Raw genomic sequence first — 54442 nt, 5'->3', positions numbered from 1 at the left:
AACCGGCATGTCGGCATTTGTCCGCCTACCGCGGCCGCTCTCGGGTAAGCGACCGCTCGGGTAAGCAGACCGCTCTCGGGTAAGCGACCGCTCGGGTAAGCGGACCAGTCTCGGGAAAGCGGACCGCCCTCAGGTAGGCAGACCGTACGAGCGCCCGGGGCGGGCCCCGGGCCCTGAGAAGGTCAGCTGGAGGTCGTCGTGGAGGCGGCGGCCGGCGCCGGGGCGGTCGACGGCGTCGAGGAACTCGACTCCGACGACGACTTGCTCTCGCCGAACTTCGCGCCGGAAGAGCCGGAAGTACCAGAAGAGGACGCGGCCGTGGCCGACGAGCCCGACGACGAGCGGTTGTCGGTCCGGTAGAAGCCGGAGCCCTTGAACACGATGCCGACGGCCGAGAACACCTTGCGCAGGTTTCCCTCGCAGCTCGGGCACACCGTCAACGCATCGTCGGTGAACTTCTGAACGACCTCGAGCTGCTCACCGCAGTCGTTGCAGGCGTACTGATAGGTCGGCACGCGCTCCTCCTTACAAGCTTTGGCACTCGAGCGATGCGACTGCTAATGGTAACCGATGGGGTCAAACAGCTATTCCAACCCCCGCTCGCCGTACCAGCCTGCCAGCTTTCCACCTCGGCTCACGGCCCGGAGCCGGCGCTCCGCCTCGTCGCGGCAGGCGGCGGTGGTGACGACCAGGAGCTGGTCGTTCACGCGCAGCCTGGTCGTGGCGCTGGGGACGAAGGATTTGCCGTCGCGTACGACGAGCGTCACCGCGGCCCCGGAGGGCAGGCGGAGCTCGAAGACCTCCACCCCGTGCAGGCGCGAGCCCGGAGGCACCTTGACCTGCAGCAGGTCGGCGTTGAGCTCCTCCAGCGGAGCGGACTCGACCGCGAGATCATGGGCCTCACCGGGAGCGGCCACCCCGAGCAGCCGCGCGGCGTACGGCAGCGTCGGTCCCTGGAGCAGGGTGAACACGATGACGATCACGAAGACCTCGTTGAAGAGGCCTTTGGAGCCGACGACGCCGGCCGCCCACGGGATGGTCGCCAGGACGATCGGCACCGCGCCGCGCAGCCCGGCCCACGACAGGAACGCCTGCTCGCGCCAGCTCACCCAGCCCAGCCGCAGCGCCCATGACAGGGCCGAGCTGGCCAGCACCGACAGCGGGCGGGCCAGGAGCGCGAGTATGGTGCCGGTGATCAGGCCGGGGACGATCGCCGGCGCCATCTCGTTGACGTCGGCCAGCATGCCGAGCAGGACGAACATGCCGATCTGCGCCAGCCAGGCAGCGCCCTCCGCGAAACCCCTGGTGGCCGCCCGGTGGGGCAGGCGCGAGTTGCCCAGGATGAGCGCCGTCAGGTAGACGGCCAGGAAGCCGGAGCCGTGCAGCAGCACCGCGCCGCCGTACGAGACGAAGGTGAGCGCCAGCACGGCGATGGGATAGAGGCCGGAGGCGGGCAGGGCGACGCGGCGCAGGGCGTAGGCGCCGGCGGGGCCGACGGCGAGGCCCACAGCGGCGCCGATGAGCAGCTCGATCCCGGTCTCCAGCAGGAACGTTCCCATGGTGGCCGAGGAGTGTGAGGCTCCGCTGAGCAGCACCACGGCGATGACCGTGGGCGCGTCGTTGAGGCCGGACTCCGCCTCCAGCACCCCCGCGAGGCGCGGGGGCAGCGGCAGCCTGCGCAGTACGGAGAAGACGGCGGCGGCGTCGGTGGAGGCCAGGACGGCGCCGAGGATCAGCGCCGTCTTGCCGTCCATGCCGAGAACGCCCTGAACGACCAGCGCCACCACGACGATGCTGACGGCCACGCCCACGGTCGCCAGGATCAGGGCAAAGGGGACGGAACGCCGTACGTGGGACCAGTTCGTCGTCAGGCCGCCCTCGGCCAGGATCACCGCCAGCGCCGTCATCCCGATCTGCTGGGCCAGCTGGGGGCTCTCGAAGGGGATGCCGAGCCCTGAGGGCCCCAGGATCAGGCCGAAGCCGAGGAACACCAGGAGGCTGGGCAGACCGGTGCGATGGGCGATGCGGACGGAGGCGATGGCGGCGATGACGATCACGGCGCCGACAAGGAGCCAGACGTCGAGCATCATCTGGCTCCTCTCGTACCGGCGGTCACATAAGACTAGTGAGTCCAGAAGGCGTCATCGCGTAGCGAACCCGCCGGTCATGGGGTTCGGACGGGACGTCGTCGATCAGCTCGCCGTCGTGCAGCAGGGCCACCGTGGGGACGTTGGGGCCGACCCTGGCCAGCGCCCGGTCGTAGGAGCCGCCGCCGCGTCCGAGACGCACGCCCGTGCGCCGGTCGACCGCCAGCGCGGGCACGATCACGAGGGCGGCGGTACGCACGGCGTCGACGCCCCTGCGGGTGTCGACCGGCTCCATGATCCCGTGGCGGCCGGGCGCGAGCGTGTCAGGCCCGTCGTAGACCGCCCAGTTCAGGTCGTTGTCCTTCTGGAGCACGGGCAGGATGACGGTGGCTCCATGTTTCCAGAGAGCGAACACGAGCCCGTGCGTCTCCGGCTCCGGCCCCGCTGACCAGTAGCAGGCCACCAGACCGGCCATCTGCACCCACGGCTGTTCGAGCAGCGTTTCGCGGATCTTGATGGCGTTTGCCCTTAGCTGTTCGGGGGTGAGGGAGCCGCGCGCCGCGTTCAGCTCGCGGCGCAGGTTCATCTTGTCCACAGGTCCCTCCACTAGGGTCTACTCATGGCTGACTTCGACCCTGTGACGAAAGCCGTCGTGCCCGCCGCGGGTCTGGGCACCCGGTTCCTTCCGGCGACGAAGGCGACACCCAAGGAGATGTTGCCCATCGTCGACAAGCCCGCGATCCAGTATGTCGTCGAAGAGGCGGCCTCCGCCGGTCTCCTCGACGTCCTCATGGTCACCGGCAAGAACAAGCGCTCGATCGAAGACCACTTCGACCGGGCGTTCGAGCTGGAGGAGGCTCTCGAGGCCAAGGGCGACGAGCAGCGATTGTCGCAGGTCCGCGAGCCGGCCTCGCTGGCGACTCTCCACTACGTACGCCAGGGCGAGCCCAAGGGGCTCGGGCACGCGGTGCTCTGCGCCAAGCACCACGTGGGCGAGCACCCCTTCGCCTGCCTGCTCGGCGACGACCTGATCGACCACCGCGACCACCTGCTGCGGCGCATGATCGAGGTGCGTGACACGTTCGGCGGCAGCGTGATCGCGCTGATGGAGGTGCCCAAGGAGCAGGTCTCGCTCTACGGTGTGGCCACCATCGAGGCCACCGCGGAAGAGGACGTCGTACGCGTGACCGACCTGGTCGAGAAGCCGCCGGCCGACGAGGCGCCGTCCAACTGGGCCATCATCGGGCGCTATGTGATCGATCCCGCGGTGTTCGAGGTGCTGGAGCAGACGCCGCCGGGGCGGGGCGGGGAGATCCAGCTCACCGACGCGCTGCGCACGCTCGCCTCGCGTGGCCGCGAGGAGGGCGGGCCCGTGCACGGCGTGCTGTTCCGGGGACGGCGCTACGACACCGGCGACAAGCTCGACTATCTGCGCACCGTGGTGAAGTTCGCGGCGGACCGGGACGATCTGGCGCCGGATTTCGTGCCGTGGTTGCGGGAGTTCCTCGATGAAATCAGTTGACGCGCATCTGGCCGAGATCCTGGCCACTGTACGTCCGCTGGCCCCCCTTGAGCTGGAGCTGGAGCAGACGCTCGGCACGACGCTGGCCGAGGACGTGACCTCGCCGGTGCCGCTGCCGCCGTTCGACAACTCGGCCATGGACGGATACGCGGTCAGGGCCGAGGATCTGTCGGAGGTCCCCGTTACGCTGCCGGTGATCGACGACGTGGCGGCCGGCTCCGTCGAGCTGCGCGCCGTCGGGCCCGGCCACACCGTGCGCATCATGACCGGCGCGCCCATGCCGGCCGGGGCCGACACCGTGGTGCCGGTCGAGTGGACGGACGGGGGCACGGTCTCCGTACGCATCGACCGCCGCGCCGAGGTGGGCAACGCGGTCCGGCGGGCAGGGGAGGACGTGCAGGCCGGAGAGGTCGTGCTCAAGGCGGGCACCTTGATCGGGCCCGCGCAGCTCGGGATCATCGCCGGGGTGGGGCGGCGGCGCGTGCTCGCGCGCCCGCGTCCCCGCGTCGTGGTCGTCTCCACCGGCGCCGAGCTGGTCGAGCCGGGCGGCACGCTCGCTCCCGGCCAGATCTGGGAGTCCAACAGCTACACCTTGGCGGCGGCGGTGCGCGAGGCGGGGGCCGACGGCTTCCGCGCCGGATCCGTCGGCGACGATCCCGCGGTGCTGCTCGACCGGCTCGACACGCATCTCGTGCGAGCCGACGCGATCGTCACCACAGGCGGGGTGTCGATGGGGGCCTACGAGCCGGTCAAGGAGGCGCTGTCGCCGCTGGGCACCGTCCGGTTCGAGAAGGTCGCGATTCAGCCGGGGATGCCGCAGGGCTTCGGCGTGCTGGGGGAGGACGCGGTGCCGATCTTCGCGCTGCCCGGCAACCCGGTCTCGTCGTTCGTGTCGTTCATGCTGTTCGTACGTCCCGCGCTCGACCGGATGCGCGGGCTGCCCGGCGGCCCGCCGGAGACGGTCACCGCGATCGTCACCGGGCCGCTGCGATCACCGTCCGGCCGGCGCTCCTACCTGAGGGGCGTGCTGGCCTCGGACGGCACGGTGACGCCGGTGCACGGGCAGGGCTCCCACCAGCTCGCCGCCCTGGCCCTGGCCAACGCGCTGATCGTGGTGCCTGAGGATGTGACCGAGGTGGAGAGCGGGTCCGCCGTGGAGGTGGTCCGGCTGTGAGCCGAGTGGAGGGTGCCCGTGGGTGAGCTGACCCATATCGACGAGACCGGTGCCGCGCGCATGGTGGACGTGTCGGCCAAGGACGTCTCGGCCCGCACCGCCACGGCCACCGGCCGGGTGCTGCTGTCGGCCGAGACGGTCGCGCTGCTGCGCTCGGGCGAGGTGCCCAAGGGCGACGCGCTGGGGGTGGCCAGGATCGCGGGGATCATGGGGGCGAAACGTACGCCCGATCTGATCCCGCTCTGTCATCCGATCGCCCTGCACGGGGTGAAGGTCACGCTCGACGTCGAAGACTGGGGCGTGGCGATCACGTGCCGGGTGAAGACGGCCGACCGCACCGGGGTGGAGATGGAGGCGCTGACGGCCGTCTCGGTGGCGGCGCTGGCGCTGATCGACATGGTCAAGGCGGTCGATCCGGGCGCGGTGATCACCGACGTGCGGGTGGAGGAGAAGCTGGGCGGCAAGACCGGCCGGTGGACGCGGGAGCAGGGCTGATGCGCGCGCTGGTGATCACGGTGTCGAACCGGGCCTCCGCCGGGATTTATGCGGATAAATCCGGGCCGTTGCTGGCCGAGCTGCTGCGGCAGGAGGCCGGCTGCGAGGTCGAGGGGCCCGTGGTGGTGCCCGACGGTGAGGCGGTCGAGCGGGCTCTCAGGGAGGGGGTGGCGGGTGGGTACGAGGTCATCGTCACCACCGGGGGCACCGGGCTGACGCCGCTGGATCTGACGCCGGAGATGACCGGCAGGGTGATTTCTCGGGAAATTCCTGGCATCGCGGAGGCAATTCGGCTGGCGAATCGCGACAAGGTGCCTACGTCCGTATTGTCGCGAGGGCTGGCCGGGCAGGCGGGTGACACCTTGATCGTGAATTTGCCCGGATCGTCCGGTGGTGTACGGGATGGCGTCGCCGTACTCGCCCCCATCCTGCGGCACGCGGTCGATCAGATCCGGGGCGGTGATCACCCGCGCTGAGCCGGGCCGTTGATCGCGCCGGCGATCGGCGTCCTGAGGGTGAATCGCAGCTCCGCTCGCTGATCCGTGGCGCCATCGTGCCCGATCGGGGGATGATGAGGGGTGTGGATCGACTTCGTGGCTGGCCGGCGACCCTGAACGAAGGCCCCGTGGGCCTGCGGCCGCTGCGGCTGGGCGACGTACGTGTGTGGCGCGAGACCAGGCTGCGCAACGCCGACTGGCTGCGGCCCTGGGAGCCGAGCAACCCCGAGACCCCCCTGTTCCGGACCGGGCTCGGCCCGTACATCTCCATGGTCGGCACCCTGCGCCGCGAGGCGAGGCAGGGGCTGGCGCTGCCATGGGTGATGACCTACAACGGCCGCTTCGCCGGCCAGCTGACCGTGGGCGCCATCGTGTGGGGGTCTGCCCGTTCCGCCCAGGTCGGTTACTGGATCGACGGCGCCGTGGCGGGCAACGGGGTCACCCCGACCGCGCTCGCGATGGCCGTTGACCATTGCTTCTTCACCACCGGATTGCATCGGTTGGAAGCGAACATCCGTCCCGAGAATCAAGCCAGCCGTAGAGTGGTTGAGAAGCTCGGTTTCAGGGAAGAAGGCATTCGGCGTCGCCAACTCCACATCGACGGAGCCTGGCGCGACCACATCTGTTACGCGTTGACCGTCGAGGACGTACCTGGCGGGCTGCTCGTGCAGTGGCGTCGCGCGCGTGAGTCAGCGGCTCACGGGGGGTCCTCCGTCGAAGAGGTTTGACGATCTCGCGACACACCGCACCGAATGCTCGTCAATTAGTGACACGCGGTCTTACGGTGCGTGACGTGAGCACATTCAAGGCGCGACGAGCACATCCGCGTCTTTGTGCTGCCCGGAGGTGGCCGTGAGTCCTGTCCTCCTCTACATGGCCATCGTCGTTATGTGGCTCTGTGTCCTGATTCCCATGTGGCTGCGTCGGGACAAGACGAACCTCGCCGAACTGGCCGAGCTCGAAGAGTATTACACCGGCGAGCACCAACTGCCCGATCTCGACAATCTCGCCCCCGATTCCGAGGACTACGACGGGCCGACGCTCGCCGAGATCGAGAAGGTCGACGTCCGCCAGTTCCGCTTCCGGCGCCGCGCCATCATCGTCGCCCGCCGGCGCCGCCTGCTCTTCTTCACCGCCCTGCTCGTGCTGGCCTCCGTGGTGACGGCTTCGGTCGAGATGATGCCGTGGTGGGGCGTCGCGCCCTCCATCGTCGTCATGCTGACGTACATGGCGTTTCTCCGCATCGCCGTACAGGTCGACAGGGAACGCCGCGAACGCGCCCGCCAGGCTCGCGCTGAGCGCCTGCGACGGCAGCGCGAGCAGCAGCGGGTCGCCGCCGAGGCGGAGGCCGAGGTGATCGATCTCACGGCGCTGAACGGGGACGTTCTGTTCGATCAGTACGCCGAACCGCCGCGGCGGGCGGTGGGGGACTGAAACGGTGGCGCGAGGACCCTCTGGAGTTTGCTAATCTGGTCGAGTCCTTGGGGATGTAGCGCAGTCCGGTAGCGCACTTCGTTCGCATCGAAGGGGTCAGGGGTTCGAATCCCCTCATCTCCACCAGGGGCCGTTCTTGGGACGGCTGGACTGAGGTTGACGGGATCCCGTCCGATCATCTGAATCGGACGGGATTTCGTGTTTTGCGAGTTCTTCGAATCGTTGCACGGGGCAGATTCTGGTCGGCAACATCGCCCAGGCCATCCGCCACATCTCCCGCGATGCCGTCCGCACCCTCGCCGTCCCCGACCTCACATGACCGAGAGACAGGACAAAACGCCACTACGTCGGAGCCCTGACTGCTGACGTCCGTGAAAAGTCCTCTCGGTCATCCGGCGTCACAGAGCCACGCCGCGTATGTGCCACGGCCGCCCACAGGTTCTCAGAACGCCCACTCAATCCTCCAGCCGCACTTGGCGATCATGATCTGATCACGAGTGCGGCTGGAGTGATCACTTCGCGGGGCAGAACAGCGATTTGAGGGCATTCGTGATGCGCGACGGCACGGTGCCGCGCTCGGCATTGTCCATGGCCAGGGTGAGGGACACGGCGAACTGCAGGCGGCCGTCGGATGAGGTGAGGGTCGCGGCGGTGAAGCCGGGGGCGCTGCCTCCGCCTCCGGCGGCGAACTCGGGGTTGCCGGAGCAGGGGCCGCCCGCGGGCGGCGACGGCTGGCCGGGCGGCGGATCGGTGATCACTTTAGTCAGGGACGCCGGCAGCAGCTTGTCCTGGCGGAAGGCGCGCTGGAAGACGCTCATCTCGCGCGCGGTGGAGATCACGCCGCCGGCGCCGAGCATGGTGGTGGCGTTGATCTTGTCGGCATCGCGCATCGTGCCCGTCTCGTCCGGGGCGTAGCCGTGCCCGTGCGGGCCCTTGATGCCCTCGGTCGCCTTCGTGGGCAGGTAGGTATGGCGCATGCCGAGCGGGGCGAAGAGCCTCCGGTTGAGTTCGGCCGCCAGTGACCTTCCGGACAGTTTCTCGATGATCATGCCGAGCAGGATGTAGTTGGTGTTGGAGTAGTTGAACGTCCCGACTTCCACGGGCCGGGCGTTCTTGCGTGAGGCCGCCAGCAGGTCGGTCGGGCGGTAGTTGCGCGTGGGGTCGGAGGTGTCCGGGCCGATGTAGTCGGGGATGCCCGAGGTGAGCTGGATCAGATTGCGGACCGTGATCTCGTCGGTCCGCTCCACCAGGTCCTTTTCCGCCACCTTGGGCAGGACCTCGCTGAGTTTGTCGTCCAGGCTCAGCTTGCCTTCCTGGACCAGTTGCAGCACCGCGGTGGCGGTCATGGTCTTGGTCTGCGAGCCGATCCGGTAGCGGGCGGTCGACGGGATCGCGCCGCCCTTGCCGTCGAGCAGGCGGGACCCCGCCGATCCCTTTCCGACCCGCTTGCCGTCCACGTACACCTCGCCGATGGCTCCCACCACGTGGCCCGTCTTCACCAAGTCTTCCATCGCCTTCTGCACATCCCCGAGCTTGACGGGGGCGGCAGCTGTCGAGGCGGTGGTGGGCGGGGCCACGCTCAAGACCAGCGCCGCGCACGCCAGCGAGGCTGCGGCGGTGAACGTCGCTCGACGCAGAATCATGAAGTCTCCCACTTCAAGGTCCGAATACTCGGCTGTCGAGCCACAAGTTCTAGCGAGTGCAGCGTTTCCTCGGCGTTACAGTGCAGGCCAGGTGGCTCTGCACGGAGCCCAGAGCACAGGCGCGAACCTTGGCCCTCCGCTCCCGCACTCTGGGAAACAATCAGCGCGATGCCGGGAAGCGATCTTCTCGACCGTTCTTCCGGGCCCAGGTCGGGGCTATTCGTGAACACCCCACAAGGGGCCGTTCATGAGACGGCCGGACTGAAGTTGACGGGATCCCGTCTGATCGTTGAGATCGGGCGGGATCTTGTCGTTTCAGGGGTTTCCGAATCGATTTCGTCCTGATTCGGGGACTGTGGAGTCAGCGTCTGGGAAGGCCCGGGTGCTGTCAGGCCGCTGGTGGAGGAGCGGGATCCGGCCGTTGGGCATGGCGAAGCCGACGGTGAGCGGGGCGCTGCGACAAGGTGGCGGGTTCTGCGGCTTATGGGGCGGGTGGCGGCCTGCTCTGGCCTGCGGGTGGTATGCCGTCGAAGGGCTGGGCTGGAGCCTGCGGAGTGATGGCGAGTGTGACGGGCCTGTCCTGGGGCTCGTGGATGTGGCGCCACTGGTCGAGGAAGTGGTCGTTGGCGACGGTGACGAGCAGCGCGACCAGGATGGTCTGGGCGACGCGGCCGTGGGCGAGCCGGTTCTTGGGATCGCCGAGGTCGAGGTCGTGTCCCTTGAGCCTGCGGGACGGGAAAGAGGAATCCACGCCGTAAAGGACGGGGTGCTGATCTGCGCGTTCATCTCGTTCAGCCGATATTGACCCAGCCTTGGTACTTGTTGCTTACGCCGCAGGACGCCATCCAGGTGCCGCCGCCCGCGGTCGCCCCTTGCAGGCACATGCCGCTGGCGAAGTTCTGCAGCAAGGCGCCCGACAGGCGGTACCACATCTGGTTGTAGGCGCCGGTGCACGCGGTCAACAGGGCGCTCGCGCCTTGATGGGTCAGGCAGCGCCCGCTCGTGGTGTTGTAGATGCGTGAGCCAAAGTCATCCTGGACAGCTTGCCAGTAGCGGCGGCCGGTCGCGCAGCTACCGGTGTAGGCGCCGGACAGGCCGGCGGTATCGATCAGGCAGCGACCAGTGCCGTTGTTGGCGAGACGGTCCCCCGCGACGGCCGCGATGTCCTCGGTCGCGGTGCCCGTGTGCGCTTCGGCCGCGAGGGGCGCCGTGCCGAGCGCCAATCCGGCCGCGGCAACGATCGCGACGCGCCGCGCAATCTTTGTGCTCATGGCTGTTCGCCCTTTCCCATTGTCGTGACTCCGCTGCCGTTGGGACAGCGACCGCCAGTCAAACATGCAGTGGCTTCAGATCGACTTCAGATTTGCTTTGTGCAACCGGTCAACCGTGCCGCGCGAGATCAGCGAGATCAGCACCGTTCTCTTCGAGTGGGACTACCTCGGGGCAAGCCCTGCCGTGCTCCGGCGGCTCAGTGAGGGCGCGCGTCTACAGCGCCTGGTGGAACGTCAACGCCAACAATTTGCTGAGCTTCGCGGCCGGAGGCGAGAACGTCCTGGCGATCGACGCGCTCTTCCCCGGGCGGCAGGAACACCATGCCGGTCTGGCTCGATGGCCCGAACTCCAAGCGATGACGGACTTCTTCGCCGCGCCCGCGTCCGAGGACCTCGACGAGGAAGAGGACGAGGACGACCTCGATGACCGCGCCGGCTACGACTGGAGGGCCGCCTGCCTGGCGGTCATCGACCGCAGCACCGGGGCACGGCTGACCGGCGAGTGGCTGGAGCAGCCGCATCCCTACGTGACGGTCCGTATGCCCGACGCGACCCGCTGACCCCTGAACGGCCAGCGCCAGAGCTGCTTATGCGGGAAGCGATCATCTCTTCTCGGGAAGCGATCTTCTCACCCCCTCTTGCGCCCCAGGCCAGTCCTATTCGTGAACACCCCACCAGGAAGATGTAGGTGAGAAGGGTCTTCGGAGTAATCCAGAGGCCCTTTTCTCATGTGTGGAAGTCGATGGGAGCCAATCGGGGAGCCATCTCACTCGGACTCTCTACCTGTGTCGGCTGTCGCCGAAGATGGTGTTCATGGTCCGGGCACCCTTGGTGATCACCGGCTTGAGCTGGTGCCGGTAGACCGCCCGCGTGCCCGCGTGCCCGACGAGATCGGCGATGGTCTCGATAGGCACGCCCTGGTCACTCATGATGGAGACGAACGAGTGACGCAGTTCGCGAGGACTCCAAGTGGTTCCGAGTCCTGCTCGTCTGGTGGTCTTGCGGAACGCCCGCCGCACGTTCGAGGCGTCCAGTGGGGTGCCGACGCTGGTGCAGAACACCAGGTTGTGATCTTGCCACGCCTCACCGGCCTTGAGCTTGAGTACAGCCTGGCGGGTGTGGTGCTGCCGGAGCGCTTCAGCCGCCAGCTTGGGCAGTTCCAGCGTGCGGCGTGACTTGCGGGTCTTGGTGTCCCCTCCTTCGCGGTCGGCACGCCATGTCATGGCCGCGCCGGACGGCGGCAGACTGCCTCCCATCCGCGATCTGCGACCAGGTATGCGCAGAGCCGTGCCCATCTGATCCGGGTTGCCGGGTTGGTGAAATGGACCTCGCGGCTGACGCAGCCGCCCTGTGGCGCTTCCAGTTCCCAGTAGACGTCAGGGCGTTCCGGGTTCTGGTTGCCGGTCCTGGCCCTGACGCTCACCTCGTCCGACATCGCCTACAACGTTCAGCTTCAGGGCTCCCGCTTCACCGTCGTGGCCCAGGACGCCAACCCCGTTTCCAGGGTCTGGAGCGACGAGACGCTGTTCATGCCGCCGGGAAGCCGGTTCGACGTGCTCGTGCAGGGGCCGACGAAGGGCAGCACCCGCCTGATCACCACTGCCTACAGCACAGGCCCGCAGGGCGACTCCTATCCGGAGACGACGCTGGCCACCGTGGTGTCCTCCGGACAGCCCATGACGCCCACCGCTCTGCCCATGACCTTCGCCTCGTTCGACTACCTGAGCAAGGACCCCATCGCCCAGCGGCGCACCATCACGTTCTCGGAGAACGATCAGACCAATGAGTTCTACATCAACGGCAAGCAGTTCGGCGCGAACCGGATCGACGTGCGGGCCAAGCTGAACACCACCGAGGAGTGGACGGTGCGCAACGTCTCCGAGGAGCAGCACACCTTCCACATCCACGTCAACGACTTCCAGCTGATGAGCGTGAAGGGCAGGCCGTACCCCTTCCGCAGCTGGCAGGACACGGTGCAGCTGCCCGCCCGCGGCGAGGTGGTCATCAGGATGAGGTTCCTCGACTACCTCGGCAAGTACCCGTTCCACTGCCACATCCTCAACCACGAGGACCGCGGCATGATGGCCAACGTGGAGGTCGTCCGCTAGGTGCGGTTAGGGCGCTATGCGGGCAGGCGCAGCCGGAACTCGGTCCGGCCCGGACGGCTTCGCACGTCCACCGATCCGCCGTGCGCGGCCATCACCGCGCGGACGATCGCCAGGCCAAGCCCGGCTCCGCCGCTGGTGCGCGACCGGCCTGGGTCCACGCGTGCGAACCGTTCGAAGATCTCCTCCTGGCGGTGGTCCGGAATGCCGGGACCGTCGTCTTTGACGATGAGCTCGGTCTCGGCCGGCAGCCGGCGGACCGCCACGGTCACGGTCGTGCCGTCCGGGGTGTGGATGCGGGCGTTGCCCAGCAGGTTGGCGACCACCTGGTGCAGCCGGAGCGGGTCGCCGGTGACGGTGACGGGGTCTTCGGGCAGTTCGAGCCGCCAGTGATGGCCGGGGGCGGTGGCCCGGGCGTCGTCGATCGCCTCGATGGCCAGTCGGGTCAGGTCGACCTCCTCTTTGGCCAGTGGGCGTCCCTCGTCCAGGCGGACCAGCAGGAGGAGTTCGTCCACCAGCTCGCTCATCCTGCCGGACTCGGCGTCGATCCGGCTCAGCGCGTGCCGTACCTCGTCCGGCATCGGTGCATCGCCGCGCAGTGCGAGCTCGGCGTGCCCGCGGATCGCGGCGAGCGGCGTGCGCAGCTCGTGGCTCGCGTCGGCGGCGAAGACGCGCAGCCGCTGTTCGACGGCGTGTCTGCGGCTGAGGGCGGACGCCACATGGCCCAGCATGCGGTTGAACGCGGCGCCGACCTGGCCGGTCTCGGTTCGCGGGTCGGTGTCGGGCACGCGTTCAGCGAGGATGACCTCGCCGCTGGCCAGCGGTAGCTCGCTCACCTTCCGGGCGGTCGTGGCGATGCGTTGCAGCGGCTGCAGCGCCAGCCGTACCCACAGAACGCCCGCGAGACCGGCGGCGGCGAGGGCTCCTGAGAACATCACCAGTTCGAACAGCTGCAGGCGTTCCAGGGTCTCTTCCACCCCGTGCAACGACAGTCCCGTGATCAGGACGTCGCCGTCCAGGCCCAGGGCGGCTTCGACTCGGTAGTCGCCCAGGCTGGACAGGGTCACGGTTCGCGGCGGACCGTCGACCGGGAGCGCGGCCAGCGTCTTCTCGTCACGGTGGCTGAGCTTGAATGGGGTGGCTCCCTCCTGCGACACCACTGCCGCGTGGGTGGCGCGCCCGTCGACCAGTCGCGCGCCGAACGCGCCCCTCGGCTGTCCGCGGGTGTCCTCGTCGTGCTCCAGGCTGGCGGCGAACCGCACGCCGTATACGGTGAGTTGCTGGTCGAGACGGCCGATCAGGAAGTTCTGCATGGCCACGGACGTGGCGACGGCGACGGCCGTGCAAGGCAGCGCCAGCAGCACGAGCAGCCCGGCGATCAGCTTGGCTTTGAGGGTGCGCGGAAGGAGTTTCACGGTTTGAGCACGTATCCGACGCCACGCACAGTGTGGATCAGCGGCTTGCGGCCCGCGTCGATCTTCTTGCGCAGGTAGCTGATGTAGAGCTCGACCACGTGCGCCTGGCCGCCGAAGTCGTAGGACCACACGTGGTCGAGGATCTGCGCCTTGGTTAGCACTCTGCGCGGGTTGCACATGAGCAGGTGCAGGAGCTCGAACTCGGTCGGGGTCAGGTCGATCGGCGTGCCGGCCCTGCTCACCTCCCTGCTCTCCTCGTCCAGGAACAGGTCGGCCACAATGAGCCGGTCGCCATCGGCGGCGCGGGCCATACCCGCGCGGCGCAGCAGCCCGCGCAGCCGGGCCAGCACCTCCTCCAGGCTGAACGGCTTGGTGACGTAGTCGTCGCCGCCTGCCGTGATGCCCGCGACCCTGTCCTCCACCGCATCGCGCGCAGTCAGGAAGAGCACGCACAGCTCCGGCAAGCGCTCCCTGAGCCTGCGCATCAGCGCGAGCCCATCCAGGTCGGGCAGCATGATGTCCAGGATCGCCGCGTCCGGCGCAAACCGCTCGGCTGCCCGGATTGCCGACTGGCCGCTCCCCACGGCCTCGACCTGCCAGCCCTCCTGTCGCAACGTGCCCTCCAGCACCTCCAGCAGGTCTGGTTCGTCGTCTACGACGAGCACGCGGATCGGCGTGCCGTCCGGACGCGACAAGTTGCTCATTCTCACCTCCCTGCCAGGAAACGCGAACTTGCTCTGAGAATCCTCTGAAGGGCTCTCTCAGAGGGAAAACATAGGGTGACCTGGCACGGTGACCTCATGACCCCTCTTCACGCTACAACGTGGCGCAGCGCCGGCCGGGCTCTGCCTGGCCGGCGGATGTCCCCCGAGTGGCTGCTCGCGGTCGTGGCGGCGGGCGCGGTAGCGGTCCTTCTCCTGTGGTGGCGCAGCACGCCGTCCGTGGCAGGGCTCGACGACTGGCTAACCGAGGCCGGGCGCGTCACAGGACTGCTGGCCGGCTACGGGCTGGCGGTGCTGCTCGGGCTCATGGCCAGGATCCCGGCGCTGGAGCGCGGGGTGGGCAGCGACCGGGTGGCCCGCTGGCACGCGATGGGCGGCCGGTACGTCATCGGGCTCATCACCGCGCACGTGCTGATGATCATCTGGGGGTACGCCCTCGCTGAGCGGATCGGCGTGGTGGACGAGACGGCCGCCATGGTGCTGTCCTTCCCCGACATGATGAAGGCGACCGCGGCCCTGCTGCTGCTCCTCGGAGTCGGTCTGGTCTCGGCCCGCGCCGCGCGTCGCCGGCTGCGTTACGAAACGTGGTTCTACCTGCATTTCTACACGTATCTGGCGGCCTGGCTGGCGTTCGGGCACCAACTCGCGACGGGCGCCCAGTTCACCGGCGACCGCATGGCCCAGGTCGCTTGGTACATCCTGTATCTCGGGGTGGCGGCGCTGCTGGTCTGGTACCGCTTCCTGGGCCCGGTCCGGCTGTGGGCGCGGCATCGCCTGCGCGTGTCCCGTGTCACGACCGATGCCCCGGGCGTCGTGTCGATCCACGTGACCGGCCGGGGCCTGCGACGGCTCGGTGCCGAGCCCGGGCAGTTCTTCCGCTGGCGGTTCCTGGCCCGCGGGCTGTGGTGGTCGGCCAACCCGTACTCGCTGTCCGCCGCGCCCGAAGCCGACGAGCTGCGCATCACGGTAAAGGCGCTGGGAGACCACAGCGCGGCGCTTCCCCGGCTGTGGCCGGGCACGCCGGTGCTCGCCGAAGGCCCGTACGGCGGCTTCACCGCCCGCCTCGGCCGGGGCGGCAAGTCGCTGCTGATCGCGGGCGGCGTCGGCATCACCCCACTGCGCACCCTGTTCGAGACGCTGCCCGGAAGAGTGACGCTGCTCTATCGCGCCCGCACGCCCGAAGAGCTGCTCTTCCAGGACGAACTGGAGGAGATCGCCCGAGCACGCGGTGACGCCACGCTCTACCTCTCGACCGGGCCCAGGGCCCCCGGCCTGTTCGACGGGCTCAACCATCTGCTGCCCGATCTGCGCGAGCACGACGTCTACGTGTGCGGACCACCCACCATGACCCGCGCGGCGATCAAGGCGCTGCGCTCCGCAGGCGTGGCCAACCACCAGATCCATCACGAGTCGTTCGAGTTCTGAGGAGATCCGCCATGCGCAGAATGTTGTTCGCGGTGGTCGTCACCGCCATCGGCTTGGCGCTCCTGCTGTCGTTCAAACCGCACAACGTCGCAGGCCTCGCCCAACCGCCCGCAGCCGTCCAGACCCACGAGCCGGGACGGCCGGACCTCGGGAACAGCGGCCGGACCTCCGCGCCGTCTTCACCGTCCGCGACCCCTGCCGGCAGCCGGACTGTCGACGGGGACGCCGTCGACACCCGCTGGGGCCCCGTGCAGGTGCGCATGACCGTCACCGGCAGCAAGATCACCGACGTCAAGGTATTGCGCTCCCCGGACGGCAATCGGCGCGACCTCGAGATCAGCGACACGGCGCTGCCCATCCTGCGTCAGGAGGCGCTCTCAGCCCAGAGCGCCAAGATTGACGCCGTCTCCGGCGCCACCTACACCAGCGACGGCTACGCCCGCTCCCTCCAGAGCGCCATCGATCGGAGTGCGCTGTGACCCGGCACGTTGAGCAGGCGATGGGCACCGTCTTCTCCTTCGACGTACGCCACGATGCCGATGAGGCGGTGGCACGCGCCATCGCCTGGCTGCACCACGTGGACGAGGTCTTCTCCACCTACCGGCCGGACAGCGCGATCAGCCGCCTCGCGCGCGGCGAGGTCGGCCTGACGGGCTGCCCGCCGGAAGTGGCCCACGTCCTCGCCCTGTGCGCACAAGCCGAACACCACACAGGAGGATATTTCACCACGTGTCCCGGCGGCCGGTTGGACCCGTCCGGCCTCGTGAAGGGCTGGGCCGTCGAGGAGGCCTCGTTGCTACTGACTGAGGCCGGCGCGCCGCGCCACTGTGTCAACGGCGGTGGCGACATCCAGCTCGGCCCCGATCCCAGCCCATGGCGGATCGCCATCGCCGACCCCCTGCGGCCCGACACCCTCCGTACGGTGGTCACCGGCCACGGCCTGGCCATCGCCACCTCGGGCAACGCCGAACGCGGCCCTCACATCCTCGACCCGCACACCGGGCGGCTCGCCGGGGAACTGCTGTCCATCACCCTCATCGGCCCCCGCCTGACCACCGTCGACGCCTTCGCCACCGCGGCGTACGCGATGGGCGACGACGCCCGCGACTGGATCGAGGAGTGCGAGGACCTCGAAGCGTTCGCGGTGACCACTGGCGGCCACACGTGGCAGACCACCGGCTTCGCCGCGTACACCGACCTGGCCCTTTAGTACGGCACTAGGCCGTCCGCGACCGCGAAGAGAGCTCCCGCGCGCGCGGGGCAACCGCGTCCTGGCAGGCCACGAGGACGGTTTCGTGCGCCTCGATCGGGCGGGAGAGCGTGGCCGGCACCTCCTCGCAGCCGCCAGGCGGGGCCGGGACCATGGTGATCTCGGCCACGTGGCACGGGTCACCCACTCGCAGTGACCAGGGAATGCCCCCGAAACTCGCCATGAGCCCGCGGGATGTGTCAGGTGATGTCCTGCTTCATCAGTTCGGCGACGGCGGCGACGTCCTCGCGGCCGTGGCCCGCCTCGACCGCCCGCTCCAGCGTGTCACGCAGCACGCCGGGCAGCCGAGGTTGCCGGTCGCGCTCGTCGGCGAGAAGGCCGAGGTCCTTGAGGGCGAGATCGAGCGGGAATCCGGCCTGGTAGCTGTGCGCGCGCATTTCCTCGGCCTTCTGCATCGCATACGGCATGCGAAGCGGCCCGTCGTCGAGCACCTGCAGCACCAGCGAGGGATCCACACGCAGCTGTTCGCAGGCGAGCAGGGTGTCGGCCATGGCCACCACCGAAGCCGTCATCCAGCTGTTGACGATCAGCTTCACCCGGGAGGCCTCTGCCCCCGTGCCCACGTAGACGGTGTGAGGTCGAGCGCGCCGAGGCTGTCATCGAGGTGCTTGGGGCTGCGCGCGCCGACGATGGCGACCTGGACGGCCGGGTTGGCCAGCGCCCATGCCACCGCGAGCTGCCCGATCGTCGCGCCCCGCCGCTCGGCGAAGCGCCGCAGTTCGTCGACCACGCCGAGGTTGCGGCGATCGTGACGGCGACTGCCCGCAGCCGGTGCTGGCAGAACGTGATCTTCGGGGCGAGATCGTCGGCGGCGACTTCGGGACCCGGCCTCTGGATCGTCTGAGCCGACGACGGCACCGAGCGCGAGTTCGAGGCGGGGCGGCTGCAGGAAGTGAAGGACTGGCCGGTCTTCTCCCTCGCCGAAAGGGCGGGGTCGAAAGGGCGGGCCAGGCCAACTGGTCGGAAGCGCATCCGCCGTATTCGCCGGCGGCACGGGAAGGCGACGGACGTCGCATCTGGTCAGATGCCATTTGCTGGCTCCTCCCTCACGGGACCGATAGCGATGGTCTTATACGACGTGGCCACCGAGGGCGCCCCAGGCGTTCTGCCGCGGTGGCCCTCGTGGCGTTCCAGCGTTGGTGGTTGAGCAGTTCGGCCTGTCCGCATCAGGCCCGGAGATTTGACGAGTGCGCGGTCAAAGGGACGGGAAGCGGCTTTCATCTGCCAGTCGAGGGCTCAAGAGGCGGCGCGGGCCGGTGCCCTCGTCTCCGAGACGATCGTCGGGGTTGCGCAGCACGCATCGATCGATGGAAAGGCATCCGCAGCCGACACAGTCGGACAGCTTGTCGCGCAGGCGGGTGAGCTGCTCGATGCGGATGTCGAGTTCGGCGCGCCATGAGGCGGATAGGCGGGTCCAGTCTTCCCTGTTCGGTGTGCGCTCCTCCGGAAGGCCTGCCAGCGCCTCGCCCACCATGCGCAGCGGAATGCCGACTCGCTGCGCCACCCGGATGAAGGCCACCCTGCGCAGGGTGTCGCGGGAGTAGCGTCGTTGGTTTCCCGCGGTTCTGCGGCTGCGGATCAGGCCCTTCTCTTCATAGAAGTGCAAGGCGGTCACCGCCACGCCGGAACGGGCGGCGAGTTGCCCGACGGTGAGCTCCTTGGCGTCAGGAGGGGGTTTCGTCACGCCTCTCAGGCTAGAGCTTGACCTCGTCTATAGTCGAGGTTTCATGCTGGATGAGTGACAAGATCCCCTGCGGACACCGCCCCGCCCACCGGCCGTGCTGGGCGACGGGAATGGATCGGGCTCGCCGTCCTGTCCATTCCGGCTCTCCTGGCCTCCCTCGAATTGACCGTGACTCACCTGGCGCTGCCGGCCATCGGCAGAGCGCTGGCAGCCGACAGCGCTCAGCTGCTGTGGATCGTGGATGTTTATGCCTTTCTGCTGGCCGGATCGCTGATCACCATGGGTACGCTGGGCGATCGGATCGGCCGCCGACGTCTCCTGCTGATCGGCGCGGCCACGTACGGCGTCGCGTCTGTGCTCGCGGCCTACGCTCCCAGCGCGGGCGTGCTCATCGCGGTCCGCGCGCTACTCGGAATCTCTGGCGCTACGTTGATGCCGTCCGTGCTCTCCCTGACCGTCGCCATGTTCCGGGATCCGCGGCAACGCACCGTCGCCGTCGGGATCGTCATCGCCAGCGTGTCCGGAGGCACCGCGATCGGCCCTCTCGTGGGCGGGTGGCTGCTGGAGCGCTTCTGGTGGGGGTCGGTGTTCCTGCTCGGCGTGCCGGTGATGGCGCTGCTCCTGGCGCTGGGACCGATCCTGCTGCCCGAGCGACGCGACACGGGGGCAGGGCAGCTGGACCTGATCAGCGCCGCACTGTCGCTGGCTGCGGTGTTGCCGGCGGTCTACGGTCTCAAGCAGATCGCCGCCGACGGCTCCGGCTGGTTGCCCGTGCTCTCCGTCACAGTCGGGCTGCTGTTCGCCGTCGTCTTCCTGCGCAGGCAGCGCGCGTTGCGCCACCCGTTGATCGACCTGCGGTTGTTCGCGAACCGGGCGTTCAGCACCGCCGTGGCTACGCTGGCGCTCGGCATCTTCGTCTTGTGGGGTTTCAATTACGCCTTCGCACAGTATCTGCAGTTGGCGCGCGGGCTCTCGCCGCTGGAGGCCGGTCTGTGGACGGCGCCTTCAGCTGTCGGGGTAATCGTCGGATCGATGCTGGCCTCCAGAATCGTGCGCTGGATAGCCGCGGGAACGGTCATCGCGGCCGGACTGGCCCTGGCTGCGGTCGGCTTCGTCGTGGTCGCTCAGGTGGGCATGACTGCCGGGACAGGTGCCCTGACTCTCCTGGTCACCGGAGCCATCATTGTGTCCGCTGGGCTCGGTCCGATGATGGCGCTGGCCACCGACCTGGTCGTCGGTTCCGCACCCCCCGAGCAGGCCGGCGCCGCTTCGGCGATCTCCTCGACCGCGCCTCAACTCGGCGGTGCACTCGGCATTGCGGTCCTCGGCAGCGCCATCACCGCGGTGTACCGGGGCGAAATGAACCGCGCTGTTGTAGCGGGCCTCCCCGCAGAAGCCGTGTCCGCCGCGAGGGAGAGCCTGGGTGGCGCTGTGACGGCGAGTCGCGTTCTTCCCGACCTGCCCGGGGCCATGCTGCTCAACGCAGCCCGTGAAGCGTTCACCACAGGATTTCAGCTGAGCGCCGTGGTCAGCGCCGCGACCATGGCTGGTCTGGCCGTCGCGGTCGCGGTCATGCTCAGGCGCGGCCGAGTCGGCGCCAAGCCAACCGCCCGACCTTGATCGGACATTCACCAGCACCCGCGCGAATCCCTTATAGATCCAGGACGTCTCAGGCTTGCGGTGATCATCGGCAGTGTCCGAGAGGGCCGGTTCGCGCCCGTTGTCCTTCCCAGGTCGATCGGCCTGTTCCCATTCCCAGCGGCTCCGCTTGAGGGCCGCTGTCAACTATTGAGCGCGACGGTGGTCCGGGCCCTTCCGAGGCGGGGTCCAAGGCTACGGGGACCGTTCGTCCGCCACGAGCAGCGCGCCACTCGCGCCCAGCCCGGCGAGGACGCCGATCAGGACGCGACAATCTCGTGCACACGAGATCAACTGCCAAGCCAGACCGCGATCAAGGACGCGCGGCCCACCTCCAACCTCTTCAGGGCGGCCTTCAAACGCCTGCCGGCCTCGCCGTCGGCGCTGTGATCGCGGTGAGGTCAAGGCATGCGAAGATCGCCGCTTCGGCCCGTGCCGACGGGAGTAGCGGATCCGACGCGAGGAGAAGCATCACGTGATGAGGTGGTGGACGGCGGTCGTGACGCTCACCGTGACAGGGTTGGCGCTCCCCGGCGCGCCCGCCGTCGGCGCGACCAAGGTCGGCGCCGGCGACCCGGTCGCGGCGATCCAGCGTCAACGGGTCAAAGGGCACGGCGTGCGGATCACCGAATACCGCACGCTCAACTCGGACGCGATCTCTGGCTGGGGGCGCTTCGAGCCGGTGAAGGGTGCCGTCGGATTCGGTGACGGCAAAGTGGTGGCGAGTGACTTCTGGGACCACCAACTGGGGGAGGCGGGCGTTCGCCTTGTTTGCATCGGCGAACGCCTTTGGGAGTGCGACCCGAAAACGAAGCGGCCGAAGGGCAAGAGGTGGGTCGCCATCAAGGAACCCTGCGTATCGCGCCTGGAGACGGGAAACCTGCGGTTGGACGAGCCCGCCGTGCTCGCAGCCGTACTGGTGACCACGACGACCACCAAGGCCTCGGACGCCTACGACGGATCGCCCACGACACTCCATGAGGGATCGATCTCGTTCCGTCAGCTGTGGAATGTCCGGCCGGAGCTGCGTGGCAGCTCTGTGCGGGATGCACACGCCGACTGGGAAATCGATTGGCGGCTGTGGATCGGCAAGGACGGCCTCATACGCCGGGCCTGGTCCAAGTGGCGTGAGCCGCTACCAGATGAGGTGAAGCACCTCGGCGCGGGTCAGGAATGGATGGGTCTCGTGAAAGATGTCCGCTACTCGGACTGGGGAATGAAGCTCACCATCAAGCCTCCGCCTGCCGCTCAGACCATCGCCTCGGGCCGGCTGAAGTACTGAGTGGCGAGTACGCGGCACGGGCACCGCATCCACGGATCCTGTCTGATGGATGGTGGGCTTCGGGCCTGGGAGCCTGGCCTGACGCCGCCCCCGTATGACGCCCTTATGACTCCTTTATGACGGCTGTTGAGGAGGCTGATCTCCACAGCGCGATCAAACGCAGGAGGGTGATGCAAATGACGGGGGAAATCCGCAAGCCGCTGGCCGTATTCATGCTGGCCGCGCTCACCAGCGCCGGCCTGGCCGGGGCCGCCCAGCCCGCCAACGCCGACGTCTCGAATTCGAGGGGGCCGCGTCCATCCATGCAGCTCCCGTTCCCGTGCGAGCAGAAGTGGCGCTTGAACACTTGGGGCCATGCCCCGGCGCTGGACATGGTGCGGGAACCGCAGAGAATGACGAAGGGGTCGAAACTCCTGGCACCTGCCGCTGGGACGGTGGTCATGTCGCAGACATATACATACGCCGGCAACGTCATCAAGATCAATCACGGTGGTGGCTGGTACACCGTCTACCTTCACCTGGATTCTCGCAGCGTCAAGGTCGGCGCCCGGGTCACACAGGGCAGTGTTCTGGGATTCGTGGGGAACACGGGGATGACGAAGGAGGGCAAGAAATACACCCCCCATCTTCACTTCGAGACCTGGTACGACAAGAACAGTGACGGGCGGACCGGCTGGGGAGGGCCGGGAAAGGAACGAGTTCCCTCCGTGTTCAACGGCGTACCCTATCCAGGCCCGCAATATCACAACGTCGTCAGCCGCAACTGTGGCTACGGGGAGATAGGCCCGCGCTGAGCTGGCCTGGGTTAGGTCGAGGTCGGTGAGCTTGCGTTCGAGCGCGCTCGAAGGCATAGCGTCCCCGCCATGACGACACAGACCTGGATCATCACCGGCGCGTCCCGCGGGTTCGGACGTGCACTGGCGCAGGCGGCGCTCGCGGCGGGCGATCACGTGGTGGCTGCGGTGCGCCGGCCCGAGAGCGTGGCCGATCTGGAGGCCGCGTACCCGGACGACTGCATGATCGCGACGTTCGACGCCCGGGACGTCGCCGCGGCCCCGGATCTCGTACGTGACACCCTCGACCGCTTCGGTCAGCTCGACGTGCTGGTCAACAACGCGGGCCGGGCCGTGGTCGGAGCGGTCGAGGAGGTCGGCGACGCGCAGTTGCGCGACCTGATGGAGCTGCACCTGTTCGGCCCCGCCGAGCTCGTCCGGGCGGCGCTGCCCGCGATGCGTGCGCGGGGCACCGGGACGATCGTGCAGATGAGCAGCCAGGGCGGGCGGACGTCGTTCCCCGGCGTGTCGGCGTACTCCGCGTCGAAGTTCGCCCTCGAAGGCTGGTCCGAGGCCCTGGCCGGGGAGGTCGCGCCGTTCGGGATCCGGGTGCTGCTCGTCGAGCCCAGCCGGTTCAGGACGGGCTTCAACGGGGGCGACGTGCTCGAGTTCGCCGAGCCGTCCGCGACCTACCGCGACCTGCTCGCCGGCGTCCGGGCGGACATGGCCGGGACCGACGGCCGCCAGGAAGGCGATCCGGCGCGGGCGGCTGAGATCATCGTTTCGCTCGCGCACGGCGACGAGGTGCCGCTGCGGCTGCCGCTCGGGCGTGAGGCGGTCGAGCGCATCTCGCGTGCCTACCGGCGCGGCCTGGACGAGGTCGAGCGGTGGGCCGAGACCGCCCGCGGCGCCGACTTCGAGGGGGTCTCCGCATCGGTACGGCCCGTCTAGGCTCGGGGTCATGGCCACCGACGAGCTGATGACCAGGGCGCTCGACGCGCTCGGGGACGACGGTCCGCTGTCGGCCGAGGCGATCCACAGCCTCGCCGACCTGGCCGATCTGCCCGAGACGATGACGATCGCCGACGTCGCCGCCCTCCTCGGCATCTCACCCCACACGCTGCGCTACTACGAGCGGGCCGGGCTGGTCGAGGTGGCCCGCGACGGTCAGGGGCATCGCGTGTACGACGCCGGGGCGGTTCGGCGCCTGGTGTTCCTCACCCGGATGCGGCTGTCCGGCATGCCGATGCGTGACCTGCAGCACTACATCTCGCTCGTCGACGCCGGCGGGCACACCGTGCCGGAGCGGCTCGACGTGCTGGTCGAACATCGCGACACCATCCGCCGCCGGATCCGTGAGCTGACGCTCTCCCTCACGGCGGTCGAATACAAGATCGCCACGTACGGTGGCTCGACCGGGCCGGACGTCCAGGACCTCGGCACCGCCGCCGGTATCGGCCATACGGCGCTGTCGGACGAGCCGGTGCGACGGGCCCTTCCGGCGGACTGAGGGACATCCGGCCCTTTCTCCTGCTGGAAACGATCTTCACGGCCTCTGCTGGTTCACGTTCGGCCTGCTGCGTACGGCGCAGTCGTCGGAGCCGTGGTGCTGCTCGTGGTCTGGGGTCTGGCCTACGGGGGTGTGCCCGTGTGCTCGCAGGCATCGTTCATCACCGCCGCCCCTCACGCACCGGAAGCCGCTACCGTCGTCTTCACCTCCTCCTTCCAGGCGACCTTCGCTCTCGGTGCTTTTCTCGGCGGACGTGTCGTCGACGCCTTCTCGGTCTCCACCGTCATGATCTGCGGCGGCCTGACCGCTCTGCTCATGGCGGTATCGCTGTGGGTGCTCGGCACATCCCGCTGAGCGGACGCCGCCGACGGTTAACCGGTGGAGTGGGGTGATCCGGCTCTGGCACGATGATCGCCGGGAGGTGGCCGGGGTGGAGGTCGGCGGCACGCCGAAGCGGGTGCACATCATGGGCATGGCCGGCGCCGGCAAGACGACGCTCGCCGAGCGGGTCGGTGCGCGGTTGGGGATCGAGCACATCGACCTCGACTCCCTGCCACTGCCCTTCCTCGACGGCGACCCCCGCGTCGCCGCCGCCTGGAGGGCCGCCGCCGCCGAGATCGCGGCCGGGCCGGCCTGGGTCACGGCGAGCGCGCTCTGCGGCTGGACCGATCCCCTCCTGGAGGCGGCCGATGTCATCGTGTGGCTGGACACTCCGCCGCCGCTCGCCGTCTGGCGCATCGTACGCCGCCACGCCGTACGTTCCGCGCACGGCACCAACCCGCACAAGGGCCTGTGGCCGCTGGCCCGGTTCCTGCGGGACGTCCTGCGCTATCCCGGCGGGCCGATCGCTACCGACGAGCAGCTCGACGCCGGTCGCGGCAACTCCGGCGCCACGACCCGCGACCGGCTCGCGCCGTACCCGGACAAGGTCGTGCGCTGCCGCGGCAACCGCGACCTCGACCGTCTCCTGTCAGCCCTTGGCTCCTAGCCGTCCCAGTCCTCGTCGTCCCACAGGTCGGAGGGCGGCGAGCTGGTGCTCGGCGTGCTGACCGTCACGGAGGACGCGACCGCCTGCCTCGCGCATCCCGAACACGCCTTCACCGGCATGGCCCGGGCACCTACGAGCTGCGCCGCCAGCGCGAGCAGGGCGACCAGGCCCGCTTCGTCGCCGACTGAGGCGATCACGCATCGATCCAGGGGAAGCCGTCGGGGTCGGCCGCGGATCGGGCCCGCACCACCGCGTCGTCGTGTCCACGTACGTCCTTGAGGAACGGGAACTCCTCGGGAGTCACCCGGATCTTCGCCACCGGTTCGGCCGGCGTCAGTTTGGCCACCTGGCGTTGGCGAGCCCCTCGGATCGGCGGCTGGTGCTCGAACCCGTCGGCGGACAGGAGGTAAATCGTTCCTTCCTGCCACGGGTGGAGGTCGAGCACGGGCCGGCTGACGGAGAAGTAGTAATAGGTCTCGCCGGCGATGTCGCTGCACGAATTGACCATCGACAGCGGACGATCGCGGTTGAGAATCGCGTAGAACATCGGCCAGATGCCGTCCGAGGCGGCATAGACGGCGGTGCGATCACCGAAGGCGTCGCCGTCGTAGGACCGGCGTGGCTCGAAACGCTCGATCGAGGGATCGTTCGACCCGTGGAGCACGTATTCGGCCTGCTCGGCCACGTAGGAAAGAAACTGCCACTTCGGCGCGGCCAAGGCGTAGGGAATCGGCTCGTCGGGTCCTTGGGCGATCGCGTCGGCGAGTAACGAGGCGAAGCCGGCCAAGGTCTCGTCGTCCGGGCTGAAGGACGGCCGGGGCAACCAATGGGCAGGAAGATCCACCACCTCAACCTAGCGACCGCGCGGCCTGGGCGCGGATCGGCTGCCAAGCGGTCATCCGAGGGGCGACACATCCATGAGCACGTAAGCATCCGCTCTCGGCAACCCCTTGACCAAATCGACCACGTGGGCACCGTAGCCCGCGAGGTCATTGACAGGTTTGATCATCCAGGACGTTTCGGATCAGAGGATCAAGCCATGTGGCACAGTGAGCGAGATGGAAGCGCAAGATCGGCCTGGGCCGATCTGGACCTGCTGGAATCACTGGATCGCGGTTCCGACCGGTGACCAGGCCGGTGTCATGGAGATTCTTGGCCTGTCGTCGCCGAGGCCGCTCACCTTCGCTGAGGCCCAGGAGGTGATCGACGCCGACGGCCATGCCGGACCGGGCGATCCCGACCGTCTGTCGCGGGTTTTCGTCACTCCTGAGGTGGACGGCTGGATCCTGGTGATGGGCGCCTGGTGTGATCCTTGCGGTGAACGTCGCGAGGAGGTGGTCAGCTCGTGCCGGACGCTCAGCGCCCGTTATGGAGGGGCGCAGGCCTACTACTTCGGTGCGCAAGGAGATGGCTCGGCCTGGCTGGTGGCCGAGCATGGGCGCGTTGTCCGCCGGTACGCGGCGACCGGCGAGCCGGATGACGAATCACTCGCTCATGGTCACCCGCTGCGTTATGAACAGGAACGGCTTCTGGAATTGGGGTTGCCGGTCGACGGCGACCTGCGGACGGCAACCGCCGAACAACTCGACGAGTGGACGGTGGCGGCTTTTGAAATGGCCCCGGAAATCGCCGCGGTCTGCGGTGTCAGTCCATTCACACTGACTCGCGACATGAGGGTGCGGGGCACCGGCGTGCTCGCGATGACGCCCTTGATGACATAGGCCGCTCGGCGTGACGGGCGCGTGGGTGTGGCGCCATTTTTGATGATCGATTGTAGGGTGGGGCGTTCGCTTTCATGCCCTCCGAACCCCCTGGGAAGCGCCTCGTGTTACGTCGCCATCGTTCGGCCCTGTCTGCCCTGATTCTCGTCGGCCTGTACGGCGCCGCGCTGACGGTCGCCGTCGTCGTCGCCCTTGTCTTCGGACAGCTCGGCCCGTTGTGGTGGCTGGCGTTGTTCACGCCCGTGGCCGAAGGCGCGGTGGTGACACCGCTGAGCGTGCTCGTCCTGGTTCTGGCCGGGCTGTCCTGGGTGTGGGCGATCTGGCAGGTCGTACGCGGGCCGTTGGCGGGGTCGCCGCCGCAGCAGGACCGGGACGTGATGCGGCTGCGGGTGGCGCTCTACGTCGCGGCGGCTACGACATGGCTGCTTCACCTCGCCGGGTCGTTGGCCTGGGATGTCGCGACGGTGATCGACTTCGTGGCGATGTGGGTGGTGGTGCTGCGGTTCATGCCGGTGCTGGGCGGCGACCGGCCGTTCACGCGGGGCGCGGGGGTGCTGGGGTACGGCGGTTTCGCCGTCATCGGCGTGTTCGACCTCGTCGGCTGGTCCGGCCTGGGCGCGGCGGAGTCGATCTGTGCCCTGGCCGCTCTGGCCTGGACGGCGCTGGTCCTGCGGGCCCAATGGGGCGACGACCGCTGGGAGAGGGCGACCTTCGGGTACGGTCTAGCCTCCGTGGTGGCGCCGATCCCGCTGACGGCGGCCGCGATGCCGTTCTCGCACGAGACAGGCGTCGGCGAGGCGCTCGGTGTGGTCCCGAGTGTGCTGCTCATGATCTGGCTGGCGCGCTCCGCCCATGATCTTGCCGCCCCGCGCCGTCAACCGCCCGCCGAGCAGGCCGAGGTCGTTTCCGGGGAACAAGCGACGTGACGATGCCTCGGGGACCTCAGGCAGGTACGCGCTCCTGGCCGGTGTCGCCGGGGCAAGGACGGCTGCCGGCGGTCGTGCGGTCGGCCGTCTCGATGTAATGGGCGAGGGCGTCCCGGGATCGGGCGAGCCGGCTCATCTGCTCGTCCAGCCGTCGCAGCCGTGAGCGCATCGCGGTCAGCAGCTCGGGGCATCCGAGCAGGTCCGGGGCCTCACCGGTCGCGCAGGGCAGCAGGTACGCGATGTCCTCCGAGGACAGACCGGCCCCGAGCAGGTGCCGGATCTGCTTCACCCGCAACACCGCGCCCTCGTCGTACTCGCGATAACCGTTCGCACCCCGCTCCGCGTCCAGCAGGCCCTGGGCCTCGTAGTAGCGCAACTGATGAGCGTTCACGCCCGTCCGGCGGCTCAGCTCCCCGATCAGCATCGAACCCTCGCTTGACCTTCACACCGGTATCAACGTTGACGATGCTGCCATGAACAGCAGAACCGATACACCCGTGACGGTCATCGGACTCGGACTGATGGGCCGCGCGCTCGCGAGCGCGTTCCTGCGGGCCGGGCATCCCACGACCGTGTGGAACCGTACGCCGGCCAAGGCCGGCCCGTTGCTGGCCGAGGGCGCGCGACCGGCGGTGACGGTGGGCGAGGCGCTCAGGGCGAGCCCTCTGACGATCATCTGCGTCACCGACTACCAGGCCGTGTACGACCTGTTCGGCGCGAGTGACACCGAGCTGGACGGCAGGACGTTGATCAACCTGACCTCGGGCGACTCGGCGCAGGCCAGGGACGCCGCCCGATGGGCCGAGCGGCGCGGCGCCCGTTACCTGGACGGCGCCGTCATGGCCGTCCCGCCGGCGATCGGGACCGCCGAGGCGGTGATTCTGCACAGCGGGCCGAGACCGGACTTCGAGGCGCACGAATCGACGCTGGACGCGCTCGGCACCGTCACCTACCTGGGTGCCGACCATGGGCTGGCGTCCCTGTACGACGTGGCCGGCCTCGCCATGATGTGGAGCGTGCTGAACGGCTGGCTCCAGGGCACGGCCCTGCTCGGGACGGCCGGGGTCGACGCCGTGACGTTCGCGCCGTTCGCGCGGCAGATCGCCGCCGTCGTGGCCGAATGGCTGCCCGGGTACGCCGAGCAGATCGACAAGGGCTCCTTCCCGGCCGAGGTGTCGGCGCTGGAGACGGACGTACGAGCGATGGACCACCTGATCGAGGAGAGCGAGGCGGTGGGGGTCAACGCCGAGCTGCCGAGGTTGATCAAGGCGATGGCCGGCCGCTCGATCGCCGCCGGGCACGGTGGGGAGCAGTATCCCGTGCTGATCGAGGAATTTCGTACGCCGCGCGACTGACCGGGCATGTGCGGAGTCTCACCGTGCGGTGAGGAACTTCGGGATGGTGCGGTCCGTCCACGTGGTATGAGGGATGAGGCGAAGAAGGACCGGTTCCGGCGGCTGCCGGAGCGGCCGGACCCGGCCGAGTGGCGGGCCGGGGTGGATGAGGAGCCGTTGCCGCAGGCCATCGCCGAGCCGATGGAGGTGGGCGACACCGGGCTGCGCTGGGTGGCTCCCGAGATGGAGGCGGCGCGGCAGCTCGGCGACGCGATCGTCCGGCGCCGCGAAGCCCGAAAGTGAGCCGCGAAGCTCGTAAGCAAGAAGCCCGAAAGCAAGCGGCTCGTAGCTGGTGAACCCCTCAGCCTTGCCGGCGCCGGCAGGCCGCAGGTGATGAGGTCGAAGCGGCGGCCCGCGTCGTCCCGGGTCTCGAAACGGGGCGACCTCCACCTCGACGCCGTGGCCTCGTGCGACGTCCGCCATGCGCTCGTCCACCTCGACCCCCCAGCACGGCCAGCCCCCGGCCGAAAGCCCTCCGTACCGGTCCGACAGGGCTTGAACCTCAAGTGGCTTGAGATCCGATAGTGACGGTATGGACGACAACGAGCTGTACTCGATCGGGGATGTGGCGCGCCGCACCGGGCTGAACGTCAGCGCCATCCGGTACTACTCCGACCTCGACATCGTCGCGCCCACCCGCGTCACCGACGCCGGCCACCGCCTGTACGACGTCCGCGCCATCGCGCGACTGGAGCTCATCCGCACCCTCAGGGAGCTGGACGCCGGCCTGGACGGCATCCGCCGACTGCTCGACGGTGAGACGTCGCTGCACGATCTCCTCACGGCGCATCTGGAGATCGTCGAACGCCAGGAACGCGGCCTGCGGGCCCGGCGGGCCGTGCTGCGGACCCTGGTCAAGCAGGGCGGCACCGCCGACCAGGCGGCCCTGATGCGCAAGCTCGTCTCGATGCCCGACGAGGAGCGCGAGCGGCTGATCGACGACTTCTGGAACGACGTCGGCGAGGGACTCGACGTGCCCGCCGGCTTCGTGGACCGGCTGCGGACGATGCGGCCGCGCCTGCCGGAGGACCCGACGCTCACCCAGCTCGAAGCCTGGATCGAGCTGGCCGATCTGGTCCAGGGCGCGGAGTTCAGGAACAAGGTCCGCTCCTACCTCCACGACACCTACTCCACCTCCCCGGGACGGGACCTGGCCGCCACCCCCGTACAGGACTTCATCTACGAGACGGGGACGGCGATCATGGAGGAGATCACGGCGGAGGTCCGTTCCGGGCTGCCGCCGGAGTCGCCACGGGCACGGGACCTGGTCGTCCGCATGGCGGCCGCGGCCGCCGAGGCCGTCGGCACGCACTCCACGCCCGAGTCGCGCGAACGCATGGCCGCCGGGTTCCTCATGGCCGAGCGGTTCGAACGGGAGGAGCCCGAGGAGTCGCCCCGGTACGACGCCACCCATGGCAGGTACATGTCCCTGGTGGCCGTGATCAACGGCACCCCGCCCGACACGGGCGACGAGTTCGCCTCGCTCGCGGCGTGGCTGGCGGCGGCCCTGCACGCTTCCGCCCAGCCGGGCCCGGCTCGATAGCATCCGGCAGATGCTGCTCCTGGTCCGCCATGCCATGCCCGCCTACGGTCCGGCCGTGCCGCCGCACGAATGGGAGCTCAGCGCCGAGGGCCGGCAGGCGGCCCGCCGGCTGATCGCGCGGCTGCCCGCAGGCGCCCGGCTCGTCTCCAGCGGCGAGGTGAAGGCCTGGCAGACCCTGGGCGGCGACGAAGCGGTCACCCGCGATCGGCGGTTCGACGAGGTCACCCGGGTGGAGCCGTGGGAGGGCGACTATCGCGAGCTGCGGCGCGCCTACGTGGACGGCGCGGACTACCCGGGCTGGGAGCCGCGCGCCGAGGTCGCCGAGCGCTTCGACGCGGGCCTCACCGAGCGGCTCGCCCTCGCCGGCGGGCGCCCGCTCGTGGTGGCGACGCACGGCATGGCGATGACCGTCTGGGTGGCGGCCCGGCTGGGCCTGGACAGCCCCGGCGGCTTCTGGGCGGACCTCCGCTTCCCCGACGCGCATCGCGTCGATCTGGCGTCGGGCACCGTCGAGCGCATCGGCGGGGGATAGGCGTCAGGCGATCTCGACGTAGTCCAGCTCGGCCGCGAACGGGCCCTCGTCGTGCTGGAAGCGCAGCGTGTTCCAGCCCTGGTCCAGCCGCACCTTGGCCGTCGCGTTCCCCCAGGTGTCCCAGGTGCGGTCCCGATAGTGCACGATGCGCTTGGCGGCGCCGTTCACCGTCAGGTATTGGCGCGCGTCGCCGTCGCCGGCGCGATAACGCACGTCCACCGTGTACGTGCCGGCTCTGGGGACCTGCACCTTGATCTCGACCCAGCTGTCCGGATAGTTCAGGTGGCCCATCGAGGCGTTGCCCGAGGCGCCCTCGATGTTGAACAGGGGCATGGCGTTGAAGGGGGCGCCGTCCTCGGCCTCGTAGCGGACCGGCGCATTCCGTACGACGGCCAGGGTAATCAGGACGATCAGGGCCACCACGGCCGCCGGCACGGTCGCGACCAGCAGGACCGTACGGCGGCGCGGGCCGGGTGCCATCGCAGCGGGCTCCGGTGCCCCCGTGGCGGCGGATGCGACGTCGCCGGCGGATGCGACGTCGGCGGCGGGCGACCGGCCGCGTAGCTGCGCGCGCAGCCCCAGCATCGAGACGACCAGCCCCACCGCGCCCGTGAACATGCCGATCACGCTGGCCCGCTGGTTCAGCCCCTCCAGCACGTGACCCGGCAGCCGGAGCGGATCGACGAGGAACCAGGTGAGCACCGAGACCACCAGCACCACGATCGCGGCGACCCGCACGGCCCGCCACGCCAGCGAACCGGGTGCCCGCTCCCGCCTTTCCGCCGCCTTCGTCATAGTTCCAGAGTGACCTCTCGATCACTCCGGCGAGCGCGGGTAGGCGGATTATTACCGTTTGTGGCGAACGGCGGCGGCCGGGGTCATTCCTCGGCCGGCTCCGCCCAGGCCCGCTCGATCACCGGCACCCAGCTCGTGGCCGGTGCCGGTGACCACGACGCGCACCTGACGGCGACCGGCGGGGACCGTCCCGGTGCCGATGATCTACCCTGCTGTCATGCAGCACCTCTGCGACTGACCCAGCAGCCGTCCCGCGCACCCGCGGGGCACGCCACTTCTCCCCGGTCGCCACCCGGGTTCCGACACCACTGCTGGAGTCATCGAGTGCTGCCTTCCTGCCGCCCATCCTCCGTGTCCCTGCGCCGCAACGCCGATTTCCGGCGGCTCCTCTGCGCCTGCGCGTTCAGCCTGACCGGCGACTGGTTCGCCTTCGTCGCCCTGAGCGGCTTCGTCTACCACCACACCGGCTCGGCCGGGTGGACGGCGCTGCTGTTCGCGATCAACTCCCTGCCAGGGGTGCTGCTGTTTCCGCTGATCGGCCCGATGACCGACCGCTTCGACCGGCGACGTCTGCGCGTGGCGTGCGACCTGGGCGCGGTGGTGCCGGTCATCGGCCTGCTGGTCGCCTTCCACGCCGGTTCGGTGGCGGCGGCCCTGGGGTGCCTGGCCGTGCTGTCCGTGCTCGCCGCGGTGTCCGGCCCCATCCCCGAGACCGCGCTGCCGAACCTGGTCGCCGCCCGGGACCTGCCCCTCGCCCAGACGCTGATCGGCAGCCTGTACTCGGCCGGACTGCTGGTGGGAGCCGGGCTCGGGGGCGTGGTCACCGCGGCCTGGGGGACCTCGGCCACCCTGCTCGTCGACGCCGCCTCGTTCGTGGTCTCCGCGCTGCTCGTGGCCCGGATCGAGCGGCCGCTCTCCAGCGCCGTGGCGACGGGCCGGCTGCGGGTACGGGCCGACGCCGCCGAGCTCTGGCGGTTCCTGCGTTCTACGCCCGTGGCGTCGGCCCTGCTCTGGCTGACCGCCGGGCTGCGGCTCAGCTACGGGATGGTCGGGCTCCTGCCCCTCTTCGCCCTCGACCGCTTCCACACCGGCGACGCCGGAACCGGCGCCCTGTACCTCGCGCAGGGGCTCGGCGCGGTGCTCGGCCCCTTCGCGGGCCGGCTGCTCGCGGGCCACTCGCACCGCAGGCGGCTGTACGTGGCCGGGGCGGCCCTGGCCGTCTTCGGCCTCGGCTACCTGCTCCTCGCCCACAGCACCGGCCTCGGCCAGGGGATGGCCGCGGCCGTACTGGGCCACGTCGGGGTGGGCGCGTGCGCGATCCTCGCACTCAACGGCCTGCAACTGACCACGCCCGATCACCTGCGCGGGCGCGTCATGGTGCTCGTCTTCAGCCTCTCGGCCGGGCTCCAGGGGGTCTCGACGCTCGCGGTCGCCCCCATGGCCGCGACCGTCGGGACCACCGGAACGACGCTGCTCCTCGGAGCCTTCGCCGTCGCGTACGCGATCGGCTGGTCGGTCGTCGTGTCGGTGACCGGGCCGCCGAGGGGCCGCGGCCGCCGGCTGACGGGCCTCCCTACATGCTGACGGGCCTCCCAACGGGCAGGCGGGCCGCCCTGCCGGGCAGGCGGGGCTCTCTACGGGCAGGCGGGCGAGAGCACCTGCCAGGGCGAGCAGTTGTCGGCGGAGGACGAGCAGCACAGCCGCCTGCTCCAGCCGGCCGCGCGGCACTGGTACTGGTACCCGCACACGGCCGCCGCCTTCACCTCGGGAAGTACCAGCGCCAATGCCCGGTCGATGAGCGTACTCACGTTCTGCCTCCTCGTAGTCCCTGCACGTTTCCGCGATTGTCGGGACGGGCGCTGGCGGGCTGTTAGCGCGGCGATAGCGCGGCCCGAAAGGGGCGGAGAGGTCAGGCCGCCCGGCGGCTCATGATCAGATCGGCGGGAACGCGTACGGGCGCGCACAGGGTCTGGCCGTGCTCGTCGAACAGCTCGTCGCGGGAGCCGAAGAGGCCCAGGTCGGCGTGGACGTGGCCGGAGAGGTCGCAGGCGGAGCAGGTGGCGCCGTCCCAGTCCACGGCGGTGCGCGCGACCGCGTCGAAGAGCGTTTCCCCGGCCGTGTTCGTGAACCGGCCCCCTGCCCGCAGGGCGGAGAGGTCGCCGTACAGCTCGGAGACGGGCAGCCACCGGTCGTCGAGGAGGAACTCCGGCCAGGCGAGGATCACCTGCCGGGGGATCAGCGCGCGCAGCCGGGGGAAGCGCGGATGCCAGAAGCGCCCGTCGAGCAGCAGCCCCCTGACCCGCGTGGGGATCCCGTGACCACGAGCCAGGCCCTCCAGCAGGGCCAGTCGCCGGCTGCAGGACCCCTGGCCCAGCCGCAGGGTCGTGGAGATGCGACGCCGCTCGTTCATCGCGTAGACCGGACGGACGCGGGCCGCGACGAGCCGGTGGGCCGCGATCAGGAACGCCCGCCCGTCGAGGCCCTGGGCTTCGTCCAGCAACTCCAGCACGCGGGGATGCCGCCAGTCGAGGATGGGCGTGGCCGCTGTACCGCCCGCGGCCATGCGGCGCCTGCCCGGATGCACTCGGCGATCATAACGGGGTGGACGCCTGCGGGGCAGGCGTCCACCCCGGTGCGGGTTACTCGAAGGCGAGGCTCTGCCAGGTCTTCACCTCGTCCGCGGACAGCGCCCTGGCGAGGATGGCGGCGCGGTCCACGGCGCCGGTCAGGCGCTGGCCGCCGTTCTGGTCGGCCGCGAAGCGCAGGGGGCGGGCGGTGCAGCCGGTGATGCCGTCGGTGCTGGTCTGGGCGGTGGCCTTGGGTTCGCCGTCCACGTACGCGGTGATCGTCCCGGTACGGTCGAGCGTGACCACCACGTCGATCCAGCGGCCGGTGGGCACGGTGGCGTTCAGGCCGGTGTTGGCCCCGGCGCCGATGAAGCGCAGCGTGTTGCCGGGAGTGATGTCGATGAGCACACCGTCGGTCCCGGGGTCGCCGGACACCTGGGAGTCGAACAGGCGGCGGTAACCGGAGCCGCCGATCTTGACCTGGGCCGCGAACGTGGCCTCCCGGACCAGGCCGAGGGTGGTCGCGCCCGTCGTCAGGTACGTGTCGCCGTCGAGGACCAGGCCGCTGCCGGTGGGCGCGGTGGTGTCGTAGGCGGGGGTGCCGGTGACGGTGGCGTCGCGGTCGTGGCCGGAGGTGTCGGCGACGGTGCCGCCCTCCTTCGGGTCCCAGGCGACCAGGAGGGAGCCGGGTTCGGGCGGCGCGCAGGGGTCGAGGCCGAGTGCGGCGGTCGTCGAGGCCCGCCACGAGCCGGTGACCGAGGCGGTGAGCACGGCGCTCCGGGAGCCGTCCGCCGGGCCGGGGGTGACGGTGAAGACGGCGGTGCGCGTGCGGCCGGGGGACGTGGCGGGCAGGTGACGGGTGGCCGTCACCGTGACCCGAGCCTCGAACGGCGTGCCCGGCATGGCCGTGGCGGGCGCCTCCATGGCGACCGCGGCCTCGTTCTGGATCGTGTACGCCTGGCCGGCGCGGGCGTTCCAGGTGAGGGTGTCGCCGTGGCGGCGCGCGTCGACCTCGTGGCCGCGCTCGTCGAGGACCCGGTAGCGCCCGGCGATGAACGGCGACCTGACCTTGAGCGGGCCGCTCCCGCCGGGCCGCACGGTGACGGTGTCGGGCGCGCCGCCCTTCCAGGTGGCGTCCACGGTGACGTTCCCTCGGGCGCGCAGCCCGGTCACGGAGCCGTTCTTCCAGGTGGAGGGCAGGGCGGGCAGGACGTGGACGACGTCGTGCTGACTCTGCACGAGCATCTCGGCGATCCCCGAGGTGGCCCCGAAGTTGCCGTCGATCTGGAACGGCGGATGGGTGTCCCAGAGGTTGTCCAGGGTGGAGGTCTTGAGCTGCTCGGCGAGCATCTTGTGGGCGTGGTCGCCGTCCAGCAGCCGTGCCCAAAAGTTGATCTTCCACGCCTTGGACCAGCCGGTGCCGCCGTCGCCGCGCGCGGTCAGCGTGACCTTGGCCGCCTCGGCCTCCGGCGTGCCCGCTTCGATCTGGTTGGCGGGGTGCAGGGCGTACAGGTGGGAGACGTGCCGGTGGGTGTCGGACCTCGCGTCCCAGTCGCTCTTCCACTCCTGGAGCTGGCCCCAGGAACCGACGCGCAGGCCGGGGTCGAGCTTGGCCAGGGCGGCGCTCACCTCGGCGCGGAAGCTCGCGTCCACGTTCAGCTTCTCGGCCGCGGCCAGGGCGTTGCCGAGCACCTCGCGGACGATCTGCTGCGACATCGACGCGCCGGCGGAGAAGTCGCCGTGCTCGGGGGAGTAGCTGGGCGAGGCGACCAGCTTGCCGTCACGCGGATCGGTGTGCAGGAAGTCGAGCCAGAACTCCGCCGCGCCCTTGATCACCGGGTACGCGGTGTCGCGCAGGTAGCCGGTGTCGCCGGTGAAGCGGTAGCTGTCGTACAGGTGCTGGGTGGTCCAGGCGGCGGCCTCGGGGAACCAGAAGGCGGTGGCCCAGTCGTGCATGCCGGTGAACCCGAACGGGTTGGTCTCGTTGTTGACCACCCAGCCGCGGGCGCCGTACATGTCCTGCGCGGTCTTGCGGCCGGGGGCGACCATGGCGGAGATGTAGCGGTCGTACGGCTTGGTCGTCTCGTGCAGGTTGGTCTGCTCGGCGAGCCAGTAGTTCATCTGCAGGTTGATGTTGACGTGGTAGTCGGCTCCCCAGGGCGGGCTGGTGGAGTGGTTCCACACGCCTTGGAGGTTGGCCGGCAGCAGGTCGTTCTCGCGGGAGGAGGAGATGAGCAGGTAGCGGCCGTAGGCGAAGAACAGCTCCTCCAGCGCCCGGTCGTCGCCGGCGGCGCCGCCGGTGTAGTCCTTGCGCAGCCGGTCGGTGGGGACGGCGGGCGTCGTGCCGCCGAGGTCGAGTTCCACCCGGTCGAAGAGCTTGCGGTAGTCGGCGGTGTGCGCGCGGCGCAGCTCGTCGTAGCTCCTGGACGCGGCGGCGTCCACGGCCGCGGTGACCTTGGCGTGCGGGTCGGCGCCCCGGTAGGCGGGGTAGTCGTCGGCGTAGTCGGTGCCGGCCGACAGCACGAAGACGGCGCTGTCGGCGCCGGTGACGGTGATCGCGTCCCCTGCGTCGGTACGGGTGCCGCCCTGCGCGATCACCTGCACCTGCGCCTCGAACCGCATCTGGTTGTCGCCGAGCTGCCCGCGGATGGTGAGCCGGCCGCCGGCCGCGGTGACCGTCTTGTCGTCGCGCGGCGAGCTGTGCCGCAGCGTGAACGACACCTTGCCGCGCCGGTCGGCCGACAGCCGGCCGACGATCACGTTGCCCGGGTTGCTGGCGAAGTATTCACGCGAGTAGCGGACCCCGCCCGCGGTGTAGCCGACCCGGGCCACGGCCTCGCGCAGGCTCAGCTCGCGCCGGTAGGCGGAGGGGTCGGCGGGCGCGTCGGCGAGATCGAGAAGCAGGTCGCCGAACGTCTGGTACGCCCCGAAGCCCGTCTTGGGCTGGCCCAGCGTGGCGGCCACGTCCTCGGGGCTCATCCGGCCGTCGCGGTCGATCTGCCGCTGGACCTCGGCGATCGCGCCGGGGCGCGGCGACCTCCAGTTGCCGAAGTCGTAGCCGGGTGAGCCGGGGCCGCCGGTCCATAACGTCTTCTCGTTGAACTGGATCCGCTCGGAGGCCACCCCGCCGAAGATCATCGCCCCCAGGGGGCCGTTGCCGATGGGCAGTGCCTGGGTCTCCCAGTCCGTGGCGGGCTTGTCGTACCAGAGCGTCAAGTCATCGGGTGTCTTGCGGTCTTCGGTGACCGCTTGGGCGGAGGCGGGCAGTCCGGTGGCGAGCAGGAGTGCGGCGAGCAAGGCGGAGTTGAGGCGGCGTCGTGGGGGGTGGGCCACGGATCCCTCCGATCACATGGAAACCTTGACCTTAGGAGATAGCATCGAAACCTGCCCTTAACAAGAGTTGACATCCGATGTATGCGTCGGGGGTGCCGCCATGCTCACGAAGGCCGGTGGGCGGGCAGGAGATCCGATGACTGCCGGTCAGTCGTCCACGAGGAGCGGGGTGCGCGGCGGGCCGTCGGCGAGCAGGGAGGCCGGCAGGCTCGGCAGCGGGTGACGCCGCTGCGACGGTCGTGGCTGGAGAACGGCAGCAGCCGGTCGGCGTCGTCCACGAGCACGACCCGCGCGCTGGGACGCGGCACCGGGCCGTCCATCTCGGTCTCCTTCACGTTGATTTGCGGATAATCCGTTCCGGAACCACTTGGGTAGGCTGAAGAGCATGACCGCGATGGCCCCCGCCCGTACCGCGACCGATCTGTCGTTCCTGCTCGACCACACCAGCCACGTGCTGCGCACGCGCATGGCCGCGGCGCTGGCCGAGATCGGCCTGACCGCGCGCATGCACTGCGTGCTGGTCCACGCGCTGGAGGAGGAGCGTACCCAGATCCAGCTCGCCGAGCTGGGCGACATGGACAAGACCACGATGGTGGTGACCGTGGACGCGCTGGAGAAGGCCGGTTACGCCGTACGCCGGCCCTCCAGCGTCGATCGGCGCGCCCGGATCATCGCGGTCACCGACAAGGGCGCGGAGATCGCCGCGCGCAGTCAGGAGGTCGTGGACGGCGTGCACCGCGACGCGCTCGCGTCCCTGCCGGACGACGAGCGCGAGGTGCTGGTCCGGGCGCTGAACCGGCTGGTCGGCGGCCATCTCGCCACGCCGGTGGAGAGCCCGCAGGTGGCCCGCAGGGCGCGCGAGCGGCAGCGGTAGCTCCGGTGCGCGCCAAAAATAGATCCGAAAAATATCGTCTGTAACGGAACTATCTGTTACGGTCTCTCCTGTCGACGCCGCCGCGCCGGCGTGCCACACCTTGATCGGGAGAGACCGTGCCGTATTCGCCTGACTCGCGCTGGACCGCACTGGGCGTGCTGTCCGCCACCGGATTGATGACCGTCCTCGACGGCAGCATCGTGACCGTCGCGCTGCCCACGATCCAGCGGGACCTGGGCTTCACGCCCGCCGGGCTGAGCTGGATGGTCAACGCCTATCTGATCGCCTTCGGCGGGTTGCTGCTGCTGTCGGGCCGGCTGGGGGACCTCATCGGCCGCAGGAAGCTGTTCATGGCCGGGAACGTGATCTTCACGGCCGCGTCGTTGCTGGCCGGCGTGGCCGGCGGCCCGGGGATGCTGATCACGGCCAGATTCCTGCAAGGCGTGGGCAGCGCGATGGCCTCGGCGGTCGTGCTGGGCATCCTCGTGACGCTGTTCACCGAGCCACGGGAGCGGGCGAAGGCCATCGCGATCTTCAGCTCCACCGGGGCCGCCGGCGCCTCCCTGGGCCAGGTCCTGGGCGGCGTGCTCACCGACGCCTTCGACTGGCCGTGGATCTTCTTCATCAACGTGCCGATCGGCGTGCTGACCATCGCGCTGGCCGTCCGCGCACTGCCCGCCGACCGCGGGATCGGCCTGTCGGCCGGCGCCGACGTCACAGGGGCCGTGCTGATCACCTCCGGGCTGATGCTGGGCATCTACACCGTGATCAAGGTGGAGGAGTACGGCTGGCTCGCCGTCCACACCCTCGGCCTGGGCGCGGTGTCGCTGGCCCTGATCGCCGCGTTCGTGCTGCGGCAGGCCACCGCGAGGACCCCGCTCATGCCGCTGCGCGTCCTGCGCTCGCGCAACGTGGTCGGCGCCAACGTCGCCCAGATGTTGTCCCTGTCGGGCATGTTCGCCTTCCAGGTGCTCTTCGTGCTCTTCATCCAGCAGGTCCTCGGCTACGGCGCCCTGGAGAGCGGGCTGGCCATGCTGCCGGCCGCGGTCGGCATCGGGACGATCTCGCTGTTCGCCTCCGCCCGGCTCAGCGCCCGGTTCGGGGTGAAGGTCGTGCTGCTCGGCGGCCTGGCGATGCTCACGGCCGCCATGCTGCTGCTGACGCGGATCCCCACGGACGCCGGGTACCTCACCCACCTGCTGCCGGTGATGCTGCTGATCTGGGGCGGCGGGCTGGTGCTGCCGGCGCTGGCCACGCTGGGCATGTCCGGGGCGCGGGAGAGCGACGCCGGGCTGGCCTCGGGGCTGTTCAACACCACCCAGCAGGTGGGCATGGCGATCGGCGTGGCGGTGCTGAGCACGATGGCGGCCGGGCGTACCGAGGGGCTGCTGGCCGCCGGGCAGGATCGGGCGTCGGCGCTGGCGGGTGGCTTCCAGCTCGCGTTCGGCATCTCGGCCGGGGTGCTGCTCACGGCCTTCGTGGTGGCCGCGGTCGTCCTGCGCGGGCCCTCGCGCCGGGCCGGCGGCGAGGCCGCGGCTTCTGCGCCGGTGGCGGCCTCCTGAGCCTGGGTTGTGGAAGGCGCGGCGGCCAGGGGCCGCCGCGCCTTCCGCCGTTCCCGAGGTCAGCGTACGTAGATGTCGGGCCTGGCCGGCGTGGGCATGCGGTCGCCGATGAAGAAGCCGGTGTGCGGCGGCTGGTTGTAGGCGGTGTTCTGCCAGGCCACCGAGACGCGGTAGAGCGGGTCGTGCATGAGGGTGTGAATGCGCCGGTCCGTCGGGACGGGCGTGGAATAGACGCGCAGCGCGCGGTTGTCGGAGGTGGGCCAGACGACCTCCTCGCGCCAGTCGCCGAACAGGTCGGCCGACAGCGACGGCGTCGCCTTGGTGCCGTTGTTGGAGTGCACGCCGGAGGCGGTCAGCAGGCGGGTGTCGGAGTCGGTGCCGTACTTGTCGATCCTGGTCTGGTCCAGCAGCTCCCTGACCGGGTCGCCGTCCCACCAGGCCAGGAAGTTGACCGAGGACGGCTTGCGGCCGGCGGTGTTGCCGGTGACGCTGCGCAGGTTGCCGTCGGTGGCCGACCAGAACTCGCCGGCCACCCGGACGGTGGAGATGTCCCCGGCCACGCCGCGGCCGTTGTCGGAGCCCGAGGCGGTGGACCAGAGGATCGAGCCGTTGCCCGGGTCGATGTAGAGCGAGCCCGGCTGGGAGGTGGACTCGCTGACCTTGAAGTACTCCAGCCCGGCCCTGGCGGGGTCGAAGTCGCCGAGGTGCTGGGCGTCGCCGTGGCCGGTGCTGGTGCTCCACATGCCGCTGCCGTTGTCGTTCACGGCCATCGCGCCGTAGACGATCTCGTCGCGGCCGTCGCGGTCGATGTCGCCGACCGACAGGCTGTGGCTGCCCTGCCCGGCGTACTGGGAGCCGGAGGCGTTGCTGTCGAACGTCCACCGCTTGGTCAGCGAGCCGTTGCGGAAGTCCCAGGCGGCGATGACGCTGCGGGTGTAGTAGCCGCGGGCCATGATGAGCGAGGGGCGCTCGCCGTCCAGGTACGCCGTCCCGGCCAGGAAGCGGTCCACCCGGTTGCCGTAGTTGTCGCCCCAGGAGGAGACCGTGCCGCGCGGCGGGTCGTAGGAGACCGTCGACAGCGCGGCGCCGGTCTGGCCGCTGAACATGGTCAGATATTCGGGGCCGCTGAGGACGTACCCGCTGGAGTTGCGGTGGTCGGCGCTCGAACTGCCGATCACGGTGCTGCGGCCGTCCCTGGTGCCGTCGGCGGTCTTCATCGCGACCTCGGCCCGGCCGTCGCCGTCGTAGTCGTACACCTGGAACTGGGTGTAGTGGGCGCCGGCCCGGATGTTGCGGCCCAGGTCGATGCGCCACAGGCGGGTGCCGTCGAGGCGGTAGGCGTCCACGAACACGTTGCCGGTGTAGCCGGACTGGGAGTTGTCCTTGGCGTTGGAGGGGTCCCATTTCAGGACGAGTTCGTACGTGCCGTCGCCGTCCAGGTCGCCCACGCTCGCGTCGTTGGCGCTGTAGGTGTAGCCGACGCCGTCAGGGGTGGTGCCGCCGGACGGGGGCTGGATGGGGACGTCCAGGTAGGCGCCGCCGGTGAAGCGGAGCGAGGCGGGGGAGGTGGGCTGCTCGGCGCCGCCGGTCACCGCCCTGACCGTGTACGAGGAGTCGGCGGCGGCGCCGTTGTCCAGGAAGTTGGTCGAGGTGGCCAGCCCGGAGGCGATCCTGGTCGAGCCCCGGTAGAGGTTGAAGGTGACGCCGTCGGGGTCGGTGCCGAGCAGCCGCCACGAGACGAGGTTGCCGGATCCGGAGCGGACGCTGATCAGCCCCCGGTCCAGGTCCTCCATCTGTTTGGTCGGCGGTGCCGCTTGGACGGGGACCGCGGTCGCGGCCAGGGCCAGAACGGCCGCCGCGGCGGCCAGGTGCGGGCGCATGATGGACTCCTTCGCGGATGGTAAGCGCTTTCCCGGCGGGCAAAAAGAAAGTTTCACGGGTGCGGGGGCCGGGTGGTAGCGCTAACAGGGCGGATGGGAGGGACAGAGCTGCGGGAACGTGCACAGGAGCTCCTCGCCGGTGGTGAGCGCGGGTGCGCGTATTAAAGCCAGCAGCCACGTGATCCGCAAGCGCCCTGAAGCGAACGTCTGCCGTGCTCCGCGGGCGTCTTCGTCCGGCCCGCCAATGCCGGGCCCGTTGTTGGGTGGCCGGCCACAAGAATTCCCGGCTCGGGTGGGTGTTGGGTGGTGGGCATGGCCGATCTCATCCTGCGTGGCGGAACGGTGTACGACGGGCTCGGCTCTCCGGCCGTCGTGAACGATGTCGCCATCACCGGCGACCGGGTGGTGGAGGTGGGCCGCGACCTCGGGGACGCGCGCCGGGTGATCGACGTGACCGGGCTGGCGGTGGCCCCCGGGTTCGTGGACGCCCACGCGCACTCCGACCTGGTGCCGCTGATGGCGCGGGCGCAGCCGTTCAAGCTGCTCCAGGGCGTCACCACCGAGGTCAACGGCAACTGTGGCTTCTCCTACGCCCCCGACGCCTCCGCGCTGGAGGAGCTGACCGGCGAGGACGTGCCCGACTGGACATTCGCGCAGTACCTGGACGCCGTCGAGGACGCCGGGCCGACCAACCACGTGGCGACGCTCGTCGGGCACTCGACGCTGCGCGGGGCCGTGGCCGGCTTCGACGAGCGCCTGCGCGAGGGCGACCTGGAACGGATGTGCGAGCTGGCGGCGGCGGCCTTCACCGCAGGGGCGTGCGGGCTGTCGAGCGGCCTCATCTATCCGCCGGGCAGCTACGCCGGCACGGCGGAACTGGTGGCGCTGGCCAAGGTGGCGCACGGGTACGGGGTGCCGTACACGACGCACATGCGCGACGAAGGCGCCGGTTTGGCCGCCGCGCTGGACGAGGCCGTCGAGATCGCGCGGCGGGCCCGCGTCCGGCTGCAGGTGTCGCACTGCAAGGTCGCCGGCCGGGCCAACCACGGGCAGGCGGGCATGCTGCTGGCCAAGCTGCGCCAGGCCCGCCTCGACGGGGTGGACGTGCGCGGCGACCAGTACCCGTACCTGGCGGGGGCCACCATGCTCGCCGCGCTGCTGCCCCCGTCGGCGCTGGCCGGCGGGCAGGCGGGCGGCCTGCTGGCGGCCCCCGCCGAGCGGGCGCGGCTGCGCGCCCTGGCCGAGTCCGGCGGGACCGGCGCGGGGCTGTGGCAGGACGCCGCTCCTGACGCGGTGCTGGTCACGGGGCACGCCGAGGAGGCTCACGCCGGTCGCACGCTGGCCGCGCTCGCCGCCGACCCGGCCTTCGCCCATCTCGGCGGGGACGCGTGGGAGGTCGCGTGCGCGCTCATCGCCGCCGACCCGGCCGCCACGATGGTGATCTCGCTGATGTCCGAGCAGGACGTGACCGAGATCATGCGCGATCCGCTCATCGGCGTCGGCTCCGACAACGGGACGCCGGTCGGTCTTGAGCACCCTCGGACGTGGGGCTGCTTCCCGCGGTTCTTCGGCACGTACGTACGCGACCAGCGACTGCTCCCGCTGGAGGAGGCGGTGCGCAAGGCCACCTCGGCGACCGCCGACCAGTTCGCCCTGCACGGACGGGGCTGGCTCGGCCCCGGCTCGTGGGCCGACGTCTGCGTCTTCGACCCGGAGACGATCGGCCATGCCGGTACGTACGCGGACCCGTCCGTCCGGCCGTCCGGCGTCGCGTACGTGCTTCTCGAAGGGCGGGTGGTGGTGGAGTCGGGCGACTTCACCGGCGAGCGCAGAGGACGCGTCCTGCGCGCCGGGCAGTGATGACCGGCACCCCGGAGCCGGCGCAGCCCTGTGACCGACGCTGTGACCGACGCTGTACGTGCTGACGGGGTGCGGGCTCTCATGACCGGTGGCGCTCCCAGCGGACCTCGCCGTCCTCCCACCGCTCCGTCGGGCTCAGACCGGCCGCGGTGGCGACGGAGGCCGAGGCCGCGTGGTCGGGGTGGATGTGCGCCACGACCGTGTCGACCTCCCGTTCCATGAGGTGCTCGACCAGGGCGACGGCGGCCGCGCGGGCCAGCCCGCGGCCCTGCCACGGCGTGCCGACCACCCAGGCGACCTCGGCGGTGCGTCCGTCGATCGTGGCCTGCACGTAGCCGACAAGCCGGTCCTCCGCGCGCGGCCGGATCACCCAGTTGCGCCAGCCGGGCGGCCCCGAGGTCTGCCGCTCGTAGCGGGTGCGCAGCTCGGGCTCGCTCAGCGGGGCGCCGCCGGTGAACTCGTGCAGGGCCGGGTCGGAGAGCACGCCCGCCATCTCGCCCGCGTGATCGGGATGGAGGGGGATGAGGGCGAGAAGCGCCGTCTCGATGCGGTCCATCCGCCCACGATAGGGCTCCGCAAGTGGCGCTGTCGGCAGGTGTTGGCGGCCTCGGGGTGACAACGAACGACCTTGGCCCATACCAGGGCGAAGCGGAGAGTTGAGTAGACCTCTACGCGGGAGACTCCAATGACACTGCAGATTCCGACGCCCGGCGAGCGGATCTCCGAGACGATCAGCCGTCTGCGGGACACGGCGGGGCCGGTCGTCCGCGTCGAGCTCCCGGGCGAGGTCGGCGCGTGGGTCGTGAGCTCGTTCGAGGCGGTCGAGTACGTCCTCACCAACGACGGCACGCTGTTCAGCAAGAACCCGCGCAACTTCCCCGCGCTGAACGACGGCACCATCCCGCCCGACTGGCCGATCCGCCAGGTCATCTCGGGCGACCACCTGCTGGTCAAGGACGGCGCGGACCACCGGCGGCTCCGCGGGCTGGTCAACCGGGCCTTCACGCCCGGCCGGGTGCAGGCCATGGGGCCGCGCATCCAGCAGATCACCGACGACCTGCTCGACCGGATGGACGGCCAGGACGGTGTGGTCGACCTCGTCCGGGTCTTCAGCGAGCCGCTGCCGATCGCGGTGATCTGCGAGCTGTTCGGCGTGCCGGAGGAGGAACGGCACCTGATCCGCGCGTACACCAACGTGCTGCTGTCGCACAACGCCACGCCGGAGGAGGCGGCCGCGGCCGGCGGAGGGCTGCTGGGATACCTGCGTGAGTTCATCGATCGCCGGCGGGTGGAACCCGGCGACGACCTCACCACGGGCCTGATCCGGGTGCAGGAGGAGGACGGCGACCGCCTGTCCGACGACGAGATGGTGTGGTTGCTCTGGCTGGTCCTCATCGCCGGTCACGAGACGACCGTGCACCTGATCGCCAACACGGTGATCGCCCTGGGCTCGGATCCCGAGCAACTGGCCAGGGTGCGGGCGGACGACGCCTGGGAGGACGTGGTCGAGGAGGCGCTGCGCAGCCGCAACTCCGTGGTCAACGTCTTCTTCCGGTACGCGCTCGAAGACGTGGTGGTGGGCGGGACCACGATCCCGGCGGGCGAGCCGGTCATCGTCACGCTCGCCGGGGCGGGCACGGACCCGGCCAGGTTCGGCTCGGACGCCGCCCGCTTCGACGCCACCCGCGAGCCCGACGTGCATCTCGGCTTCGGCAGGGGGCCGCACTTCTGCCTGGGCGCGCCGCTGGCCCGGCTGGAGGTGCGGATCGCGCTCGCGTCTTTGTTCGGCCGGTATCCGGAGCTACGGCTGGCGATCAAGGAGGACGAGATCGCCTACACCTCCTCGATCATCACAGAAGGCCCGCTGGAACTCCCCGTCATCCTGGGCCCCCGCACCTGACCACCCCGCCCGCCCGGTGACCGCCGCGCCCGGGCGGGTGCGGGGGTGGGTCAGTCGCCGCTGAGGCTGTTCAGCAGGTCGGTGACGCCGATGGCGTCCAGGAGTGAGGTCGGGGCCTGGTCCTCCTGGTCCTCCTGGTCCATCTGGTACACCACGTCCTCCTGCGGGACCTGGCCCGGCTGGGCGGCGGGGGGCAGGCAGGGTGCCGGGGCGGCGATCAGGGAGTCCACGAGTTGCTGGACGCCGAGGGCCGACAGCAGCGACTTGGGGCGCGGCGCGGTGGGGGCGCAGGCCTGCTTGCTGGTCGTGAAGAGCGTTGCGAGGTACTGCGCGACCCGCTCAGGGTCCTCCTCGGGCGGCAGCAGCGAGGTCGTGGTGTGGTTGGTGCCGTGGCTGCAGACGACCGCGTTGTAGACCAGGCCCTCCATCGTCTCCCCGTCCTGCTGGGCCGTCCCCGGGGCCGGGGTGACGGATGGCGTCGGAGCTGGAGCGGGGATCGCGGGCGGCGCGTACGGATTCGCCGTCCCCGCGCCCGTCCCGTAGGCGCCCTCCATGGTCCTGAGGCCCGCGACCGAGTCCATGAGCCCGCCGACCACGTCGGCGGTGACCGTGCCCAGCCACGGCGGAGGCGGCGTGACGTTCACGACCCTGCCGTCGTGGGTGGTGCACTCGACGGGCGGAAAGGCGGCTTCCTCTTCCGCGTGCGCCGCCCCGGCGGGTGCCAGCAGAACGGCGGAAGTCGCGACGAATAGGGCAATGGCCTGCCTGGACATGATGCTCCCTGAAGGGCGTTGATCGGCTTTTCGAAGCGATCATTACCCTTGGTGGCGGTTCGGTTACTCCATAGTTGGATCTAGCCCTCTTTACCGGTGCGCTCGGAGTCCCTGGTCCTGGCTAATATATGAGTACTGTTATATCTCTGGAGAGGAACCCCCTTGCGTCCCCCGATAGAACCGTACGACCACGGCATGCTCGACACCGGCGACGGCAACCTCATCTATTGGGAGGTCTGCGGCAACCCGGACGGCAAGCCCGCGCTCGTCGTCCACGGAGGCCCCGGATCGGGATGCAGCACCGGCGTCCGCCGCAGCTTCGACCCCGAGCGCTACCGCATCGTGCTGTTCGACCAGCGCAACTGCGGCCGCAGCCGGCCGCACGCCAGCGACCCGGCCACCGACCTGAGTCGCAACACCACCCAGCACCTCATCGCCGACATGGAGCAGCTGCGCGAGCACCTCGGCATCGACAAGTGGCTGCTGTACGGCGGTTCGTGGGGCTCGACGCTGATCCTGGCCTACGCCGAGACCTATCCGGAACGGGTGTCGGAGATCGTCATCCCGGCGGTCACGACGACCCGCCGCTCCGAGATCGACTGGCTCTACCGGGGCGTCGGCCGCTTCTTCCCCGAGGCGTGGGACCGGTTCAGGGACGGCGTGCCCGAGGCCGACCGCGACGGCGACCTGCTCGCCGCGTACGCCAGGCTGCTGTCCGACCCCGACGACAAGGTCCGCGAGAAGGCCGCCATCGACTGGATCACCTGGGAGGACGCGGTGATCTCGATGGAGTCGAACGGCAAGCCCAACGCCTACAGCGATCGCCCCGCCGACGCCATCATGGCGATGACCCGGATCTGCGCCCACTACTTCTCCAACGGCGCCTGGCTGGAGGAGGGCGTGCTGCTGCGCGAGGCCGGGCGGCTGAAGGGCATCCCCGGCGTGCTGGTCCACGGCCGCCTCGACATGGGCGGCCCGCCCCAGACCGCCTGGGAGCTGGCGAAGGCCTGGCCGGACGCCGAGCTGATCATGGTGGAGGACTCCGGCCACACCGGCAGCGACACGATGCGCGACGCCATCTTCACGGCCATCGACCGCTTCGCCGACCGGTGAACCCGCGGCTCGCGATCATCTGGGGGTCTGGACGGTGCCCCTGGCGACCATCGCCTCGCCGTCGGTCGATTCCGTACGGATGAGCCGCGGGTTCGAAAAGGCCGGTCGGCGGACAGGGCGCGACGATGCGCCGCGAGGCGGCCGTCGCTACCCCTTGTCCGCTCGCTGACCTGCGGTAACCGTAGCGCTGCGGCTCGCGCGGCGACCACCTATTTATGCGTGCGGCCGGTACGCGGGCGCGACGGGCCCTCAGGGGGCAGCACCTCGACCGACGTCTTGCGGATGTGGTCGTAGACCAGCGACGTGCGCACGTCGGCGATGTTGCGATGGCGGGCCACGTGGTCGAGCACGAAGTCGCGCAGGTGCCCGGCGTCGCGCACGCCCACCTGGATGATGAAGTCGTCCCCGCCCGACACGACGAACACGGCCAGCGTCTCGGGCAGGGCGGCCACGTAGTCGCGGAAGCCCTCGACGGCCTCGCGGATCTTCGGGTGCAGCCGGACGTTGATCAGCGCCTGCACGGGACGGCCGACGGCGTCGAGGTTCACCTCGGCGTGGAAGCCCTCGATGACGCCCGCCGAGCGCAGCGAGCGCACCCGCTCCAGGCAGGTCGAGGGGGCGATGCCGAGGTGCTCGGCCAGCTCCTTGTTGGTCTGGCGGCCGTCGCGCTGCAACTCGGCGAGTATCGCCGCATCAAGTTCGTCCACGTACGCATCCTGCCACGACTTTCCGAACTTCCTTCGGAAGCAGCCGTTCCGAGTTGTCATATCGACGGCACGGATGTGAATCTCCGGAGAGAACTTCGGAGAGGAGATAGCCGGATGAGCGTGCTCGACGAGCTCGACCGCCGTACCGACCTGCCCACCAAGGAGCTCGCGGTCAAGTGGGCGATCGTCATCGACCGCGACCTGCCCAAGGGGTTGCAGGCCAACGCCGCCGCCTGCCTGGCCGCGTCCGTGGCGGCCACCGTGCCGGCGATCGTCGGGTCGGGCGGCGCGGACGCCTCCGGCGCCGTCCACAGCGGGCTGCCGTGGACGGGCTGCACGGTGCTGGGCGCGCCCGCCGCGATCGTGGCCAGGATCAGGAACGAGGCGGCGGCCGAGCCCGAGCTGGTGCTCTGCGACATGGCCGCCATCGCCCAGCGGGCCAGCGTGTACGACGACTATCTCGCCGAGCTGGCCCGCACCGAGGACCCGCCCTACTACGCGGTCAGCCTCTTCGGCCCGAGGGCGCTGGTCGAGCGGCTCACGGGACGGCTTCCGCTGCTGCGATAGACCTCCTACACGGGAGGAACCAGGGTGAAATAGCGGTCGAGCGCTGACGTGTCCCCCTGTACGTCGAGTCCGTCGGCCGGCAGCCGGCCCCACAGGAACAACATCAGGTCGGACGCCGTGCCGGCCAGCTCGACGTCCGCCTGTCCCCCGTCTTCCAGCCGTACGTGCTCGCCGTCGAAGCGCACCAGCCACTCGCCCGGCCCGTCGGTCCGGACGAACCTGTAGCTTTCCCCCTTCCCCGGCGGCGCCGGCGACCAGGTGCGCCGGGCCGGGGCCATGACCTCGAACGTCTGCGGGATCGCGTCCACGGCGACGTCCGCGGCGATCGGGCGGGCCGTGCCGACGGCGTTCTCGGCGTCCCACCGGTGCACCGCGGCCTCGATGACCTGCATGCGCAGCCAGAAGCCGGCGGTCTGCTCCCGCGACCAGGTCCACGCGGGGTCGCCGGGCGCGTGCAGCGTGAACTGCTCCGCGAGCCGCTCCACCCCTTCGTCGAACCAGTCGAGCAGGGTGGACGGGATCGGCCCCGCGCTGGGCGTGCCGTCCATCGCCGGCCATCCCTCCATGCTGGGCGGTGATTCGGTACGGGCCACCGTGGGGAGGTCGGGCGGCTCGGGCAGCCGGTCCCTGATGACGACGAGGACGAACCGGTGCGCCCCGCCCAGGTGGAACACGAGGTCGGCCATGGACCAGCCGGGGCAGGAGGGCACGAGGGTCGTCCCGCCACGGTCGGCGGCCCGGCGGGCGGCGCTCCCGAAGGCCCGCGCCTCCCGCCGGAAACGTGCGGCAGCTTCCATGGCCTCACTGTGCCCCGGTGTGAAGATCACTTCCCATCTGGTTGGGGGCGGGCCGGTCTCCGGTGTTCGCCGAGGTCAGCCGTGCCGCTCCGGCGACCGCCAGGGAGAGGCCCACGAGCGCGGCGCTCACCCACAGCGGCGCGCGGAACCCGTGCCCGGCCCCGAGAGCGAGCCCGCCCAGCCAGGGGCCGAACGTGGCGCCGACGTTGAGCGCCGCCGTGGCGAAGCCGCCGGCCAGCGTGGGGGCGCCGGTGGCGGCGTACAGGACCTGCGAGATCAGCGTGGAGCCGACCGCGAACGAGAGCAGCCCCTGGACGAAGACCAGCGCGACCGCGACCACCGGAGCGCTCGCGGTCAGCGCGAAGCCGGCCCAGCCGGCCGCCAGCGCCACCCCGCCGGCGACCAGCAGCGGCACCGGCCGCCGGTCCGCGTACCGCCCGCTGATCGTCACCCCGGCGAACGACCCCAGCCCGAACAGGGCCAGCATCCCCGGCATCCACGCCGCCCCGATCCCGGTGACCCCGGTCAGCAGCGGCGCGAGGTAGGTGAACGCGCAGAAGGTGGCCCCGTTCACCAGCGCGCCCAGCAGCAGGAGCACCAGCAGCCGGGGCCGGCGCAGGGCACGGAACTCACCACGTGCGGTGCCCGTTCCGGCGTCGGGGGCTTCGGCCGGTACGGACTTCAGCACCGCGACGAGGGCCGGCACCAGCGCCAGGGCCACCGCCCAGAACGCCGAGCGCCACCCCCACAGCTCCCCGAGCAGCGCCCCGCCGGGAACCCCTGCCACGCAGGCGGCGGTCACCCCGCCCAGCAGCACGGAGGTGGCCCGGCCCTTGGCGTCCGGCGGCGCCAGGCCGATCGCGGTCGCCATGGCCACGGCCAGGAAGCCGGCGTTGGCCAGCGCCGCCACGGCCCGGCTCACGAGCAGCACCCCGTAGCCGGTCGTGACCGCCCCCACCACGTGGGCGAGCAGGAAGACGACGAGGAACGCCAGCAGGGCGAACCTCCTGGACAGCCGCAGGCTCAGCACCGCCATCAGCGGCGCCCCCACCACCATCCCGGCGGCGAACGCCGAGGTCAGCAGCCCCGCGGCGGGGATGGACACGTTCAGATCCTCGGCGATGCCGGGCAGGAGCCCGGACAGCATGAACTCGGACGTCCCCTGGGCGAAGACCGCCAGTCCGAGCAGGTAGACAACGAAAGGCATCGACAACTCCGCGACCACGTCATGGATCGGCACAGGTAAGGCGCGCGGGGCCGAAGTGAAGGCCCCGCGGCGATGGAGTGGCCCGGGGCGGGCGTCATGGAGCGACGCGCGGTCCCGGGCACGACACGGCCCGTGTCACGGTGATCCGGATGGCGTGGAGGCAGGCGGGAAGAGCATCCCAGCGGGCTCAGGAGACGCGCGTCAGCGCCCTGGCCGGGCTACGGCGGGGCGGGGACGGCGCGTGACGGCCACCGGACGACCGGTGGCTAGCGTCTTGATGCCTCGGGGCTGGACATGACGGTCAATATAGCAAGGTGATCAGCGGTCCCCGACGCCATGGCAAGGCGATCAGCGGTCGGATGTACCCCATCAGCGGTCCCTGACGCCCTGGACGTACTCCATCGCCCGGACGAAGACCGGATCGCTCAGCCGCCGCGTCATCTCCTCCGCGGAGACCTCCTCCACGCGGGACTGGATCCACCACAGGTTCCCGAACGGGTCACGCACCCGTCCCACCCGGTCGCCCCAGTACAGGTGGGTGACCTCGGTGTGCGAGGTCCCGCCCGCCGCGACCGCCTGCCGGTGCGCGGCGTCGGCGTCGGGGACGTACAGGCGCAGGAAGGCGGGGGTGGGCTCCGCGTCCGGCGCGGCGTCGAAGAGCATCACGATCGCGTCGCCGATGCGGACCTCCGCGTGCCCGATCCGTCCTTCCGCGTCGGTCACGCGGCCCAGCTCGACGGCGTCGAACGCGGCCTCCAGGTAGCCGATGATCCCGGCGGTGTCCTGGGAGATGATCCACGGCGTGACGGTGGTGTATCCCTCGGGGATCGGGTTGACGGTCATGGTTTCTCCTTTTGAAGGGCGATGACGGCCACGTTAGGAGCGCAGTAGGTCAGGACTTGTCCTATATGTCGGGCATTCTGGGATTCATGAGCGAGTCCCGCCTGCTGGCCCTGCTGTCGCTGCTCCAGACCCCGCGCGAGTGGCCCGGCGGCGAGCTGGCCGAGCGCCTGGGAGTCAGCCGGCGCACCGTGCGCCGCGACGTCGAACGGCTGCGCGACCTCGGTTATCCGGTCGAGGCCACCATGGGCTCCACCGGTGGCTACCGGCTGGTGGCGGGGACGGCGATGCCGCCGCTGCTGCTGGACGACGAGGAGGCGGTGGCCATCACGGTCGGCCTGTCCACCGCGGCCAGGCAGCCGGTGCGGGGCATCGAGGAGGCGTCGGTACGGGCCCTGGCCAAACTGGAGCAGGTGTTGCCCGCCCGGCTGCGCCACCGGGTCAGGTCACTGGGCAGCGCCACCGAGCCCATGCCGGGGCTCGACGGGCCTCGGCTCGACCCGGGGCTGCTCGCCACGCTGGCGATGGCGGTGCGGGGAGGAGAACGGGTGCGGTTCGCGTACCGGGCGAACGACGGGAAGGTGAGCGGGCGGCTGGTCGATCCGCACCGCCTGGTGGCGGCCGGGCGGCGCTGGTATCTGCTCGGGCACGACCTCGACCGCGACGACTGGCGGATCTTCCGCCTCGACCGCGTCAGCGAGCTCCTGGCCACGGGCGCCAGGATCGTGCCGCGCGAGCCGCCGGGCGGTGACGCGGCGGCCTACGTGGCCGAGCAGCTGTACTCGGCGGAGCCCACGTACGAGGCCGTCGTCACGCTGCGCTGCGCCGTGACGGAGCCGGTCAGGGCACTGGGCGAGGTGACCCCTTTGAACAAGGGCGCGTGCCGGGTGCGCACGCACGCCGACACCCTCGACTGGCTGGCCTTCCGGCTGCTGGCGCTGGGCTGCGAGTTCGAGGTGCACGACCCGCCCGAGCTCGTCGCCCGCCTGCGCACGCTGGCCGGGCGGCTCACGCGGGCGGCGGGGTAGCCCTGGCCAGGAAGTCCAGCACAACAGGGCTGGCGATCTCGCGGAACTCCTCGAAGTACGCGTGCCGCGCCCCCTCGATCATCCGCAGCTCGGCCCCGGGGATGCGGCCGGCCAGCAGCGGGGCGTTGGCCGCCGGGTTGAGCAGGTCGTCGGTGCCGTGCACGACCAGCGTGGGCGCGGTGATGGCGGGCAGCGCGTCCCAGCTGTCGTGGGCGGCGCTGGCGGCCAGGTGGCGGCGGCGGGCGTGGGCGGGCAGGGCGGGGTCGCCGAGGGTGACGTGAGGGCCGGGGTGGGTGGCCAGCCAGGCGGGGGTGTACATCAGCTCACGCAGCGCCTGCTCGGCGGCGGCCCGGTCGGGCTGGGCCAGCGACTTGCGTACGTCGTTGCTCCGCTCGATCCCGTGGGCGCCGCCCGGCGAGGTGCAGCCGAGCACCAGCGCCCCGACCCGCGCGGGGTGGTCGGCCGCCAGCCACTGGGCCACCCGCCCGCCCATCGAGGTGCCGTAGACGTGCGCCCGCGCAAGGCCCAGCTCGTCGAGCACGGCCAGCACGTCGGAGACGAAGCCGCGGGTGCTGTAGGGCTCGTCGGGCTTGTCGCTGCCGCCCGTGCCCCGGTAGTCGAGGGTGACGCACCGATAGGTCGCGTCGAAGTCGGCGCGTACGGGGCCCCACCAGCGGTGGTCGTTGGCCTGGCCCTGCAGCAGCACGAGGGGCGGCCCGGCACCGGTGACCTGGTAGAGCAGCTTCACACCGTCGGGGGCGGTCGCGTATGGCACGCCTCCAAGAGTGCCCTACACGGTGACAAGGAAAAAACCCGGGGGGATGATGTCCGGAACGCCGCCCCGGCTCCGACGTACCGGTCGAAAGGACACGACGGAAAGGACTCAGACGATGAAGTACATGATTCTTTCGTACGCCTCCCAGCGCGACTACGACGAGATGACCGGCAAGGACGCGGGAGGGGTCGTCTGGAAGCCCGAGGACATGGCGGCCATGCACGAGTTCATGACCACCGTGAACAAGGAGCTGGAGGAGGCCGGGGAACTGGTCGAGACCCGCGGCCTGGCCGCTCCCGTGCACACCCGCAGGGCCGGCGTCCGCGACGGCGTCCCGTTCGTCACCGACGGGCCCTACGCCGAGACGCAGGAGGTGCTGGCCGGCTACTGGGTGGTGGAGTGCGAGAGCTTCGACCGGGCCACCGAGATCGCCGTCCGCCTGGGGCAGTGCCCGATGCCGGGCAACGGTGACGGGTACGCCGACATCCGGCCGATCACCGACTCGGTCGAGGACATCGGGTTCTGAGCGCGATGGTCGAGGGCCTGCTGCGTGAGCTGACGCCGCAGGTCCTCGGCGCGCTCATACGCCGGTTCGGGCACTTCGCCATCGCCGAGGACGCGGTGCAGGAGGCGCTGCTGGCCGCCGCCGTACAGTGGCCGGAGGAGGGGCTGCCGGACGATCCGCGCGCCTGGCTGATCACGGTGGCCGCGCGCCGCCTGACCGACCTGCTCCGTGCCGAGCAGGCGCGCCGGCGCCGCGAGGACGACGCCGCCGCGCGGGCCCTGCCGGGCGACTGGCTCGCGCCCCCCCCC

At 70.3% G+C, this 54442-nt stretch carries 62 protein-coding genes and 1 tRNA gene; 35 read left to right on the top strand and 28 right to left on the bottom strand.

Going from position 1 to position 54442, the window contains the following annotated elements:
• Window positions 1-182: 182 nt before the first annotated feature.
• From ABFX54_RS35650 to ABFX54_RS35640, 3 genes are all read right to left on the bottom strand, one after another.
• Window positions 183-515 carry an FmdB family zinc ribbon protein gene (locus ABFX54_RS35650; protein ID WP_346111090.1) on the bottom strand — a complete coding sequence of 111 codons (333 nt, stop codon included), beginning with the start codon at window positions 513-515 and terminating at the stop codon, window positions 183-185.
• A gap of 69 nt (window positions 516-584) precedes the next feature.
• Window positions 585-2090, bottom strand: coding sequence for a potassium/proton antiporter (locus ABFX54_RS35645; protein WP_346111089.1), 1506 nt, complete (start codon window positions 2088-2090; stop codon window positions 585-587).
• A 22-nt stretch (window positions 2091-2112) separates the two neighbouring features.
• Complete coding sequence (locus ABFX54_RS35640) at window positions 2113-2673, bottom strand: 5-formyltetrahydrofolate cyclo-ligase (RefSeq protein WP_346111095.1); 561 nt, start codon at window positions 2671-2673, stop codon at window positions 2113-2115.
• A gap of 33 nt (window positions 2674-2706) precedes the next feature.
• Between ABFX54_RS35640 and galU the strand changes: the two genes are divergently transcribed.
• From galU to ABFX54_RS35605, 7 genes are all read left to right on the top strand, one after another.
• Entirely contained in the window at window positions 2707-3609 is a 903-nt protein-coding gene (gene galU, locus ABFX54_RS35635; protein WP_346111088.1) for a UTP--glucose-1-phosphate uridylyltransferase GalU, read from the top strand.
• On the top strand, window positions 3596-4783 hold the full coding sequence (glp, locus tag ABFX54_RS35630; protein ID WP_346111087.1) for a molybdotransferase-like divisome protein Glp: 1188 nt from the start codon (window positions 3596-3598) through the stop codon (window positions 4781-4783). Before galU ends, glp begins: the two co-directional genes overlap by 14 nt.
• An 18-nt stretch (window positions 4784-4801) precedes the next feature.
• Entirely contained in the window at window positions 4802-5278 is a 477-nt protein-coding gene (gene moaC, locus ABFX54_RS35625; RefSeq protein WP_346111086.1) for a cyclic pyranopterin monophosphate synthase MoaC, read from the top strand.
• Window positions 5278-5754, top strand: a complete 477-nt coding sequence (locus ABFX54_RS35620) for a MogA/MoaB family molybdenum cofactor biosynthesis protein (RefSeq protein WP_346111085.1) — start codon at window positions 5278-5280, stop codon at window positions 5752-5754. The genes moaC and ABFX54_RS35620 overlap by 1 nt, the downstream gene beginning before the upstream one ends.
• A gap of 95 nt (window positions 5755-5849) precedes the next feature.
• Window positions 5850-6503: a GNAT family N-acetyltransferase gene (locus tag ABFX54_RS35615; protein ID WP_181307538.1), complete on the top strand. Its 654-nt coding sequence runs from the start codon at window positions 5850-5852 to the stop codon at window positions 6501-6503.
• A 118-nt stretch (window positions 6504-6621) separates the two neighbouring features.
• Entirely contained in the window at window positions 6622-7209 is a 588-nt protein-coding gene (gene sepX / locus ABFX54_RS35610) for a divisome protein SepX/GlpR (protein WP_428834608.1), read from the top strand.
• 49 nt (window positions 7210-7258) lie between these two features.
• Window positions 7259-7335 (top strand) — tRNA-Ala (locus ABFX54_RS35605).
• Window positions 7336-7721: 386 nt separating this feature from the next.
• On the opposite strand, the gene ABFX54_RS35600 is transcribed toward ABFX54_RS35605, so the two are convergent.
• From ABFX54_RS35600 to ABFX54_RS35590, 3 genes are all read right to left on the bottom strand, one after another.
• A complete protein-coding gene (locus tag ABFX54_RS35600; protein ID WP_346111083.1) occupies window positions 7722-8852 on the bottom strand; it encodes a serine hydrolase domain-containing protein in 1131 nt (376 codons plus the stop codon).
• 481 nt (window positions 8853-9333) lie between these two features.
• Window positions 9334-9603: a hypothetical protein gene (locus ABFX54_RS35595; protein ID WP_346111082.1), complete on the bottom strand. Its 270-nt coding sequence runs from the start codon at window positions 9601-9603 to the stop codon at window positions 9334-9336.
• A 40-nt stretch (window positions 9604-9643) separates the two neighbouring features.
• A complete protein-coding gene (locus ABFX54_RS35590; RefSeq protein WP_346111080.1) occupies window positions 9644-10123 on the bottom strand; it encodes an RICIN domain-containing protein in 480 nt (159 codons plus the stop codon).
• Between the two features lie 200 nt (window positions 10124-10323).
• Here ABFX54_RS35590 and ABFX54_RS35585 point away from each other — a divergent pair, with 200 nt between their 5' ends.
• Window positions 10324-10683: a hypothetical protein gene (locus ABFX54_RS35585; protein ID WP_346111079.1), complete on the top strand. Its 360-nt coding sequence runs from the start codon at window positions 10324-10326 to the stop codon at window positions 10681-10683.
• Between the two features lie 219 nt (window positions 10684-10902).
• Here ABFX54_RS35585 and ABFX54_RS35580 read toward each other — a convergent pair whose 3' ends face one another.
• Window positions 10903-11346: a site-specific integrase gene (locus tag ABFX54_RS35580; protein WP_346111077.1), complete on the bottom strand. Its 444-nt coding sequence runs from the start codon at window positions 11344-11346 to the stop codon at window positions 10903-10905.
• 174 nt (window positions 11347-11520) lie between these two features.
• Here ABFX54_RS35580 and ABFX54_RS35575 point away from each other — a divergent pair, with 174 nt between their 5' ends.
• Window positions 11521-12231 (top strand): multicopper oxidase family protein, encoded by a 711-nt coding sequence (locus ABFX54_RS35575; RefSeq protein WP_346111076.1) that lies wholly within the window; start codon window positions 11521-11523, stop codon window positions 12229-12231.
• A 14-nt stretch (window positions 12232-12245) separates the two neighbouring features.
• Here ABFX54_RS35575 and ABFX54_RS35570 read toward each other — a convergent pair whose 3' ends face one another.
• Together ABFX54_RS35570 and ABFX54_RS35565 are read right to left on the bottom strand one after the other, a co-directional pair.
• The gene (locus ABFX54_RS35570) at window positions 12246-13643 is read right to left on the bottom strand and encodes a sensor histidine kinase (RefSeq protein ID WP_346111075.1); all 1398 of its coding nucleotides are present in this window, start codon (window positions 13641-13643) and stop codon (window positions 12246-12248) included.
• Window positions 13640-14347: a response regulator transcription factor gene (locus tag ABFX54_RS35565; protein ID WP_346111074.1), complete on the bottom strand. Its 708-nt coding sequence runs from the start codon at window positions 14345-14347 to the stop codon at window positions 13640-13642. The genes ABFX54_RS35570 and ABFX54_RS35565 overlap by 4 nt, the downstream gene beginning before the upstream one ends.
• A gap of 96 nt (window positions 14348-14443) precedes the next feature.
• Here ABFX54_RS35565 and ABFX54_RS35560 point away from each other — a divergent pair, with 96 nt between their 5' ends.
• Genes ABFX54_RS35560 through ABFX54_RS35550 form a run of 3 tightly spaced genes read left to right on the top strand, consistent with a single transcriptional unit; the run spans window position 14444 to window position 17000 of the window.
• Window positions 14444-15790, top strand: a complete 1347-nt coding sequence (locus ABFX54_RS35560) for a ferredoxin reductase family protein (RefSeq protein WP_346111073.1) — start codon at window positions 14444-14446, stop codon at window positions 15788-15790.
• A 20-nt stretch (window positions 15791-15810) separates the two neighbouring features.
• The gene (locus ABFX54_RS35555) at window positions 15811-16269 is read left to right on the top strand and encodes an FMN-binding protein (RefSeq protein ID WP_346111072.1); all 459 of its coding nucleotides are present in this window, start codon (window positions 15811-15813) and stop codon (window positions 16267-16269) included.
• Window positions 16266-17000: an FAD:protein FMN transferase gene (locus ABFX54_RS35550; RefSeq protein ID WP_346111071.1), complete on the top strand. Its 735-nt coding sequence runs from the start codon at window positions 16266-16268 to the stop codon at window positions 16998-17000. The genes ABFX54_RS35555 and ABFX54_RS35550 overlap by 4 nt, the downstream gene beginning before the upstream one ends.
• A 239-nt stretch (window positions 17001-17239) precedes the next feature.
• Here the strand turns inward: ABFX54_RS35550 and ABFX54_RS35540 are convergent, their stop codons facing one another.
• The 3 genes from ABFX54_RS35540 to soxR form a co-directional block, all read right to left on the bottom strand.
• Window positions 17240-17596, bottom strand: coding sequence for an NAD-binding protein (locus ABFX54_RS35540; protein WP_346111070.1), 357 nt, complete (start codon window positions 17594-17596; stop codon window positions 17240-17242).
• On the bottom strand, window positions 17593-18054 hold the full coding sequence (locus ABFX54_RS35535) for an aldo/keto reductase (protein WP_346111069.1): 462 nt from the start codon (window positions 18052-18054) through the stop codon (window positions 17593-17595). The genes ABFX54_RS35540 and ABFX54_RS35535 overlap by 4 nt, the downstream gene beginning before the upstream one ends.
• A 201-nt stretch (window positions 18055-18255) precedes the next feature.
• Window positions 18256-18744, bottom strand: a complete 489-nt coding sequence (gene soxR / locus ABFX54_RS35530; protein WP_346111068.1) for a redox-sensitive transcriptional activator SoxR — start codon at window positions 18742-18744, stop codon at window positions 18256-18258.
• 54 nt (window positions 18745-18798) lie between these two features.
• Between soxR and ABFX54_RS35525 the strand changes: the two genes are divergently transcribed.
• The 7 genes from ABFX54_RS35525 to ABFX54_RS35495 all read left to right on the top strand — a co-directional run bounded on the left by ABFX54_RS35525 (window position 18799) and on the right by ABFX54_RS35495 (window position 24935).
• The gene (locus tag ABFX54_RS35525) at window positions 18799-20364 is read left to right on the top strand and encodes an MFS transporter (protein WP_346111067.1); all 1566 of its coding nucleotides are present in this window, start codon (window positions 18799-18801) and stop codon (window positions 20362-20364) included.
• Between the two features lie 517 nt (window positions 20365-20881).
• Complete coding sequence (locus ABFX54_RS35520) at window positions 20882-21664, top strand: hypothetical protein (protein ID WP_346111066.1); 783 nt, start codon at window positions 20882-20884, stop codon at window positions 21662-21664.
• 116 nt (window positions 21665-21780) lie between these two features.
• The gene (locus ABFX54_RS35515) at window positions 21781-22458 is read left to right on the top strand and encodes a M23 family metallopeptidase (protein WP_346111064.1); all 678 of its coding nucleotides are present in this window, start codon (window positions 21781-21783) and stop codon (window positions 22456-22458) included.
• Between the two features lie 69 nt (window positions 22459-22527).
• A complete protein-coding gene (locus ABFX54_RS35510; RefSeq protein WP_346111063.1) occupies window positions 22528-23388 on the top strand; it encodes an SDR family NAD(P)-dependent oxidoreductase in 861 nt (286 codons plus the stop codon).
• A 10-nt stretch (window positions 23389-23398) separates the two neighbouring features.
• Window positions 23399-23947 (top strand): MerR family transcriptional regulator, encoded by a 549-nt coding sequence (locus ABFX54_RS35505; RefSeq protein ID WP_346111062.1) that lies wholly within the window; start codon window positions 23399-23401, stop codon window positions 23945-23947.
• A gap of 96 nt (window positions 23948-24043) precedes the next feature.
• Window positions 24044-24301, top strand: a complete 258-nt coding sequence (locus ABFX54_RS35500) for an MFS transporter (RefSeq protein WP_346111061.1) — start codon at window positions 24044-24046, stop codon at window positions 24299-24301.
• 34 nt (window positions 24302-24335) lie between these two features.
• On the top strand, window positions 24336-24935 hold the full coding sequence (locus ABFX54_RS35495) for a P-loop NTPase family protein (protein ID WP_346111060.1): 600 nt from the start codon (window positions 24336-24338) through the stop codon (window positions 24933-24935).
• On the opposite strand, the gene ABFX54_RS35490 is transcribed toward ABFX54_RS35495, so the two are convergent.
• The gene (locus tag ABFX54_RS35490) at window positions 24932-25132 is read right to left on the bottom strand and encodes a hypothetical protein (RefSeq protein WP_346111059.1); all 201 of its coding nucleotides are present in this window, start codon (window positions 25130-25132) and stop codon (window positions 24932-24934) included. The two genes, ABFX54_RS35495 and ABFX54_RS35490, sit on opposite strands and share 4 nt — an antisense overlap.
• Window positions 25129-25779 carry a hypothetical protein gene (locus ABFX54_RS35485; protein ID WP_346111058.1) on the bottom strand — a complete coding sequence of 217 codons (651 nt, stop codon included), beginning with the start codon at window positions 25777-25779 and terminating at the stop codon, window positions 25129-25131. Before ABFX54_RS35485 ends, ABFX54_RS35490 begins: the two co-directional genes overlap by 4 nt.
• A gap of 205 nt (window positions 25780-25984) precedes the next feature.
• Here ABFX54_RS35485 and ABFX54_RS35480 point away from each other — a divergent pair, with 205 nt between their 5' ends.
• Both ABFX54_RS35480 and ABFX54_RS35475 read left to right on the top strand, forming a co-directional pair.
• A complete protein-coding gene (locus ABFX54_RS35480) occupies window positions 25985-26656 on the top strand; it encodes a hypothetical protein (protein ID WP_346111057.1) in 672 nt (223 codons plus the stop codon).
• A gap of 104 nt (window positions 26657-26760) precedes the next feature.
• Window positions 26761-27582: a hypothetical protein gene (locus tag ABFX54_RS35475; protein WP_346111056.1), complete on the top strand. Its 822-nt coding sequence runs from the start codon at window positions 26761-26763 to the stop codon at window positions 27580-27582.
• Window positions 27583-27598: 16 nt separating this feature from the next.
• Here the strand turns inward: ABFX54_RS35475 and ABFX54_RS35470 are convergent, their stop codons facing one another.
• On the bottom strand, window positions 27599-28006 hold the full coding sequence (locus ABFX54_RS35470; RefSeq protein ID WP_346111055.1) for a MerR family transcriptional regulator: 408 nt from the start codon (window positions 28004-28006) through the stop codon (window positions 27599-27601).
• Window positions 28007-28055: 49 nt separating this feature from the next.
• Here ABFX54_RS35470 and ABFX54_RS35465 point away from each other — a divergent pair, with 49 nt between their 5' ends.
• The 4 genes from ABFX54_RS35465 to ABFX54_RS35450 all read left to right on the top strand — a co-directional run bounded on the left by ABFX54_RS35465 (window position 28056) and on the right by ABFX54_RS35450 (window position 31051).
• Window positions 28056-28937 carry an NAD(P)-dependent oxidoreductase gene (locus tag ABFX54_RS35465; RefSeq protein WP_346111053.1) on the top strand — a complete coding sequence of 294 codons (882 nt, stop codon included), beginning with the start codon at window positions 28056-28058 and terminating at the stop codon, window positions 28935-28937.
• A gap of 66 nt (window positions 28938-29003) precedes the next feature.
• Window positions 29004-29219, top strand: a complete 216-nt coding sequence (locus tag ABFX54_RS35460; RefSeq protein ID WP_346111052.1) for a hypothetical protein — start codon at window positions 29004-29006, stop codon at window positions 29217-29219.
• Between the two features lie 289 nt (window positions 29220-29508).
• A complete protein-coding gene (locus ABFX54_RS35455; protein ID WP_346111051.1) occupies window positions 29509-30519 on the top strand; it encodes a MerR family transcriptional regulator in 1011 nt (336 codons plus the stop codon).
• Window positions 30520-30529: 10 nt separating this feature from the next.
• A complete protein-coding gene (locus tag ABFX54_RS35450) occupies window positions 30530-31051 on the top strand; it encodes a histidine phosphatase family protein (RefSeq protein ID WP_346111049.1) in 522 nt (173 codons plus the stop codon).
• A gap of 3 nt (window positions 31052-31054) precedes the next feature.
• Here ABFX54_RS35450 and ABFX54_RS35445 read toward each other — a convergent pair whose 3' ends face one another.
• Window positions 31055-31846, bottom strand: a complete 792-nt coding sequence (locus tag ABFX54_RS35445; RefSeq protein ID WP_346111048.1) for a carbohydrate-binding protein — start codon at window positions 31844-31846, stop codon at window positions 31055-31057.
• A gap of 351 nt (window positions 31847-32197) precedes the next feature.
• Between ABFX54_RS35445 and ABFX54_RS35440 the strand changes: the two genes are divergently transcribed.
• A complete protein-coding gene (locus ABFX54_RS35440; RefSeq protein ID WP_346111047.1) occupies window positions 32198-33430 on the top strand; it encodes an MFS transporter in 1233 nt (410 codons plus the stop codon).
• 50 nt (window positions 33431-33480) lie between these two features.
• Here ABFX54_RS35440 and ABFX54_RS35435 read toward each other — a convergent pair whose 3' ends face one another.
• The 4 genes from ABFX54_RS35435 to ABFX54_RS35420 all read right to left on the bottom strand — a co-directional run bounded on the left by ABFX54_RS35435 (window position 33481) and on the right by ABFX54_RS35420 (window position 38066).
• Window positions 33481-33654, bottom strand: a complete 174-nt coding sequence (locus tag ABFX54_RS35435; protein WP_346111046.1) for a hypothetical protein — start codon at window positions 33652-33654, stop codon at window positions 33481-33483.
• A 101-nt stretch (window positions 33655-33755) separates the two neighbouring features.
• Window positions 33756-34430, bottom strand: coding sequence for a transglutaminase domain-containing protein (locus ABFX54_RS35430; protein WP_346111045.1), 675 nt, complete (start codon window positions 34428-34430; stop codon window positions 33756-33758).
• A 55-nt stretch (window positions 34431-34485) separates the two neighbouring features.
• Window positions 34486-37746, bottom strand: a complete 3261-nt coding sequence (locus tag ABFX54_RS35425; protein WP_346111043.1) for a glycosyl hydrolase family 95 catalytic domain-containing protein — start codon at window positions 37744-37746, stop codon at window positions 34486-34488.
• 104 nt (window positions 37747-37850) lie between these two features.
• Window positions 37851-38066: a hypothetical protein gene (locus ABFX54_RS35420; protein ID WP_346111041.1), complete on the bottom strand. Its 216-nt coding sequence runs from the start codon at window positions 38064-38066 to the stop codon at window positions 37851-37853.
• Window positions 38067-38131: 65 nt separating this feature from the next.
• Between ABFX54_RS35420 and ABFX54_RS35415 the strand changes: the two genes are divergently transcribed.
• Both ABFX54_RS35415 and ABFX54_RS35410 read left to right on the top strand, forming a co-directional pair.
• Window positions 38132-38620 carry a MarR family winged helix-turn-helix transcriptional regulator gene (locus tag ABFX54_RS35415; RefSeq protein WP_346111040.1) on the top strand — a complete coding sequence of 163 codons (489 nt, stop codon included), beginning with the start codon at window positions 38132-38134 and terminating at the stop codon, window positions 38618-38620.
• Window positions 38621-38736: 116 nt separating this feature from the next.
• The gene (locus tag ABFX54_RS35410; protein WP_346111039.1) at window positions 38737-40182 is read left to right on the top strand and encodes an MFS transporter; all 1446 of its coding nucleotides are present in this window, start codon (window positions 38737-38739) and stop codon (window positions 40180-40182) included.
• 59 nt (window positions 40183-40241) lie between these two features.
• Here ABFX54_RS35410 and ABFX54_RS35405 read toward each other — a convergent pair whose 3' ends face one another.
• Window positions 40242-42062 (bottom strand): rhamnogalacturonan lyase, encoded by a 1821-nt coding sequence (locus ABFX54_RS35405; RefSeq protein WP_346111037.1) that lies wholly within the window; start codon window positions 42060-42062, stop codon window positions 40242-40244.
• 312 nt (window positions 42063-42374) lie between these two features.
• Between ABFX54_RS35405 and ABFX54_RS35400 the strand changes: the two genes are divergently transcribed.
• A complete protein-coding gene (locus tag ABFX54_RS35400) occupies window positions 42375-43922 on the top strand; it encodes an N-acyl-D-amino-acid deacylase family protein (protein WP_346111035.1) in 1548 nt (515 codons plus the stop codon).
• A 79-nt stretch (window positions 43923-44001) separates the two neighbouring features.
• Here the strand turns inward: ABFX54_RS35400 and ABFX54_RS35395 are convergent, their stop codons facing one another.
• Window positions 44002-44478 carry a GNAT family N-acetyltransferase gene (locus ABFX54_RS35395; protein WP_346111034.1) on the bottom strand — a complete coding sequence of 159 codons (477 nt, stop codon included), beginning with the start codon at window positions 44476-44478 and terminating at the stop codon, window positions 44002-44004.
• A 129-nt stretch (window positions 44479-44607) separates the two neighbouring features.
• On the opposite strand from ABFX54_RS35395, the gene ABFX54_RS35390 reads away from it, so the two are divergent.
• Window positions 44608-45822 (top strand): cytochrome P450 family protein, encoded by a 1215-nt coding sequence (locus ABFX54_RS35390; protein ID WP_346111033.1) that lies wholly within the window; start codon window positions 44608-44610, stop codon window positions 45820-45822.
• Between the two features lie 50 nt (window positions 45823-45872).
• Here ABFX54_RS35390 and ABFX54_RS35385 read toward each other — a convergent pair whose 3' ends face one another.
• Window positions 45873-46595, bottom strand: a complete 723-nt coding sequence (locus ABFX54_RS35385; protein WP_346111032.1) for a hypothetical protein — start codon at window positions 46593-46595, stop codon at window positions 45873-45875.
• Between the two features lie 162 nt (window positions 46596-46757).
• Here ABFX54_RS35385 and pip point away from each other — a divergent pair, with 162 nt between their 5' ends.
• Window positions 46758-47708, top strand: coding sequence for a prolyl aminopeptidase (pip, locus tag ABFX54_RS35380; RefSeq protein ID WP_346111031.1), 951 nt, complete (start codon window positions 46758-46760; stop codon window positions 47706-47708).
• A 209-nt stretch (window positions 47709-47917) separates the two neighbouring features.
• Here pip and ABFX54_RS35375 read toward each other — a convergent pair whose 3' ends face one another.
• The gene (locus tag ABFX54_RS35375) at window positions 47918-48415 is read right to left on the bottom strand and encodes an Lrp/AsnC family transcriptional regulator (protein WP_346111029.1); all 498 of its coding nucleotides are present in this window, start codon (window positions 48413-48415) and stop codon (window positions 47918-47920) included.
• A gap of 114 nt (window positions 48416-48529) precedes the next feature.
• On the opposite strand from ABFX54_RS35375, the gene ABFX54_RS35370 reads away from it, so the two are divergent.
• Complete coding sequence (locus ABFX54_RS35370) at window positions 48530-48982, top strand: DUF2000 domain-containing protein (protein WP_346111028.1); 453 nt, start codon at window positions 48530-48532, stop codon at window positions 48980-48982.
• Window positions 48983-48987: 5 nt separating this feature from the next.
• Here ABFX54_RS35370 and ABFX54_RS35365 read toward each other — a convergent pair whose 3' ends face one another.
• The 3 genes from ABFX54_RS35365 to ABFX54_RS35355 form a co-directional block, all read right to left on the bottom strand.
• Window positions 48988-49779 (bottom strand): maleylpyruvate isomerase family mycothiol-dependent enzyme, encoded by a 792-nt coding sequence (locus tag ABFX54_RS35365; protein ID WP_346111026.1) that lies wholly within the window; start codon window positions 49777-49779, stop codon window positions 48988-48990.
• A gap of 4 nt (window positions 49780-49783) precedes the next feature.
• Entirely contained in the window at window positions 49784-50986 is a 1203-nt protein-coding gene (locus ABFX54_RS35360; RefSeq protein ID WP_346111025.1) for a Cmx/CmrA family chloramphenicol efflux MFS transporter, read from the bottom strand.
• A 369-nt stretch (window positions 50987-51355) separates the two neighbouring features.
• Window positions 51356-51829, bottom strand: coding sequence for a VOC family protein (locus ABFX54_RS35355; protein WP_346111023.1), 474 nt, complete (start codon window positions 51827-51829; stop codon window positions 51356-51358).
• 86 nt (window positions 51830-51915) lie between these two features.
• On the opposite strand from ABFX54_RS35355, the gene ABFX54_RS35350 reads away from it, so the two are divergent.
• Entirely contained in the window at window positions 51916-52854 is a 939-nt protein-coding gene (locus ABFX54_RS35350) for a helix-turn-helix transcriptional regulator (RefSeq protein ID WP_346111021.1), read from the top strand.
• On the opposite strand, the gene ABFX54_RS35345 is transcribed toward ABFX54_RS35350, so the two are convergent.
• Complete coding sequence (locus ABFX54_RS35345; RefSeq protein ID WP_346111019.1) at window positions 52835-53629, bottom strand: alpha/beta fold hydrolase; 795 nt, start codon at window positions 53627-53629, stop codon at window positions 52835-52837. The genes ABFX54_RS35350 and ABFX54_RS35345 overlap by 20 nt on opposite strands.
• A gap of 115 nt (window positions 53630-53744) precedes the next feature.
• Here ABFX54_RS35345 and ABFX54_RS35340 point away from each other — a divergent pair, with 115 nt between their 5' ends.
• Both ABFX54_RS35340 and ABFX54_RS35335 read left to right on the top strand, forming a co-directional pair.
• Window positions 53745-54155: a YciI family protein gene (locus ABFX54_RS35340; protein WP_346111017.1), complete on the top strand. Its 411-nt coding sequence runs from the start codon at window positions 53745-53747 to the stop codon at window positions 54153-54155.
• Window positions 54156-54160: 5 nt separating this feature from the next.
• On the top strand, window positions 54161-54442 hold a 282-nt coding region (locus ABFX54_RS35335; protein WP_346111015.1), incomplete at its 3' end, for a sigma factor.

Source organism: Nonomuraea maheshkhaliensis, assembly GCF_039529435.1.
In the GTDB taxonomy this organism is placed as follows: Bacteria; Actinomycetota; Actinomycetes; order Streptosporangiales; family Streptosporangiaceae; genus Nonomuraea; species Nonomuraea maheshkhaliensis.
Note: the sequence above shows the minus strand (reverse complement) of the source record. Positions and strands in the feature narration are given on the sequence as shown.

Bases quoted from the DNA above. Each gene is read 5' to 3' on its own strand.
- ABFX54_RS35645 (WP_346111089.1), bottom strand. From the start codon at position 2,090: ATGATGCTCGACGTCTGGCTCCTTGTCGGCGCCGTGATCGTCATCGCC.
- ABFX54_RS35640 (WP_346111095.1), bottom strand. From the start codon at position 2,673: ATGAACCTGCGCCGCGAGCTGAACGCGGCGCGCGGCTCCCTCACCCCC.
- galU (WP_346111088.1), top strand. From the start codon at position 2,707: ATGGCTGACTTCGACCCTGTGACGAAAGCCGTCGTGCCCGCCGCGGGT.
- glp (WP_346111087.1), top strand. From the start codon at position 3,596: ATGAAATCAGTTGACGCGCATCTGGCCGAGATCCTGGCCACTGTACGT.
- ABFX54_RS35620 (WP_346111085.1), top strand. From the start codon at position 5,278: ATGCGCGCGCTGGTGATCACGGTGTCGAACCGGGCCTCCGCCGGGATT.
- ABFX54_RS35615 (WP_181307538.1), top strand. From the start codon at position 5,850: ATGAGGGGTGTGGATCGACTTCGTGGCTGGCCGGCGACCCTGAACGAA.
- ABFX54_RS35600 (WP_346111083.1), bottom strand. From the start codon at position 8,852: ATGATTCTGCGTCGAGCGACGTTCACCGCCGCAGCCTCGCTGGCGTGC.
- ABFX54_RS35590 (WP_346111080.1), bottom strand. From the start codon at position 10,123: ATGAGCACAAAGATTGCGCGGCGCGTCGCGATCGTTGCCGCGGCCGGA.
- ABFX54_RS35580 (WP_346111077.1), bottom strand. From the start codon at position 11,346: ATGACATGGCGTGCCGACCGCGAAGGAGGGGACACCAAGACCCGCAAG.
- ABFX54_RS35565 (WP_346111074.1), bottom strand. From the start codon at position 14,347: ATGAGCAACTTGTCGCGTCCGGACGGCACGCCGATCCGCGTGCTCGTC.
- ABFX54_RS35560 (WP_346111073.1), top strand. From the start codon at position 14,444: ATGACCCCTCTTCACGCTACAACGTGGCGCAGCGCCGGCCGGGCTCTG.
- ABFX54_RS35555 (WP_346111072.1), top strand. From the start codon at position 15,811: ATGTTGTTCGCGGTGGTCGTCACCGCCATCGGCTTGGCGCTCCTGCTG.
- ABFX54_RS35515 (WP_346111064.1), top strand. From the start codon at position 21,781: ATGACGGCTGTTGAGGAGGCTGATCTCCACAGCGCGATCAAACGCAGG.
- ABFX54_RS35510 (WP_346111063.1), top strand. From the start codon at position 22,528: ATGACGACACAGACCTGGATCATCACCGGCGCGTCCCGCGGGTTCGGA.
- ABFX54_RS35505 (WP_346111062.1), top strand. From the start codon at position 23,399: ATGGCCACCGACGAGCTGATGACCAGGGCGCTCGACGCGCTCGGGGAC.
- ABFX54_RS35470 (WP_346111055.1), bottom strand. From the start codon at position 28,006: ATGCTGATCGGGGAGCTGAGCCGCCGGACGGGCGTGAACGCTCATCAG.
- ABFX54_RS35465 (WP_346111053.1), top strand. From the start codon at position 28,056: ATGAACAGCAGAACCGATACACCCGTGACGGTCATCGGACTCGGACTG.
- ABFX54_RS35460 (WP_346111052.1), top strand. From the start codon at position 29,004: ATGAGGGATGAGGCGAAGAAGGACCGGTTCCGGCGGCTGCCGGAGCGG.
- ABFX54_RS35455 (WP_346111051.1), top strand. From the start codon at position 29,509: ATGGACGACAACGAGCTGTACTCGATCGGGGATGTGGCGCGCCGCACC.
- ABFX54_RS35450 (WP_346111049.1), top strand. From the start codon at position 30,530: ATGCTGCTCCTGGTCCGCCATGCCATGCCCGCCTACGGTCCGGCCGTG.
- ABFX54_RS35445 (WP_346111048.1), bottom strand. From the start codon at position 31,846: ATGACGAAGGCGGCGGAAAGGCGGGAGCGGGCACCCGGTTCGCTGGCG.
- ABFX54_RS35420 (WP_346111041.1), bottom strand. From the start codon at position 38,066: ATGGACGGCCCGGTGCCGCGTCCCAGCGCGCGGGTCGTGCTCGTGGAC.
- ABFX54_RS35415 (WP_346111040.1), top strand. From the start codon at position 38,132: ATGACCGCGATGGCCCCCGCCCGTACCGCGACCGATCTGTCGTTCCTG.
- ABFX54_RS35405 (WP_346111037.1), bottom strand. From the start codon at position 42,062: ATGCGCCCGCACCTGGCCGCCGCGGCGGCCGTTCTGGCCCTGGCCGCG.
- ABFX54_RS35400 (WP_346111035.1), top strand. From the start codon at position 42,375: ATGGCCGATCTCATCCTGCGTGGCGGAACGGTGTACGACGGGCTCGGC.
- ABFX54_RS35395 (WP_346111034.1), bottom strand. From the start codon at position 44,478: ATGGACCGCATCGAGACGGCGCTTCTCGCCCTCATCCCCCTCCATCCC.
- ABFX54_RS35390 (WP_346111033.1), top strand. From the start codon at position 44,608: ATGACACTGCAGATTCCGACGCCCGGCGAGCGGATCTCCGAGACGATC.
- ABFX54_RS35385 (WP_346111032.1), bottom strand. From the start codon at position 46,595: ATGTCCAGGCAGGCCATTGCCCTATTCGTCGCGACTTCCGCCGTTCTG.
- ABFX54_RS35370 (WP_346111028.1), top strand. From the start codon at position 48,530: ATGAGCGTGCTCGACGAGCTCGACCGCCGTACCGACCTGCCCACCAAG.
- ABFX54_RS35365 (WP_346111026.1), bottom strand. From the start codon at position 49,779: ATGGAAGCTGCCGCACGTTTCCGGCGGGAGGCGCGGGCCTTCGGGAGC.
- ABFX54_RS35360 (WP_346111025.1), bottom strand. From the start codon at position 50,986: ATGCCTTTCGTTGTCTACCTGCTCGGACTGGCGGTCTTCGCCCAGGGG.
- ABFX54_RS35355 (WP_346111023.1), bottom strand. From the start codon at position 51,829: ATGACCGTCAACCCGATCCCCGAGGGATACACCACCGTCACGCCGTGG.
- ABFX54_RS35350 (WP_346111021.1), top strand. From the start codon at position 51,916: ATGAGCGAGTCCCGCCTGCTGGCCCTGCTGTCGCTGCTCCAGACCCCG.
- ABFX54_RS35340 (WP_346111017.1), top strand. From the start codon at position 53,745: ATGAAGTACATGATTCTTTCGTACGCCTCCCAGCGCGACTACGACGAG.